42 protein-coding genes are annotated in these 44,998 nt (G+C 63.6%); 20 read left to right on the top strand and 22 right to left on the bottom strand.

Annotated elements, in window-relative coordinates; genetic code table 11:
• The 3 genes from AB7F49_RS22050 to AB7F49_RS22040 form a co-directional block, all read right to left on the bottom strand.
• Window positions 1–133 (bottom strand): DUF1330 domain-containing protein (locus AB7F49_RS22050; RefSeq protein WP_428526317.1); only part of this gene is annotated, 133 nt, incomplete at its 3' end.
• 12 nt (window positions 134–145) lie between these two features.
• On the bottom strand, window positions 146–862 hold the full coding sequence (gene pyrF / locus AB7F49_RS22045; RefSeq protein WP_428526313.1) for an orotidine-5'-phosphate decarboxylase: 717 nt from the start codon (window positions 860–862) through the stop codon (window positions 146–148).
• The gene (locus AB7F49_RS22040; RefSeq protein WP_428526311.1) at window positions 859–1,440 is read right to left on the bottom strand and encodes an NADPH-dependent FMN reductase; all 582 of its coding nucleotides are present in this window, start codon (window positions 1,438–1,440) and stop codon (window positions 859–861) included. Before AB7F49_RS22040 ends, pyrF begins: the two co-directional genes overlap by 4 nt.
• Before the next feature lie 135 nt (window positions 1,441–1,575).
• Here AB7F49_RS22040 and AB7F49_RS22035 point away from each other — a divergent pair, with 135 nt between their 5' ends.
• The gene (locus AB7F49_RS22035; protein WP_428526309.1) at window positions 1,576–2,763 is read left to right on the top strand and encodes an ATP-binding protein; all 1,188 of its coding nucleotides are present in this window, start codon (window positions 1,576–1,578) and stop codon (window positions 2,761–2,763) included.
• Between the two features lie 45 nt (window positions 2,764–2,808).
• Here the strand turns inward: AB7F49_RS22035 and AB7F49_RS22030 are convergent, their stop codons facing one another.
• The 4 genes from AB7F49_RS22030 to AB7F49_RS22015 form a co-directional block, all read right to left on the bottom strand.
• On the bottom strand, window positions 2,809–3,420 hold the full coding sequence (locus AB7F49_RS22030; protein ID WP_428526308.1) for a class I SAM-dependent methyltransferase: 612 nt from the start codon (window positions 3,418–3,420) through the stop codon (window positions 2,809–2,811).
• 94 nt (window positions 3,421–3,514) lie between these two features.
• Entirely contained in the window at window positions 3,515–4,651 is a 1,137-nt protein-coding gene (dnaJ, locus tag AB7F49_RS22025) for a molecular chaperone DnaJ (RefSeq protein ID WP_428526306.1), read from the bottom strand.
• Between the two features lie 167 nt (window positions 4,652–4,818).
• Complete coding sequence (gene dnaK / locus AB7F49_RS22020) at window positions 4,819–6,729, bottom strand: molecular chaperone DnaK (protein ID WP_428526304.1); 1,911 nt, start codon at window positions 6,727–6,729, stop codon at window positions 4,819–4,821.
• A gap of 281 nt (window positions 6,730–7,010) precedes the next feature.
• Window positions 7,011–7,658 carry a trimeric intracellular cation channel family protein gene (locus AB7F49_RS22015; protein ID WP_428526302.1) on the bottom strand — a complete coding sequence of 216 codons (648 nt, stop codon included), beginning with the start codon at window positions 7,656–7,658 and terminating at the stop codon, window positions 7,011–7,013.
• Between the two features lie 89 nt (window positions 7,659–7,747).
• On the opposite strand from AB7F49_RS22015, the gene AB7F49_RS22010 reads away from it, so the two are divergent.
• On the top strand, window positions 7,748–8,524 hold the full coding sequence (locus AB7F49_RS22010; RefSeq protein ID WP_428526300.1) for a class I SAM-dependent methyltransferase: 777 nt from the start codon (window positions 7,748–7,750) through the stop codon (window positions 8,522–8,524).
• 147 nt (window positions 8,525–8,671) lie between these two features.
• On the top strand, window positions 8,672–9,634 hold the full coding sequence (locus AB7F49_RS22005) for a hypothetical protein (RefSeq protein WP_428526299.1): 963 nt from the start codon (window positions 8,672–8,674) through the stop codon (window positions 9,632–9,634).
• Between the two features lie 73 nt (window positions 9,635–9,707).
• Here AB7F49_RS22005 and grpE read toward each other — a convergent pair whose 3' ends face one another.
• The 3 genes from grpE to AB7F49_RS21990 form a co-directional block, all read right to left on the bottom strand.
• Complete coding sequence (grpE, locus tag AB7F49_RS22000; protein WP_428526297.1) at window positions 9,708–10,307, bottom strand: nucleotide exchange factor GrpE; 600 nt, start codon at window positions 10,305–10,307, stop codon at window positions 9,708–9,710.
• A 60-nt stretch (window positions 10,308–10,367) separates the two neighbouring features.
• A complete protein-coding gene (gene hrcA, locus AB7F49_RS21995) occupies window positions 10,368–11,450 on the bottom strand; it encodes a heat-inducible transcriptional repressor HrcA (RefSeq protein ID WP_428526295.1) in 1,083 nt (360 codons plus the stop codon).
• A 61-nt stretch (window positions 11,451–11,511) separates the two neighbouring features.
• A complete protein-coding gene (locus AB7F49_RS21990; protein WP_428526293.1) occupies window positions 11,512–12,960 on the bottom strand; it encodes a hypothetical protein in 1,449 nt (482 codons plus the stop codon).
• Between the two features lie 102 nt (window positions 12,961–13,062).
• On the opposite strand from AB7F49_RS21990, the gene rph reads away from it, so the two are divergent.
• Window positions 13,063–13,776, top strand: a complete 714-nt coding sequence (gene rph / locus AB7F49_RS21985) for a ribonuclease PH (RefSeq protein ID WP_428526292.1) — start codon at window positions 13,063–13,065, stop codon at window positions 13,774–13,776.
• A gap of 97 nt (window positions 13,777–13,873) precedes the next feature.
• Complete coding sequence (gene rdgB, locus AB7F49_RS21980; protein ID WP_428526290.1) at window positions 13,874–14,521, top strand: RdgB/HAM1 family non-canonical purine NTP pyrophosphatase; 648 nt, start codon at window positions 13,874–13,876, stop codon at window positions 14,519–14,521.
• 36 nt (window positions 14,522–14,557) lie between these two features.
• Here the strand turns inward: rdgB and AB7F49_RS21975 are convergent, their stop codons facing one another.
• Window positions 14,558–17,242: a calcium-binding protein gene (locus tag AB7F49_RS21975; protein WP_428526288.1), complete on the bottom strand. Its 2,685-nt coding sequence runs from the start codon at window positions 17,240–17,242 to the stop codon at window positions 14,558–14,560.
• 137 nt (window positions 17,243–17,379) lie between these two features.
• Between AB7F49_RS21975 and hemW the strand changes: the two genes are divergently transcribed.
• On the top strand, window positions 17,380–18,543 hold the full coding sequence (gene hemW / locus AB7F49_RS21970) for a radical SAM family heme chaperone HemW (RefSeq protein ID WP_428526286.1): 1,164 nt from the start codon (window positions 17,380–17,382) through the stop codon (window positions 18,541–18,543).
• A gap of 43 nt (window positions 18,544–18,586) precedes the next feature.
• Here the strand turns inward: hemW and AB7F49_RS21965 are convergent, their stop codons facing one another.
• On the bottom strand, window positions 18,587–19,789 hold the full coding sequence (locus AB7F49_RS21965) for a penicillin-binding protein activator (protein WP_428526284.1): 1,203 nt from the start codon (window positions 19,787–19,789) through the stop codon (window positions 18,587–18,589).
• Between the two features lie 136 nt (window positions 19,790–19,925).
• Between AB7F49_RS21965 and rsmI the strand changes: the two genes are divergently transcribed.
• Window positions 19,926–20,831 carry a 16S rRNA (cytidine(1402)-2'-O)-methyltransferase gene (gene rsmI, locus AB7F49_RS21960; protein ID WP_428526282.1) on the top strand — a complete coding sequence of 302 codons (906 nt, stop codon included), beginning with the start codon at window positions 19,926–19,928 and terminating at the stop codon, window positions 20,829–20,831.
• A complete protein-coding gene (locus AB7F49_RS21955) occupies window positions 20,818–21,222 on the top strand; it encodes a YraN family protein (protein ID WP_428526280.1) in 405 nt (134 codons plus the stop codon). The genes rsmI and AB7F49_RS21955 overlap by 14 nt, the downstream gene beginning before the upstream one ends.
• A 7-nt stretch (window positions 21,223–21,229) precedes the next feature.
• On the opposite strand, the gene AB7F49_RS21950 is transcribed toward AB7F49_RS21955, so the two are convergent.
• Window positions 21,230–22,483, bottom strand: a complete 1,254-nt coding sequence (locus AB7F49_RS21950) for a methyl-accepting chemotaxis protein (protein WP_428526279.1) — start codon at window positions 22,481–22,483, stop codon at window positions 21,230–21,232.
• A gap of 128 nt (window positions 22,484–22,611) precedes the next feature.
• Between AB7F49_RS21950 and gshB the strand changes: the two genes are divergently transcribed.
• The 3 genes from gshB (at window position 22,612) to AB7F49_RS21935 (ending at window position 26,791) form a co-directional block, all read left to right on the top strand.
• The gene (gene gshB / locus AB7F49_RS21945) at window positions 22,612–23,556 is read left to right on the top strand and encodes a glutathione synthase (protein ID WP_428526277.1); all 945 of its coding nucleotides are present in this window, start codon (window positions 22,612–22,614) and stop codon (window positions 23,554–23,556) included.
• A 190-nt stretch (window positions 23,557–23,746) separates the two neighbouring features.
• Window positions 23,747–24,667, top strand: coding sequence for a hypothetical protein (locus AB7F49_RS21940; RefSeq protein WP_428526275.1), 921 nt, complete (start codon window positions 23,747–23,749; stop codon window positions 24,665–24,667).
• Between the two features lie 246 nt (window positions 24,668–24,913).
• Window positions 24,914–26,791 carry a Calx-beta domain-containing protein gene (locus tag AB7F49_RS21935; protein ID WP_428526273.1) on the top strand — a complete coding sequence of 626 codons (1,878 nt, stop codon included), beginning with the start codon at window positions 24,914–24,916 and terminating at the stop codon, window positions 26,789–26,791.
• 22 nt (window positions 26,792–26,813) lie between these two features.
• On the opposite strand, the gene AB7F49_RS21930 is transcribed toward AB7F49_RS21935, so the two are convergent.
• Window positions 26,814–27,050, bottom strand: a complete 237-nt coding sequence (locus tag AB7F49_RS21930) for a hypothetical protein (protein WP_428526271.1) — start codon at window positions 27,048–27,050, stop codon at window positions 26,814–26,816.
• A gap of 121 nt (window positions 27,051–27,171) precedes the next feature.
• Between AB7F49_RS21930 and AB7F49_RS21925 the strand changes: the two genes are divergently transcribed.
• Complete coding sequence (locus AB7F49_RS21925; RefSeq protein WP_428526269.1) at window positions 27,172–28,710, top strand: YifB family Mg chelatase-like AAA ATPase; 1,539 nt, start codon at window positions 27,172–27,174, stop codon at window positions 28,708–28,710.
• A 272-nt stretch (window positions 28,711–28,982) separates the two neighbouring features.
• Window positions 28,983–31,190: an ATP-binding protein gene (locus AB7F49_RS21920; RefSeq protein ID WP_428526267.1), complete on the top strand. Its 2,208-nt coding sequence runs from the start codon at window positions 28,983–28,985 to the stop codon at window positions 31,188–31,190.
• 45 nt (window positions 31,191–31,235) lie between these two features.
• On the opposite strand, the gene coaA is transcribed toward AB7F49_RS21920, so the two are convergent.
• Together coaA and AB7F49_RS21910 are read right to left on the bottom strand one after the other, a co-directional pair.
• Window positions 31,236–32,189, bottom strand: coding sequence for a type I pantothenate kinase (coaA, locus tag AB7F49_RS21915; protein WP_428526315.1), 954 nt, complete (start codon window positions 32,187–32,189; stop codon window positions 31,236–31,238).
• A gap of 9 nt (window positions 32,190–32,198) precedes the next feature.
• A complete protein-coding gene (locus AB7F49_RS21910; protein ID WP_428526265.1) occupies window positions 32,199–32,567 on the bottom strand; it encodes a phosphoribosyl-ATP diphosphatase in 369 nt (122 codons plus the stop codon).
• Window positions 32,568–32,734: 167 nt separating this feature from the next.
• Between AB7F49_RS21910 and AB7F49_RS21905 the strand changes: the two genes are divergently transcribed.
• Together AB7F49_RS21905 and AB7F49_RS21900 are read left to right on the top strand one after the other, a co-directional pair.
• Window positions 32,735–33,538 (top strand): alpha/beta fold hydrolase, encoded by an 804-nt coding sequence (locus AB7F49_RS21905; RefSeq protein WP_428526263.1) that lies wholly within the window; start codon window positions 32,735–32,737, stop codon window positions 33,536–33,538.
• 83 nt (window positions 33,539–33,621) lie between these two features.
• Entirely contained in the window at window positions 33,622–34,797 is a 1,176-nt protein-coding gene (locus AB7F49_RS21900) for an LLM class flavin-dependent oxidoreductase (RefSeq protein ID WP_428526261.1), read from the top strand.
• 122 nt (window positions 34,798–34,919) lie between these two features.
• On the opposite strand, the gene AB7F49_RS21895 is transcribed toward AB7F49_RS21900, so the two are convergent.
• Window positions 34,920–35,738: a hypothetical protein gene (locus AB7F49_RS21895; protein ID WP_428526259.1), complete on the bottom strand. Its 819-nt coding sequence runs from the start codon at window positions 35,736–35,738 to the stop codon at window positions 34,920–34,922.
• A 3-nt stretch (window positions 35,739–35,741) separates the two neighbouring features.
• On the opposite strand from AB7F49_RS21895, the gene AB7F49_RS21890 reads away from it, so the two are divergent.
• Window positions 35,742–36,860 (top strand): Spy/CpxP family protein refolding chaperone, encoded by a 1,119-nt coding sequence (locus AB7F49_RS21890; RefSeq protein ID WP_428526257.1) that lies wholly within the window; start codon window positions 35,742–35,744, stop codon window positions 36,858–36,860.
• A 144-nt stretch (window positions 36,861–37,004) separates the two neighbouring features.
• On the top strand, window positions 37,005–37,646 hold the full coding sequence (locus AB7F49_RS21885) for a LysE family translocator (protein ID WP_428526255.1): 642 nt from the start codon (window positions 37,005–37,007) through the stop codon (window positions 37,644–37,646).
• Here AB7F49_RS21885 and AB7F49_RS21880 read toward each other — a convergent pair.
• Window positions 37,567–38,820, bottom strand: a complete 1,254-nt coding sequence (locus AB7F49_RS21880; RefSeq protein ID WP_428526253.1) for an FAD-dependent oxidoreductase — start codon at window positions 38,818–38,820, stop codon at window positions 37,567–37,569. The two genes, AB7F49_RS21885 and AB7F49_RS21880, sit on opposite strands and share 80 nt — an antisense overlap.
• Window positions 38,821–38,905: 85 nt before the next feature.
• Here AB7F49_RS21880 and AB7F49_RS21875 point away from each other — a divergent pair, with 85 nt between their 5' ends.
• Together AB7F49_RS21875 and AB7F49_RS21870 are read left to right on the top strand one after the other, a co-directional pair.
• Entirely contained in the window at window positions 38,906–39,475 is a 570-nt protein-coding gene (locus AB7F49_RS21875) for a TetR family transcriptional regulator (RefSeq protein WP_428526251.1), read from the top strand.
• A 70-nt stretch (window positions 39,476–39,545) separates the two neighbouring features.
• Window positions 39,546–40,514 carry a Bug family tripartite tricarboxylate transporter substrate binding protein gene (locus AB7F49_RS21870; protein WP_428526249.1) on the top strand — a complete coding sequence of 323 codons (969 nt, stop codon included), beginning with the start codon at window positions 39,546–39,548 and terminating at the stop codon, window positions 40,512–40,514.
• Window positions 40,515–40,547: 33 nt separating this feature from the next.
• On the opposite strand, the gene AB7F49_RS21865 is transcribed toward AB7F49_RS21870, so the two are convergent.
• From AB7F49_RS21865 to AB7F49_RS21850, 4 genes are all read right to left on the bottom strand, one after another.
• A complete protein-coding gene (locus AB7F49_RS21865; RefSeq protein WP_428526247.1) occupies window positions 40,548–41,165 on the bottom strand; it encodes a hypothetical protein in 618 nt (205 codons plus the stop codon).
• Window positions 41,166–41,169: 4 nt separating this feature from the next.
• Entirely contained in the window at window positions 41,170–41,619 is a 450-nt protein-coding gene (locus tag AB7F49_RS21860; protein ID WP_428526245.1) for a hypothetical protein, read from the bottom strand.
• A 97-nt stretch (window positions 41,620–41,716) separates the two neighbouring features.
• Window positions 41,717–42,937, bottom strand: coding sequence for a 23S rRNA (adenine(2503)-C(2))-methyltransferase RlmN (gene rlmN, locus AB7F49_RS21855; RefSeq protein ID WP_428526243.1), 1,221 nt, complete (start codon window positions 42,935–42,937; stop codon window positions 41,717–41,719).
• Window positions 42,938–43,151: 214 nt separating this feature from the next.
• Window positions 43,152–43,691: an invasion associated locus B family protein gene (locus tag AB7F49_RS21850; RefSeq protein ID WP_428526241.1), complete on the bottom strand. Its 540-nt coding sequence runs from the start codon at window positions 43,689–43,691 to the stop codon at window positions 43,152–43,154.
• Between the two features lie 153 nt (window positions 43,692–43,844).
• On the opposite strand from AB7F49_RS21850, the gene AB7F49_RS21845 reads away from it, so the two are divergent.
• On the top strand, window positions 43,845–44,819 hold the full coding sequence (locus tag AB7F49_RS21845; RefSeq protein WP_428526239.1) for an NADPH:quinone oxidoreductase family protein: 975 nt from the start codon (window positions 43,845–43,847) through the stop codon (window positions 44,817–44,819).
• The last annotated feature ends 179 nt before the right edge of the window (window positions 44,820–44,998 follow it).

The following is a 44,998-nucleotide window of genomic DNA, read 5'->3' as shown; positions in this document are numbered from 1 at the left end:
ATTCGAACGGTCCGCCGCGCACCACGAAGCGTCCGCCATATTTCTTGAAAATCGCGGGATTCGCCGCAGCATAGGGCTTGTAGCCCTCGTCATTGTGGACATCGACCCGTCCGATCCAGTAACCCTGCGCCATTCCAGCCGCTCCCTATGATGTGGCACCGGCCACTTCCTGCACGATCGCATCCGCCGCCGCCTTCGGATCGGCAGCGCCCGTGATCGGCCGGCCGACCACGAGATAGTCGGAACCGGCGCGGATGGCCGCAGCCGGAGTCATGATCCGCTTCTGGTCACCGTTGTCGGCGCCTGCCGGACGGATGCCTGGCGTCACCAGCAGCCGCGTCGGACCAACGATCGGCCGCAGCATCTCCGATTCCTCGGCTGAGCAGACGATGCCGTCGATGCCAAGCGCGCAGGCCTGTTCGCTTTTCTTTTTTACCTGATCGCGTGCCGATCCGGCATATCCGGCTTCCTTGACGTCGCGGTCGTTGTAGGAGGTGAGGATGGTCACCGCGAGAATCTTCAGCGGCGAGCCGCGGGCGGCATCAAGCGCAGCCTGCATGGTTTGCGGATAGGCATGTACGGTGAGGAAGGTTGCACCGGAATTGACGATGCTTTCGACGCCCTTGTTCACGGTGTTGCCGATGTCGTGCAGCTTCAGATCGAAGAATACCTGTTTGCCGGACTTGATCAGGTCGTGCGCGAACGAAAGCCCGCCCGCATAGCCGAGCTGGTAGCCGATCTTGTAGAAGACGATGCTGTCGCCGAGTTGCCAGACGAGCTTTTCTGCGACTGCCACGGAAGGCAGATCGAGTGCAACGATCACGCGTTCGCGCGGTACGGCCTTCGGGCTTGCTGCCGTCATGCGTAATGCCCCGCGAGGTCGATCAAGCTCCGCACCACGGTCCTGAGCCGTTTGGCATTGGCCTCGTCCTTGAAATTGTCCATCTCGTCGAAGGCGTCGCCCGCACGGGACACCGCGACCTGATCGGCAATCACCAGGGCGCCGCAGCCCTGTTCCAGCACCTGCCGCAACGCCATCAGCGAGCGCATCGCGCCATAAGCGCCATTGGAGGCACCGCCGAGCGCGAAGGCGCGGTCACGATACACCGCGAGGGGCGCCTCCTTGCCCTCGCGCACGCGCGACACCCAGTCGAGCGAATTTTTCAGGAGCGGCGTCACGGATGCATTATATTCGGGGCTCGCGATGAAGATACCCTGGTGGCTCTGCATCATCCGCTTCAGCGTGATGGCGGCCTCCGGCGGTCCGGAGCGGCTTTCGAGATCGCCGTCGTAGATCGGCATCGGAAAATCCAGCAGCGATATATGCGTGGTGTCTACGCCGGCGAGCGCAAATTCCTTGGCCGCCAGCGCCGCCAGCCGGGCATTCATCGAGCCGGAGCGGATCGAGCCAGCAAAGACCAGGATTTTGGGAGGCGACATGGAGAAAGGACACTAATGGCGTTCGCAGCCGATGGAAATCCTCCTGCTCGTCCGGCGAGGACACTGAATTATAGTCGGATTAGTGAGTTTACAACAATATTGTAAACTCGATAATCTCCATATAAATTGGATGCGATGGATCCCATAAGAAATCCCTACGCACCCGGAGCCGGCACACCGCCCCCGGAGCTGGCGGGCCGAGACGAACTGCGAGAAATCGTGCGTATCGCTCTGGAGCGTGTGCGCGCGGGCCGCCCGGCGAAAAGCATCCTGATGATCGGGCTGCGCGGGGTGGGCAAGACCGTTCTGCTCGACCGCATGCGCGACGATGCGGAGGCTTCCGGCATCAGCACCGTTCGGGTTGAGGCGCCGGAGGGCCGATCGTTGCCGGCGATGCTCGCGCCCCAGCTGCGTCAGGCGCTATTGCGGCTGTCCCGCAGCAGCCGGGCGAAAGACATGGCGCAACGCGCGTTGCGCGGGCTTGCCGGCTTCGCGAAGGCGCTGAAGGTCAGCTATCAGGACATTGAGGTCGGCATCGATTTTGAGCCCGAACCGGGTCTGGCCGACAACGGCGACCTCGAAAACGACCTGCAGGCGTTGCTGGAAGTCAGCGGCAATGCGGCGAAGGCGGCCGAGACCGCGCTCGGTCTTTTCATCGACGAACTGCAATATGTCGAGGAGGATCAACTCGCCGCCCTGATTACAGCGCTGCACCGAACATCGCAGCGCAGCCTGCCGGTCGTACTGGTCGGTGCGGGGCTTCCGCAATTGCCCGGTCGCATGGGCCGCGCCAAGTCCTATGCGGAGCGCCTGTTCGACTTTCCCATGGTGGGGCCGCTGTCCGAGGAAGCGGCGCGCCTTGCGATCGCAAAGCCGGCCAACGATCAGGGAGTGGACATCACCGACGACGCGCTCCACCGCATTTTCGAGGAGACCCACGGCTATCCCTATTTCCTGCAGGAATGGGGCAAGCATTCATGGGACGCCGCACGGTCCTCGCCGATGACCTTGCATGATGTCGAACTGGCTTCGACCACGGCGGTGGCCGCCCTGGACGAGAGCTTCTTTCGCGTACGTTTCGACCGGCTGACCCCACTGGAGAAAAGGTATCTCCGGGCCATGGCGGAGCTGGGCCCGGGACCGCATCGCTCGGGTGATATCGCCTGGGAGCTTGATCGCGAGGTCACGTCGCTTGGTCCGACGCGAAGTCAATTGATCTCAAAGGGTATGATCTGGAGCCCGAGCCACGGCGACACGGCATTTACCGTGCCGCTTTTCGATCAATACATGCGCCGGATCATGCCGGGCAACGACTGGAAATAGACGAAAGCGCCGGGCAGAACGGGGCGCCGGTCGCGCGCAAGGAGGCTACGACACCAGCGCGCGGCGATAGGACCATACCCGCGCGGGCGGCAGGTTCATCCAGATGCGCTCGGAGGCTTCGGCCGCGACTCGTGACAGGCCTTTGGGAATTGGCGGTGCTGCCATCGAATAGGTGAACTGCACGAACGGTGCATTCTCCTGCATCAGGCCGAACGCCTCGTTGATCAGGCGGATGCGTGTGCGCATCGGCTTGTTGAGAAGCGGCAGCCCGGAGACCATCGCCGCCGCCGGCTCCTCCAGAACATCGCCAAGGGTGCGCCGCAGGCTGTAGGCATCGCCTTGCACGACCGTAGCTTCCGGAAACCGCGAGCGCAGAATCCGGCAGAAGCCGGGATTGAACTCAACCAGCACCAAACGCTTCTGGGGAACGCCACGCGCTACCAGCGCCTCGGTGACCGGACCTGTCCCCGGCCCAAGCTCGATCACCGGACCCGGTATCGAGGTGTCGACATACCGAGCCATGGTACGCGCCAATACCCGCCCGGACGGAGTCACCGCGCCGATCGCCAACGGCTTCTGCAGCCAGGAGCGAATGAACCGGACCTCGTCGTCGAGACGCAGGCCCTTCTTTTCAGCGAGGGAGGATTGCGGACGCATTGCCGTTACGTTTGTGAAACTATTGTGACCCGCACAAGGCATAGCCGTTTTGTATCCGGCCGCCAAGGGCAGCCCCAGGACCCGGGGGCTTTGGTCATTGCGGGCGAGACCCAAGATCGAACAATTCCTTGACGCGGGCGAAGAAGCCGGCCGCCTCGGGCTGCGTCTCGGTGGACGACAGTTTGTGGAACTCGGCAAGCAATTCGCGCTGGCGTTTCGTCAGATTCTGCGGCGTTTCCACGACCACCTGCACGTACATGTCGCCGCTCTGCTTGGAACGCAGGACCGGCATGCCCTTGCCCTGAAGGCGGAATCTGCGTCCGGATTGCGTGCCCGCCGGGACCTTAACCTTACTACGCGAACCATCGATGGACGGCACTTCGAACTCGCCGCCAAGTGCGGCCGTGACCATGGATACCGGTACCCGGCAATGGAGATCTGCGCCATCGCGCTGGAAGATCGAGTGCGAGGCCAGTGACAGGAAGATATAGAGATCGCCCGCCGTGCCGCCGCGCAAGCCCGCTTCGCCCTCGCCCGCCAGCCGGATACGGGTACCGTCTTCGACCCCTTGCGGAATGTTGACCGAAAGCATCCGGTCACGCGTCACGCGCCCGGAGCCGGAACAGGACGGGCACGGGTCCTCGATGACCTGCCCGCGGCCCTGACAGGCCGGACAGGTCCGCTCGAGCGTGAAGAAGCCCTGGGCGTGACGCACCCGTCCCTGCCCGCCGCAGGTCGAGCAGGTCTTCGGACGCGTACCAGCCTTCGCGCCCGAGCCCGAACAGGCTTCGCAGGTGACCGAGGTGGGAATGCGGATTTCGGCGGTCTTGCCGTAATAGGCATCCTCCATCGTGATCTCCATATTGTAGCGGAGATCGGCGCCGCGCTCGCGGCCCCCTGAGGCGCGGCCGCGAGCGCCCGCCATGCCGAATATGCCTTCGAAAATATCGGAGAAAGCCGAGCCGAAATCGGCGCCAAAGCCATGCGCGCTGGCACCATTGCCTTGCTCGAAGGCGGCATGGCCGAAGCGGTCATAGGCCGCGCGCTTGTCGCCATCCTTCAGGACGTCATAAGCCTCGCTGATTTCCTTGAACTTGCCTTCAGCCGCCTTGTCGCCCGGATTGCGGTCCGGGTGCCACTTCATCGCGAGCTTGCGATACGAGGTCTTGATCTCGGAATCCGTCGCGGTACGCGCGACGCTGAGGGTTTCGTAATAGCAAGTCTTGGCCATCGATAACTATCACCACGAAATCGAGACCTCATCCTGAGCAGCACCGCGCGACGATGCGTACCCAAGGACGAGATTTCGTTGGTGCCCCAGAAAACAATGGCCCCCATCCTTCGAGATGCGCGCCGCGCTCCTCAGGATGAGGGCCATCAATCCTTCTCCGCGGCTGCTTACGCCGACTTCTTCTTGTCGTCGTCGACTTCGGTGAATTCCGCGTCGACGACATCGTCCTTCTTGGTGCCACCGGACGCATCCGGACCATCCGATCCGCCGTCCTGTTGCGCCTTGTACATCGCCTCGCCAAGCTTCATCGAAGCCTGCGCCAGTATGTTGGACTTGGCCGCGATCGCGTCACTGTCGGTGCCCTTCAGCGCTTCCTTCAGATCGGCGAGCGCATTCTCGATCGCACGGCGATCATTCTCTGCCACCTTGGAGCCGTGCTCGGACAGCGCCTTCTCGGTCGAATGGACCAGCGCCTCGGCGTGGTTCTTGGCTTCGACCGCAGCCTTGCGCTTCTTGTCGTCCTCGGCATGCGCCTCGGCGTCCTTCACCATCTTCTCGATGTCGGCTTCGGACAGGCCGCCCGACGCCTGGATGCGGATCTGCTGCTCCTTGCCGGTGCCCTTGTCCTTGGCCTGGACGTTGACGATGCCGTTGGCGTCGATGTCGAAGGCGACCTCGATCTGCGGGACGCCGCGCGGCGCCGGCGGAATGCCCATCAGGTCGAACTGGCCGAGCATCTTGTTGTCGGCCGCCATTTCGCGCTCGCCCTGAAACACCCGGATGGTCACCGCGTTCTGGTTATCGGCGGCGGTCGAGAACACCTGGCTCTTCTTGGTCGGGATCGTGGTGTTGCGGTCGATCAGGCGGGTGAAGATGCCGCCCTCGGTCTCGATGCCGAGCGACAGCGGCGTCACGTCGAGCAGCAGCACGTCTTTGACGTCGCCCTGCAGCACGCCGGCCTGAATCGCGGCGCCGATCGCCACGACTTCGTCCGGGTTGACGCCCTTGTGCGGCTCCTTGCCGAAGAGCTGTTTCACGACCTCCTGGACCTTCGGCATACGGGTCATGCCGCCGACCAGGATCACCTCTCCGATCTCGGATGCAGAGAGACCGGCATCCTTCAGCGCCTTGCGGCACGGCTCGACCGTCTTCTGGATCAGATCATCGACCAGCGCCTCGAACTTGGCACGGGTCAGCTTCATGGTCAGATGTTTCGGACCGGAGGCATCCGCCGTGATGAATGGCAGGTTGATTTCGGTCTGCGTGGTGGACGACAACTCGATCTTCGCCTTCTCGGCCGCTTCCTTCAGGCGCTGCAGAGCGAGCTTGTCCCGTCGCAGGTCGATGCCCTGCTCCTTCTGGAATTCGTCGGCCAGATAGCCGACCAGCCGCATGTCGAAATCCTCGCCACCGAGGAAGGTGTCGCCATTGGTCGACTTCACTTCGAACACGCCGTCGCCGATCTCCAGCACCGACACGTCGAAGGTGCCGCCGCCGAGGTCATAGACCGCGATGGTGCCCTGCTTCTGCTTGTCCAGGCCGTAGGCCAAAGCCGCTGCGGTCGGCTCGTTGATGATGCGGAGAACTTCGAGGCCCGCGATCTTGCCGGCGTCCTTGGTCGCCTGGCGCTGGGCATCGTTGAAATAGGCGGGAACGGTGATGACGGCCTGATCGACCTTCTGGCCGAGATGGGCTTCGGCCGTCTCCTTCATCTTTTGCAGAATGAAGGCGGAAATCTGCGAGGGCGAATAGGTCTTGCCGTCGACCTCGACCCAGGCGTCACCGTTGGAGGCCTTGGTGATCTTGTAGGGGACAAGCTTCTTGTCCTTCTCCACCGTCGGGTCATCGTAGCGGCGGCCGATCAGCCGCTTGACCGCAAAAATGGTTCTCTCGGGATTGGTCACCGCCTGGCGTTTCGCAGGCTGGCCGACCAGCCGCTCGCCGTCGTCGCTGAATGCGACGATCGAAGGCGTGGTGCGCATGCCCTCGGCATTCTCGATAACGCGGGGCGTCTTTCCTTCCATCACGGCCACGCACGAATTGGTGGTGCCGAGGTCGATACCGATGACCTTTGACATTGTTCTTTCCTCTCTTTCAGGCAGATCGGCCGGGCCCTGAACCGGCACCCGGATGGACCGTGGGATTCGACGGGTCATCCCCGCCGCGCGTCCGTAAACCGACCCCCTCTAAAATGATCATCGCCGCAGCCCTGCGGCGTCTTGGCTCATATAGGAGGGGCGTCATAGGCCGCAAGGACTTTGGGCCTCGAGGACTCTGCGCCGCAACGACTTTCCGGCCGTTCCGGCCCGCCAGTCCCGGCCGCCCGGCAACGGTCTGTCCCCCGCCGGTTTCATTTTCCCTAACGCCGATCGGTTTCATCCGGACTGCGCCCCGGTCGCGCCCGGTAGACCGGCAGCGACCAGCCGCGTTGCAGCGCCAGGCCGCGAATGGCGAGACAGGCCGCAAAACCAAGGAGAGCCGCCGCCACACCGGGGATTCCGAGAACAAGGGCAGCGACAAATGCGCCTGACCCCACAAGGGCCGCGGTGGCATAAATCTCCCGTCGCAGGATGACCGGGATTTCGCCGCCCAGGACGTCGCGAACCACCCCGCCGAAGGTCGCCGTGATAACCCCCATGACGATCGCGACGAACGGGCCGGCCCCGGCTGCCAGCGCCTTGTCCGCCCCCACCACGCAGAAAAACGACAGACCGAAGGCGTCGAGCCAGAGCAGAAGCCGATAGCGAGATTCCGGGATATGGGCAGTGAAAAATACGATCGCCGCCACCGCCACGCAGACCGCGATATAGACCGGTTGCTGGACCCAGAATACCGGCGTCACCCCAAGCACGAGGTCGCGCAGAGTCCCACCGCCGATACCCGTGACGGTCGCGAGCAGGGCGAAGCCGACAATGTCCATCTGCTTGCGGGAGGCCACCAGCCCACCGGTGACCGCGAACACCGCAACGCCGCAGAGGTCGAGGACCGTGATCAGGGTCGCGATCATGATGACTGCTTCCGCTGGTCGCAATCCGGTCCGGAATTCGTTAGTCAGGCAGGTATGGACAACAGGGCGATCCGGCGGTCGAGGCTGTCATGTCTGGATATGTCTGGCAACACGACCTGAAGGGCGAACCCGACCGGCTGCGGCTGATGTCGAACCTGCTCGATCCGTCGAGCAGGTTTCACCTGCTGAAGACAGGGGTCACGACGGGTTGGCGCTGCCTGGAAATCGGCGCCGGCAACGGTTCGCTGTCGCAGTGGCTCGCGCAACGTGTCGGACCCACCGGCCATGTCGTCGCCAGCGATATTCGCACCGACCTGATGGACGGAATCGCAGGCGGCAATCTGGAAGTCCGGAAACTCGATGTGGTGCACGACGAACCGCCTGGCGCGCCGTTCGACCTCGTGGCCATTCGCGCGCTTCTGCATCATCTGCCCGACCGGCGCGCGGTCGTGACCAGGATGGTGCGCTGGCTGAAGCCGGGCGGCTGGCTGTTCGTTCAGGAGCCCGACTTCTATCCGACATGGACCGTCGACCCGCCATCGCAAAAGCGCTTTTGGGAACAATTCATCGCCTGGGCGGCGATCCATCAAATTGACTATTACGTCGGTCGGAAAATTCCCGCGTGGCTGCAAGAGGAGCGATTGACCGACATCGGCTCCGAAGGGCACGCCATTCTCTATAATGGCGGCTCGGGCTTTGCGCAGTGGTGGGATTGCGGCATCCGCGAAGTTGCGGACAAGCTGCAAAGCGAAGGCGGCGTGTCCCGAGCGGTGCTCGACGAGTTCCTTTCGCTTTGTCGCAACCCGTCCTACTGGACGACAACGATCGCATTCACGGCAACGATCGCCCGTTCCGGCGCTCGCTGAAAGATGTCGGGATCGCGCCTTTCAATGAACCGATTTGCTGGTAGATTGCGGCGGTCGCCCGGCCTGTCCGAGACCCGCCATGCCACGGCTCTGCGGCGAAACGCAAAACCGAAAAAATCAGATTCAATGATGCTGCGAACAGTTCTGTTGCTTTTTTCCCTTTTGCTGTCCGGAACTGCGCTTGTCCCGTCCGGCCCCGCGCAGGCGGCCGACGTCGTCTACCCGGCCGGCTCGCATATCGGCCTGGTCCCGCCCCCCGGCATGACCGCAAGCGCGGGTTTTCCCGGATTTGAGGATCGCGACCGCAAAGCCGTCATCGTTCTCAGCCAGGTGCCCGGGGATGCCTATGAGCAGTTCCTGAAGTCGATGAATTCCGGAGCGATCAACATTCCCGGTGTCAGCAACGCCAAGCGCGAGCTGATGCTGACCGAGAACGGTGCAGCCCACCTGGTGGTTGGGGACCAGGAAGCCGAGGGCGTGAAGTTTCGCAAATGGCTGATGATCACGCGCCGCACGATTACCAGCAACGACACCGACATGGCCTTCTCGTTCATCGTCACGGCGCAGGTGCCGGTTGAGGCACGCGAGATTTACTCCGAAGAGGTGATCCGCAAGGCGCTCTCGAGCGTGGTGTTGCGCGCCGCGATTCCGCCGCAGGAAATCCTCGACCAGTTGCCGTTCCGGCTGACCGAGCGCGCGAATTTCGAAGGTGTGAAGCTCATCGTACCCGGCCGGGCGGTGATGCTCACCGAACGGGATCGCGGCGCGCCGGCCGACGACGAAGCCATCGTGATGATCTCGGTCGGCGGCGGCGCGCCGACGCGGCCCGATGAGCGCGCGAGCTTCGCGCAGAATGTCCTGCGCACCATCCAGGGCTTCAACAACCTGCGGCTGCTGTCGCAGGAATCCATGCGCATCGGCGGGCAGCCGGGCTACGAGATCAGGCTGGAAGGCCAGTCCATCGAGAACAGGGACGTCGTGATCGTGCAGTGGATGCGCTTCGGCGGCGGTGGATTCGTGCGCATGGTGGGCGTCTCGCCGAAGGCAAGCTGGCCGGAGAATTTCATGCGCTTTCGCGAGGTGCGTGACGGCATCAATGCCCGGGAGTGACTGCCGCCGTCACTCCGGGCGCGCCTGGACTCGCGTGAGCGCCGCGGGCGCCCGACATGACGAAACCGGATGACTACTTGCCCGCGTTGTCGTTCGCGACGGAGGCCGGTGCAGGCTTCGGACCGCCCTTGGCCACCGCGACCATCGCCGGACGCAGAATGCGCTCGCCGATCACGTAACCCGGCTGTATCACCTGGACCACGCTGCCGGACGGCACCGACGGATCCGGCACCTCGTACATCGCCTGATGCAGGTTCGGGTCGAACCTCTCGCCCAGCGGCTCGATCTTTCGGATGCCGTTCTTTTCGAGCGCCTTCAACAACTCCCGTTCGGTCAGTTCCACGCCCTCGATAAACGCGGCGACTGCCGCATCCGCTCCGGCGCGCACCTCGGGCCCGATCGCGTCGAGTGCACGGCGGAAATTGTCGGCCACCCCGAGAACGTCGCGCGCGAAGGACGCGATCCCGTACTGGCGCGAATCGGCGACTTCGCGCTCGGTGCGCTTTCGCAAATTCTCCATCTCGGCCAGCGTACGCAGCAGCCGGTCCTTCATCTCTGCGGCCTCATCGACCAGCAATGAGGGGTCGACATAAGGTTTCGAGGCTTTTGGCTCGGATGCCTTGGGTTCGGCGGTCGGTTCGGCTTGCGCGTCGGGCCGTGGCGTTTCGTTCATCGCGTGCGTCCGGTCGATTTTGCTGCTTTCGGCGCCATATCAGAACTCATGGCGGAAAAATCAAGTTCCGGACAGGATTCGGGACACCACCTTGGCCGTATAATCCACCATCGGGATCACCCGGGCGTAGTTCAGGCGGGTCGGGCCGATCACGCCAAGCACGCCCACGATCCGCCCCGCCGAATCGCGGTAGGGTGCGACAATCGTGGAGGAGCCGGACAGCGAGAACAGCTTGTTCTCCGAGCCGATAAAGATGCGGACGCCGTCGGCGCGCTCGGCTCGGCCCAGAAGGTCGATCACCCCGCGCCTGGTTTCCAGGTCATCGAACAGCAGGCGAACCCGCTCGAGGTCATCAAGCGCCTTCAGGTCGTCGAGCAGATGCGATTGCCCGCGCACGATCAGCTTGCGGTCGTCGCTGTCACCGCCCGACCAGCTCGCAAAGCCGGCGGCGACGATCTTCTGGGTCAGCTGATCCAGCTCGGCGCGGCCGGCTTCCAGCGCCTGCTCGAGTTCGAAGCGCGCCTCGGCCAGCGTCTTTCCGCGGATCCGCGAGTTGAGGAAGTTCGACGCCTCGATCAGCGACGACGTCGGCAGGCCCGCCGGCACATTCAAGATGCGGTTTTCGACCTGGCCGTCTTCCGCCACCATCACCACCAGCGCGCGTTCCGGCTCGAGGCGCACGAACTCGATGTGTTTCAGATGCGGGTTGAGCTTCGCGGTCAGCACCACGCCCGCCGCGCGGGTCAGGCCCGACAGGAGGCCGGAAGCCTGCATCAGCACATTCTCGTAGGATTGGCCCCGCCCTGCCACCTGCGCCTCGATTGCGCGCTTGTCGCCCTCGTTCAGATCACCGATCTGCATCAGTGCATCGACAAAGAAGCGCAGGCCGAGTTCCGTGGGCAGGCGCCCAGCCGAGGTGTGCGGCGCATAGATCAGCCCGAGTTGTTCAAGATCGGACATGATATTGCGCACGGAAGCCGGCGACAGCGAAACCTGTAGCAGACGCGAAATATTGCGCGAGCCCACGGGCTCCCCGGTCGCAAGATAGCTTTCGACGATCTGGCGAAAGATTTCGCGCGATCGTTCGCTCAGATCAGCCAGCGAGACCTGGGTCGCACCGACCGGAATGTCGTGTGACGCCACAGCGGGACTCCTTCAACCGGAAGACTTGCCGATTTGGCACGGTGTTTTCAAGCGGCCCCCCCTATACCTTGCGTCCAAACAGCAGGATCACGCCGATCGGCAGGACAAACGAGAGGAGGGTCGCCACGATCAGGAGGCCACCCAGTTCGCCATACTCGCCCCGCAGCACCGGGAAGAACTGGTTCAGGTATTTCGTCTGAAGCTGACCTGCCACCAGCGCCAGATTCATCAGTGACGCCATCAGGGCGAACCAGGTCGCCCGATGTCCCGCGGGCGCATAGAAAGCGATCAGCGTCAACAGCGGGATCATGGACAGCTGCGCGAACGGCGACGCCGCGACGGTGTCGATGATCGCGATCGAGCGCGCACCGATCCCGAACATCCGTTCCGTCCAGTCGGCGAGCCCGTAATACAGCCCGATGCTCGGCAGCGACAGCACCGTACCAATGACGGCCAGCCAGAACAGCGTCCGGGTGACCGAATATTCGGTGAGCTGTCGGGCGAACAGCCACATGCCGAGGATGGCGAGCACCGCGCCGGTCTGGCGCAATGCGCCGTAGAACTGTTCATCGAACTTCAGGATGTCGAGCGTGAACCAGAAATATCCGTCGCCGACCGAGGGAGTTGCACGAAACGCAAAGATGATGATGCTGGTATAGAAGATCGCCATGCGGGACTTGTGATCGAGTTCACGCGTGACGAACACCAGCATCGTGCAGATCACTGTCATCGAGATGGTGAAGATCACCTCCTGCGCATAGGGGATGCCGCCGAGCGCCAGCGCCAGCACGACGGCACCGAAGACGATGCCGCCGCCGAGAATGCGCCAGTCGATCGGACGCGGCGCCGCCACCTCCTGCTCGATCATGAACATGCCGGTAAGCGACACCGCTGGAATGACGAGGCCCATCAGAAACACCGTCTCGCGGTCGAATATCGAGGCCAGGACACCGGACAATCCGGCCACGGCGACAATACCGGCTGACAGGGATAGCCGGCCAATGACCTGCACCATGCCGAGTTCCGAGCGCACATCATGTTCGGGTCTGGGCGCGCCGTTCGCATCCAGCCGTTTCACCACTTCGGTCGACATCGCATCAGCGACCACGTCCTGGATCACCGTGCCGAGAACGATCAGAAGGGTGCCGAGCACGTAAAGCTGGTCGGGGCGCAGGAATATGAGCCATCCGCCGGCCGCACCAGCCAGCGTAACGAGCCCCGAAGCGGTAAACAGAGCGCCGATCGTTATGTAGACGCGCCGCTGCGAGCCGAAGATCGGCACGCAATCGACCAGTTCGCCGAACACCATCTTGATGGTCCAGGGCAACGTCAGCCAGACGCCGATGCTGGCCAGATCGGAGGGCGACAGCTGCAGCTTTTCCTTGATCCAGAAGTCGCGCGTGACGTCGATCAGGCCGAGCGCCCCATACGCGAAATAGACCATGACCAGCGGCACATAGGCCGGGCGGAAGGCGCGGATCGGCCGTAACAGACTGTCCATTAGTGCCATTTGTGTTTCTGGCCGCTTTTCCGGCGAATCCGTGCTTGTCGGCTGCGACCGTGCCTCCTAAAAGCGCGATAGCCAAGTTGCAAATGCGAGAAGGACTTCACGATGCGGCCAAGCCGCCGGGCTCCGGATGAAATGCGTGCCGTCGCGCTCGAACGCGGCGTGGTCAAATATGCCGAAGGTTCCTGTTTCGTGAAATTCGGCGATACCCATGTGCTGGTGACGGCGACCCTGGAGGACCGTCTGCCGCCATGGCTCAAGGGCCAGGGCCGCGGCTGGGTCACCGCCGAATACGGGATGTTGCCGCGCGCAACCTCGGAACGCACGCGGCGGGAGGCGACTGCCGGAAAACAGGGCGGGCGCACCGTGGAGATTCAGCGGCTGATCGGCCGCTCGCTGCGCACCGTGGTCGACCTGGTTGCGCTGGGCGAACGCCAGATCACCATCGACTGCGACGTGATTCAGGCGGACGGCGGTACCCGTACCGCTTCGATCACCGGCGGCTGGGTCGCGCTTTATGACTGCCTGCAATGGATGAAGACGCGCAACATGATCAAGACAGATGTGCTGCGCGACCATGTCGCCGCAATCTCCTGCGGCATCCACAAGGGAACTCCGGTGCTTGACATCGACTATGCCGAGGACTCGGACGCCGAGACCGACGCCAATTTCGTGATGACTGGCGCGGGCGGCATCATCGAGATCCAGGGCACCGCGGAGAAGACGCCGTTCAGCGAGGAGCAGTTTCTGGAGTTGCTGAAGCTCGCGCGCAAGGGTGTCGGCAAGCTCATCGATCTGCAGAAGCTGGCGGTGACGTGAGTAGCTCCAGTTCTTCCACATCCTGCCCGGCCTTGTGCCGGGCATCCACGCCTTCGGCGCCACAAGAAGGACGTGAATGGCCGGGACGAGCCCGGCCATGACCGAAAATTCAAACCACAGGCAGATCACCGGCAAGATCGTCATCGCCACTCACAATGCCGGCAAGCTGCGCGAGATGCGCGAATTGCTTGCGCCGTACGGCGTCGAGGCGGTGTCGGCGGCCGAACTGAACCTGTCCGAGCCAGATGAGACCGGCACAACTTTCGCCGAGAATGCCGCGATCAAGGCCCATGCAGCGGCGCAGGCGTCCGGCCTTCCCGCCTTTGCCGACGATTCCGGACTTGTGGTCGACGCGCTTGGCGGATCGCCCGGCATTCACTCGGCCCGCTGGGCCGGACCTGACAAGAATTTCGCGCGCGCCATGCAGGGGATCGACCAGATGCTGCGCGATCATGGCGCGCTCACGCCCGCACGCCGCACCGCGCATTTCGTCTCCGCGCTGTGCGTGGCCTGGCCGGACGGCCATACAGAAGATTTCGAGGCGATCATCGAGGGCACGCTGGTCTGGCCACCACGCGGGGAGGCCGGGTTCGGCTACGATCCGATGTTCCTCCCCGACGGGCACGACCGCACCTTCGGCGAGATGACGTCGGACGAAAAGCACGGCCTGCCGCCGCGCGGCCAGGGATTGTCACATCGCGCGCGCGCCTTCATGAAGCTTGCGGAGGCGTGCCTGAAGCAATGAGGCTTCGGACTACGACCCTCCGACCTGACGCACGACCTAGGCGAACAGGAAATCTCCCTGATTCGCGGTCAGGATTTCGATCGTGGTCTTGTGAACCGTCAGCGTGTCGCCGCCGGGGACGTCGTCGAAATCGATCAGTACGGTTTTTCGATCTATTTCAGTCAGCACCAGATCGGCGAAGCTGCTGACACCGGACACCCCTCTGAAGTCGAACACGTCCTTGCCGGCATTGAACCTGACCACGGTGTCGGAACCGTAGCCGTCGCCGAAGACGTAGATATTGAAGCCGCCGCCACCATCCAGAATGTCATTGCCGCCGCGCCCATCAAGGATATCGTCATGAGCCCCGCCGCGCAGATCGTCGGCGAAGGCTGAGCCGATCAGGATGTCGTTGCCGCCCTTGGCGTCGATGAACGGCAGACCGGTCATTGCGCTGAGCGCGCTCAGATCGAAGACGTCCATGTCGCCGGTGCCGAACAATCCGCGGCCATTGCCTTCGAGCGCTTCGATCGAGGATGCCCGCGCGTCGAAGCCCGCCAGCGTGACCGAACCGTCTCCGAGAAATTGCAGCGTATCGGTCCCGGACCCACCGTCGAACATATCGTGGATGCCCTCCTTGCCGCGGACCTGCAGGATATCGTCGCCGTCACCGCCGCGCAGAAAATCGACGCCCTTGCCGCCGTCGATCGTGTCGTTGCCCGCGAGGCCCGAGAGCTGGTCATACCCGTGATGGCCGAAAATCGTGTCGGCACCGCTGGTGGGACGCTGCTGGTCACCGACCGAATTCAGCGCGTTGACGAAGTCCGCCTTCTTCGAACCGATGACGGTCGCACCGGCGCTGTTTGCGTGCTCCGTGGGCGGGGCCGCGAATGTGTCGATGTCGTAGAACATGTGACCGCCGGGCGCGAAAGCGAGCGTGTAGCTGCCGTTCGGATTCTCGGTGATCTCGATACCGTGGTCGACCACGAGATCGGTGATGCCTCCACCCACATCGGTCGTGGCATAGATGTTGTAGATGGACTGGGCGGTGGCATCGCCGAAAACGAGCTGATACCAGCTCACCGATCCGTCCGCCGTACCCGGCAGGTTCTGGATGTTGAAGAACCCGCTTTCACCGGTCGCATTGCTGACCTGGAACGACCAGGTGTTCGTGGCATCGGGCTGGATGATGTAGTAAAACCAGTCACCCGCTCCGACGCCGCCGGTCACGTCCAGTGAAATGAATCCGTCGGCATCTGCGCCCGGCGCCTGCGGGGCGTAGATTTTCAGCACGATCGGCGTATCATCGTCCGGTGCGTAGATCGTACTGCCGACCGAGAAGTTGAAGTCGAACCCGATCTGGTTCGTGTTTGCCGTTGTTGCGGCCTTGTATCCGCCCGCATCGGGCGCGATCCATCCGGAACTGGTTGCCTTGTAGCCCGTCGACGGCGTTTCGCCGGTGTCGTACAGGGTGATGTTGATCGTTTCGACATTGGCGCCGGCGACACTGTCCCACAGCGCGATCTGCGGATTGACGCCTCCCGTCGAAACCAGATCGCTGTAGGAATAGCCATAGGCGTTGGAATTTCCGACGAATTGCTGGGCCCAGGGATCGTAGAAGAAGTCGCCGCCGGACGGATTCGCCGGCTTCACATTGTTGGTGAAGCTGGCGGCACCCACGCCATCGAGCAGTATGGCATCGTAGGCATAATTGACCGACCAGTTGTAACCCTTGTTGAAATTGAGCTGGGTGGTGTCCAGCGAATTCGGCGAGGTGCCCGAACTGCCCCAGAAGCCCGCGTCGAATCCTGCAACGAAATGCTTCGCCACGCCTCCATCGGCATTATTGGGCGTAAAGCTGTCGTAAGTGACGACCTTGCCGGATTTGCTGCCTTGGTGGACCTCAAGCGACCCGCCCTGGACAAAGATGTTCTGCGCGAGATCGGCGGCCGGGATCCTGATCCAGTCGGTGTTGGTGGCACCATTGCTGGTGTCCGGCACCAGCCAGAAATAGTCCTCTCCGTATGCATCCTTCGTGACGTACTGGACGCCATACTGGCTCAGCATCGCGTCCGCCTGCAGCGGCGACCCGCCAAACGAATAGACGATCTTGATCTCGGCGAGAGCCGCGGCGTTCGCTTTCAGCGAATTGATATAGGTCTGCCAGACGGAAGATGGCCATGGGCTCGCATTGTCTGCGGTTGCGGGCCCGGTTGCCAGCATCTCGGGATCGGGAAACGCGTTGGGACTGAAGTCGCTGACTGCGTCGGCCGGAAGCGCGGCGAAAATGTCGCTGCCGCTGGTGCTGAAGCCGCGCGTGTCGCTGCCATTCTGGTACACCACCTCATAGGTAGACGTGAATCCGAAGGTGTTGACCGCCGAGATGTCGCCTAGATCGTACTGGCTTCCGGACAGCGTCGCTTCGAACAGCTGATAGGAATAGTTCTTGCTCGCGGCGTTGTTGATGACGTCGCTGATGCTCGAAATTTCTTTCAGCAGATTGCCGTCGCCATTCTGCTGGATCACGACATAGATATCGCCGCTGTAGAAGCTGCCAGCGGTTACGTCGATCGAGGTGGCGCTGATCGCACCCTTCTCGAAAAGGGTCGCGGACGTGACCAGATCAACAGTGCCCCCCGATGTCGCCGAGCCGAAAGCGAACGCATAGACATACGTGTCGTTGCCGGCACCCGCCAGCGTGGTCTGAAGCGCCGAGCTCAGATTGAAATTCACGGTCGTCATGAGAATATCCACCCCCTGCCGGCGACCTTTGCGGCCGCTCCCCTATGGCGCCGCATTCAAGTTCCAAGTGATTACGATTTTATCGATGCTCGTCTGTTCGCTTTCGAAACGGCGCGCGAAGCGCTAAAATCATTAACATGACGTTAACGATTCCTTCCGCGCGGGCCTTCGGTGTGTATGTGCACTGGCCGTTCTGCCTGTCGAAATGCCCGTATTGCGACTTCAACAGCCATGTGCGCCATGGCGGCGTCGACCAGTCCCGCTATGTTGCCGCCTATCTGCGCGAGATTGAAACGATCGCCGCTCGGACCAGGGGGCGCACCGTCTCAACCATCTTCATTGGTGGCGGCACGCCTTCGCTGATGCAGCCGGAGACCGTGGGTGCGATTCTTGATGGCATCGCCCGACACTGGACCGTCGCACCCGACGTCGAGGTCACGCTGGAGGCGAACCCGACCAGCGTGGAAGCCGGGCGCTTCCGCGGATTCCGCGCGGCCGGGGTCAACCGCGTGTCCCTCGGCGTGCAGGCGCTCGATGACGGGTCGCTGAAGGAACTCGGCCGGCTTCATACCGTCGAGGAGGCGCTGAAAGCCGTCGCGATCGCGCGCTCGGTGTTCGACCGCTATTCCTTCGACCTGATCTATGCGCGGCCGGGTCAGTCGCCGGATGCCTGGGCGCAGGAATTGCGGCGCGCCATCGCGGAAGCGGCAGAGCACCTGTCGCTCTATCAGCTCACGATCGAGGCCGACACGCCGTTTTTCACCTTGCATCGGAGCGGCAAGCTGATCACGCCCGACGACGACCTCGCGCGCGAACTCTACGACCTGACCCAGGAGATTTGCGGCGCCGCCGGCCTGTCTGCCTACGAGATTTCGAACCACGCACGGACCGGGGCGGAAAGCCGGCACAATCTCGTCTATTGGCGCGGAGACGAATATGCCGGCATCGGTCCCGGGGCCCATGGCCGCATCGAGGAAGACGGCCGCCGCTTTGCGACGGCGACCGAGAAGCGGCCCGAGAGCTGGCTGATGCGCGTCGAGGCCTTCGGTCACGGTCTGGTGGTCGACGAGGTGCTGACCCGCGAGGAGCGCGCGGATGAATATCTGCTGATGGGGTTGCGGCTGGCCGAGGGCATCGATCCGCAGCGCTACGAAGCGTTGTCCGGACGCCCGCTCGACCAGAAGCGCATCGCCATCCTGTCCGCCGAGGGCGCCGTCGAGACCACTACCGGCGGGCATCTGCGCGTGACGCAAGCCGCTTTCCCGATCCTTGATGCGGTGGTTGCGGACCTGGCAGCGTAGCGCTTCCTGATTCCTCCCTGAACGCGAAGGGGACAGGAAGGAACTACGTCCCCGATCCGCCGAACGATTTTGGCGTCGGGCTTGAAATCTGTCCGCCGCCGGCGGCGACCCGCATCACCGCAAGACCGCGCTCGTTGGTGCCATCCGGCTTGAAACGGAAAATTCCGTCGATCCCTGCAAAGCCCGACGGATTGGTCAGCACCTCATCGGAGAAACGCTGCGGGCCCTGCGCGCGCACCAGCGCGGCGATCAGCGCGGTCGAGTCGTAGGCGAGAGTGGCGGTGCGCACCGGCTCGCCGCCATAGCGGGCCTGATAGCGCTGCGCGAAACCAGCAAAGCCGGCGGGATCGGGCGCCGCATACAGGCCGCCCAGCATCGATCCGTCATTGAAGATGCGAGGATCGTCCCACAATCCGGTGCCGAGCAATTGCGCGCGCCTGGTGTTGACACCGGCGCTGACCAATCCCTGCGCGATCGCGGGAGCGACATCGCCGCCATCCGGAATGAAAATCGCGTCCGCCCCCCGCGCCGCCTGTGCCACGACGCCGATCGAGGCTTGCAGTTTCGCCTTGTCATAGCGTTCGAGAACGACGATGCGGCCACCCCGCCGCGCCACTTCCTCCCGGAAGGTCGCCTCCACCACCGAACCATAGGCGTTCTCGGGCACGATACCGGCATAGGAACGCTTGCCGGTTGCGAACGAATAGCCGAGCACGCGCACCACATCCGTCTCCGGCAGGAAGCTCAGCAGATACACGCCGCGCGCCGCCACGCTCGCGTCGGTGGAGAATCCGATTACGGGAATGTTGCGCGGCCGTGCCGCCGCTCCTGCCGCCTGCACCGTTTGCGCAAACAGGGGACCGAGAATGACCTGTGCGCCCTCATCCATCGCCTGCCCCGCCACCATGCGGGCCAGTTGCGGGTTTCCGCCATCATCCTTGACCAGAAGCTGGATGTCGGGATTTGAGAATTCCGCAAGCGCCATCTCGGCAGCGTTCTTCATGGATTGCGCGGCAAGCCCGGCATTGCCGCCGGCCGACAGCGGCAGAATCAACGCAACCCTGTATTGTCCGCCGCCGATTTCGGCTCCCGGCTGCACAGGACCGCCGGGTATGCCCGTCGCATCGCCCAGCGCGGTGTTGGCACCGCCTCCATTGTTGCCGGCACAGCCGGCCAACCCGGCTGCCGCCACCGACAGAGCCGACAGTCCGAAATGGCGCCGTGACAGAAGGAGAGGCTTTCGCATTGGGCAAGACACAGCCAGATTCAGGAACGGAACGCGAGGCTGGACGAGGCGCCCACGAGCGCAATCTGGCATATTGTCATAAAATGGTTAACCACGCAGGCACCATGAACGGGGCAGTGTTTTCGGCGGTGTTGCCATGACGCAACCCCGGCGCGGGTTTTACATCGCGGGCATGCCGTATCCGGCGTCACAGCTTGCAGCCGGGCTCTATCTCGTTGCGACGCCGATCGGGAACCTTGGGGATATCACGGTGCGCGCGCTGCAGACCCTTGCGGGTGCCGATCTGATCGCCTGCGAGGACACGCGCGTCAGCCGCAAGCTCCTCGAGCATTACGGCATCGCTACGGCGACGACGCCCTATCACGACCACAATGCGGCTGCGGTCCGTCCCGCCCTGCTCCGGCGCATCGCCGACGGCGCTGCGATCGCGCTGATCTCCGATGCCGGCACGCCGGCAATTTCCGATCCCGGCTACAAGCTCGTGCGCGAGGCGCGTGATGCCGGCCTTGCCGTGACGGCTCTGCCCGGCGCTTCCTCGGTTCTGGCGGCGCTGGTGGCATCGGGCCTGCCTACCGACCGCTTCCTGTTCGAGGGCTTTCTCCCGGTGAAGGCGGCGCAGCGACGCTCCCGCCTATCAATCTTGTCGCGGGTTCCGGCGAGTCTCGTGCTATTCGAAAGCGGTTCACGTATCGAAGCGACGCTTCGCGACCTGGCTGCGACGTTCGGTGACCGCGAAGCCGCGATCTGCCGCGAACTGACCAAGCTGCACGAGGAAGTCCGGCGCGCGCCATTGCCGGCGCTTGCGGCTCACTATGCCGGCGAGGCGGAAACCCGCGGTGAATTCGTTATCGTGATCGCGCCGCCGGGCGAAGAGGAAGCTCCTGGCACCGACCAAATCGACGCGATGCTGCGCGCGGCCCTCCTGCGCGTCTCGGTCAAGGACGCGGTCGGCGAGATCGTGGCGGCGACCGGACTCCCACGTCGCGACGTCTACCGCCGCGCGCTCGAACTGGCGAAGGAGCGCAGCGATGCCATCGCGTAGATCGGGCGGGGCATCCGGCAAGGCACCGCCGTCGCCCGAACGGCAGACCGCGTTCAGGTTCGGACTGACCGCGGAAAGCCGCGCCGCCGCACTCTTGCTCGCCAAGGGCTTTCGGATTGCCGCGCGCCGCTTCCGCTGTCCGGCCGGCGAAATCGACATCGTCGCGAAACGCGGCGCGCTTCTGATCTTCGTGGAGGTGAAAGCACGCCCCTCGCTCGACGATGCTGCATGGTCCGTCACCGATCGCCAGAAGAGGCGGATCGCATCCGCGGCCGCAGCATGGCTCGCTGCCAATCCCGGCGATGCGACATGCGACATGCGCTTCGATGCCGTACTGGTCGCACCGCGCTCGCTGCCGCGTCACATTCAGGGCGCGTTCGAGACGGAGTGAGGTCGCCCTACGCCGCCCGCAGCCGCTCGAAGAACCGGTCGATCTGGCTGCGCATCTCCGATGCGAGCCGATCGAGCGTGTCGGAGACATCCTGCGCCGCGACAGAATGCACACGGCTGATTTCGGTCGCTTCGGTAACCTTGCCAATCTGATCCGTTGTGTCGGCGGCGCGGTGCGAGGCGGTTTCCACGCTGCGCGCGATTTCCTGCGTCGCGGCGCCCTGTTCGGTCACCGCGGCGGCGATCGCGCTCGATATGTCGCCGATATCGCGAATGGTGGTCTTGATCGCACCGATCGCCGCAATCGAACGGTCGGTCGCCTGCTGCATGCCCACGATCTGCGACCCGATCTCCTCGGTCGCCTTGGCGGTCTGCCCCGCCAGCGCCTTGACCTCTCCCGCGACGACCGCGAAGCCTCGCCCCGCTTCGCCCGCGCGCGCCGCCTCGATCGTGGCATTCAGCGCCAGCAGGTTGGTCTGCTCGGCAATATCGTTGATCAGACGGATCACATCGCCGATCCGGCCGGCGGCCTCGCTGAGTTCGCGAACCGTTTCGTTGGTCGCCTCGGCTTCGGCGACAGCCTTGATGGCAATGTCGTTCGACTGCGATACCTGACGCTCGATCTCGAGCACGGACATCGCGAGTTCGTCGGCGGCCGAGGCGATGTCGCGCACGTTGGCATTCGACTCCTCGGAGGCCTGCGTGGCGCGCCCGGTCCGGTCTACCGTGATTTCGACCGCCTGGCCCAGTTCGGTGGCGGCTTTCTTGGCCCTGCCGGACATTTTCATGAGCTTGCGCAGCGTCACATCAACTTCCGCCGAGAACGATTCGATTTCACCTGCGATCTGATCTTGCCGCTTCTCCCGTGCGTCGGCATCGCTGCGGACCGTCGTGTTCAGCTCCGCGTTGTGACGCATCGCCGCCTGGAAACTGCCAATTGATCGCGCCAGCGCCCCGACCTCGTCGGATCGCCCCCGATGGGGCACCATCACTTCGGTCTGGCCGTCCGCGATCTGCTCGGTAACGCGGGTGATGGCACGGAGCGGCTGGATGCAAATGCGCCGCACCACAACCGCTCCGCCCGCCGCGAGCAGAACCAGCAGGATGGCCAGCGCCGTGATCAGCCCGGCGAAGTCAAGCGGCGCCGGCACCGACGCTCTGTCACCCCATTGTGCCAGCGCCGCGACCACGCCCGAGACGGTCGCAAGCAACGCGAAAATGGCGTAGAGCTTGGTCGCGATGGTCAGTCTTGGAAATGCCACAGCGCGGAATCCGTGAATATGGGATGGCGGTCGAGAATGGCAGGTATTTGTTAACCACAGGTTTGCGTCCGGACATCGCGCCGAACCGTCCGAAATCCTGAACGAAATTCCGAGAAAACCCAGCTCTCATGCCCCTGAATGTCGCCGTCCAGATGGACCCGATCGAGCGGATCAACATCCGCGGCGATTCAACCTTCGCTCTGCTGCTGGAGGCGAAAGCGCGCGGACATGGCCTGTCCTATTATACGCCGGACAAGCTCGCCCAGAGCGGTGACCGCGTGTTCGCGACAGTGCAGCCGCTTGATGTTCGCGACGAGCCCGGCAACCATTTCTCGCTCGGCGAGGGCCGGCGCACCGAACTTTCGTCCTTCGACGTGATCCTGTTGCGGCAGGATCCGCCATTCGACATGGCCTATATCACGACGACCCACATGCTGGAGCGCGTGCACCCGAACACGCTGGTGGTCAACGACCCGGCGCATGTGCGCAATGCTCCGGAGAAAATCTTCGTGCTCGAATTCTCCGATCTGATGCCGCCGACGCTGGTCACCCGGGACCTTGCCGAGATCAGGGCGTTCCGCGAGCAGCATGGCGACATCGTGATGAAGCCGCTTTACGGCAATGGCGGCGCGGCCGTGTTCCGGCTGACCCGGGACGATCTGAATTTCGGATCGCTCTATGACCTGTTCGCCACCACGTTCCGCGAGCAATGGATGGTGCAGAGCTTCCTGCCCGCGGTGAAGCATGGCGACAAGCGCATCATCCTCGTGGACGGGGAATATGCCGGGGCGGTGAACCGCGTGCCGGCGCCTGACGATCTGCGCTCCAACATGGTGCGGGGCGGCTCACCGAAGGACACCCAGCTCACGCCGCGCGAGCGCGAGATCTGCGCGCGGCTCGGGCCGGCGCTGAAGGAGCGCGGGCTGATCTTCGTCGGCATTGACGTGATCGACGGCTATCTCACCGAGATCAACGTCACCTCCCCGACCGGCATCCGCGCGATCCGAAATATCGGCGGCCCGGACATTGCCGCCCTGGTCTGGGATGCGATCGAGAAGAGGCGGAAAGGCTGAATCGCGTTGCCGGTGGGGATGGCCTGCGGGATGCGGCAAGGTCGACAACCTTTGACCGATTGTCATTGCAATCGCGCTTGCGTTAGTTTGGGTCAGGGACGAATAGCGAGCCGATAGCTTGAACAGATTTTCATCTTTGGCCGCGGCCGTTGCTGTTGCAGGCCTGTGCGCGTCAGCCGCCGCGACTGCGATGGAGATGTCATCGGCCGGCAAATGCCGCTTCGCAAAGCGCCCGCCGGTGATACTGAAGGGCGGGCAGATCGAAGGTTTCTGCAAGTTCGATCACGATCTGCAGCTGTTTGCCGGGACGCCGGCGGAACAGGCGCGCTGCCTGCTGCATCCGGTCGAGCCGGTCGGTCGGCTCGGCCCCGCGATGGAAGCGTTGCCGGCGGCGCTGGAAAAGCGAGTCGGCGGCGAAACCGGGCTTCCGTCCCCGGAGACGCTTTCGGCATTGCTGCGTGACCGCGGCGCGACGCAGGACCTGATCGACACCCTGGCGCAGCCCGTCTCGCATGCCCACGACAACGACCCGCTGGCACGCTCGGCGACCTATATCGTTTTCCACGACACATCGACGCCGAATTACCGCACCCAGCCCTGGCCGTTGTCGATCGACGACGATCCCAGGATCAACAATCTCCGGCGCTACGAATGTTCCAACGACATCGAACGCGCGCATGTCTTCATCAATCGCGGCGGCAAGATCTTTCTTGCGCACGATTTCACGGTGCCATGGCGTGCCACCAAGTTCGAGACCGCAAAGAATTTCGGGCCGGCCCTGAAGGGCCTGTTCCTGCATGTCGAGCTGATCCAGCCGCGGCGCGCGTTGAGGGGCTATGGCAGCCGCAACGATTTTCTCGCGCCCAAGCCCGGCTTCTCTCAGGCGCAGTATGATTCGCTCGCGCTGGTCTACACGGTGGCAAGCCGGCGCGCCGGCTTCTGGATGATTCCGACCTTCCATTCGGTGCTCGACGAGGGCATTCGCAACAAGCACGACGACCCGCAGAATTTCGAACTGGAGGCTTTCGCGCACAGCCTCGATACGCTGGTCGACGAGTTGCAGATGCGGACCGCAGCGGCGTCGGCGTCGGGGGAGACGAAGCCGGACTGAGACTGACGCAGCCTGCCGGAAGCAGGTATTTCCGTCCCCCCGCGTCTTCTTTCAGTTCAACGCCAATCAGCAGCGCTGCTGACAGTGAAACGCTCTGGACAATCTAATTGCGATCTGCCAACCTTTGGTTGCATGTACGCCTTCATTGGGATCATGCGCGGAAGCTGTATTCTGATAGCGATGGCGCACATGTCGTCAGCCGCTATGCCCTAAGTTTGAGCTGCCAGTCATTGTGGAACTTTCCGCATGGGCTTCACCACGCAGCCAACGCTGACCGCAAAATCCATCACGCTGCAACGCGGGGTTACCTACTCGTTCGGTAGTTTGTTCACCTATGAGCAACCCGTCATTTCGGCCACCGGTGATGATATCCAGGTCGTCGTCGCATACACGTCCAATCCTGGGGCGGGCGCGGGATATACGATTACCGGAAATCTATCGCCTGTCGAACCGGTCTACCTTTACACGATTGTCGGCAGTCACGAACATTACCAACATCATAATCCAGTGCCTTTCTGGTCAGGAGCGTTGACGGTCGCTCCTGACGCCCCGAGCTCCATCAGCTTATCGTTTGGGTTCAGTGTCATATATTACATTGATAATAACCCGGACAGAGGCTGGGTTACGCCCTATGGCGGAGGCGGCGGGACGTTCACGGTGGGCGGACCATCGATCAAGATTTCCGACGCGCCACCGGTAAAAATCGGCTCACCGGACCCGCTGACAGCCCAATTTTCAGTCACACTCAGTGCTCCGGCAACGAGCATCGTCTCGGTCAACTATACAACCAAGCCCGGTACCGCTTTGGCCGGGACAGATTTCACCAGCAAGAGCGGAACCATCACCTTCCAGCCGGGTCAGACAGCCGCGACCATCCAAGTGCCGGTGACCCAGCAATTCATCACCCAGGACAAGGCCTTCACGGTCGAATTGAGCAATGCAACGAGCGCTGGCAGTGCGGTGACGATCGACGATTCGTCGGGACAGGCGCTGATTGACGCCCCCGAATACGACCTGGTCTTCACATTCAGGCAGCAGCAAGTCGGCGGCGTCACGAAAGCTGGAACGATCACGGGGCAGATTTTCAATCACGGCGAGCTTGTCACCAATCTGGCATCCATGACCGGACGCGCATCGGTGGATGACGCCTTCCCGTTAAAGAATCTTGTTTTCGAGAACGTCAAAGGGGGCGCACCGGCCGCCAATCAGTCTCGGAACTTCGAGAAGTATCCTCTGACATTCGATCTCAAAAATTTCCAACCGAACCCGGATCAAACCGCGGTTATCATGCACCTCGGCACGTTCAACAACCCGAAGTATACTCAGTTCCCTTCGTGGGCGTCGCAAAGCTGTCTCGTAGTAGAACAGCAATTTCTTGATGCGCTGCAAAGCAATCTGAGCAAGCTTGCCGGTCAGACATTCACGGCCAAGAATGTCGCGGCGGAAGTCGCCTGGATCAACCGCTATGTCGACGTTAAGTTCGACGTGCAGACTACACTTACGCAAGCTAAGCTGAGTGTCGATGCTCCGACCATCGTCAACCGGGTTGTGAGCGGAGGCATCAATCCAAATGCTACTTTCGAATTTGACCTCAGCCGGTCAATCGAGAAGGACGTCCTTGTCCTGTACAGTGTCACGAACGAGGATACCGGAGCGACGGTTGTGAGGACTTCGTTAGTGTCCGCGTTCAGCACGTCATCCGCAGATATTTCCTTTTCCAGCCTGTTCGGTTCGGCAAAGCCGCCAAAGGGCGCGGCTGACGCCCTGAAGATATTCAGCGATGCCAAAGGCGAGATTCCTCTCAACAAGACGACCTACAACAAGTCGTTGCCTTGGAACCCTGCAGACAGCTACGCGATCGAAATCGAGGCCTATGCCGTGAGTTATCAGAATGGCAAGGAATGGTATTTTGACAGCCGCCTCTCCGGCATGAAAGGGCCAGCAGACTTCAGCAAGCAGACTCTGATGTTTAGCAACGACCTGACCGCCGAGTTTGAATTCGCGCAGACCCCGGCTCGTTCCGCCAGTATGGCAGCGCTTCTAGAAGGCGATATGTTCCCCTTTTCCGATACGTCGGCGACCCCCGAGCGAGCCTCCGACATCGCCGATCTCTGGCTGGTGTAGCCCCTCGCCGCCGGACCAAAACTCAGGCCGCGTGTCGGAACGCCAGGGCATCCGGGGCGGCACCGACCGTTTCGCGCCTGCGCGCTTCGAATGCCGCGACCTCCAGCGAAGCCAGTTCCTCCAGTTCGATCTGCTGCAGCGTGCGTCCGGCCTGCATCCGCTCGATCACGCGCTCAAGATCGAAGCCCGCGGTTTCCGCCGCGAGCCGTGCCCGCCGCGCAACTTCAAGCTCCATCCGCACCGCTTTCAGGTCGACCATGCTCAACTCCCATCCTGTTGGCGAAAAAGGTAGCTGAGTCGTTTTGTTCTGCAAATGTTCTTGTCAAAGGTATTGGATTCCGCTACCTTTTGCACAGGGGATGAGGCGGCGGGCTGACGGCATGGTCCAGCGGGTTTCAACGGTTGCGTTCCAGGGCATCGAGGCACGCGCGGTCGACGTGCAGGTGCAGGTTGCGCCCGGGCTGCCCGCATTCAATGTGGTCGGCCTCGGAGACAAGGCCGTGTCGGAGGCGCGTGAGCGGGTGCGCTCGGCGCTGATCGCATCCGGGCTGGCGCTACCGGCGCGCCGTATCACCGTCAATCTCGCGCCCGCCGACCTTCCAAAGGAAGGCAGCCATTACGACCTGCCGATCGCGCTCGGCCTGATGGCGGCGATCGGCGCGATCCCGCATGACGCGGTCGCAGGCTTCACCGTGCTGGGCGAGCTCGGTCTCGATGGCTCGATCGCACCGGTGGCGGGCGTATTGCCGGCGGCGATCGGGGCCAACGCGCGCGGCGAAGGTCTGATCTGCCCGAAAGCCTGCGGCGCCGAGGCCGCCTGGGCGAGCCCGGAAATGGATATCGTGGCGGCGTCTTCGCTGATCCAGCTCGCCAATCATTTCAGGGGCACGCAGGTGCTGACGCGGCCGCAGCCCAGGATCCGCGAAACCGAAGACTCCCCGCTCGATCTCGCCGACATCAAGGGGCAGGAGAGCGGCAAGCGTGCGCTCGAAATTGCCGCGGCCGGCGGGCACAACCTGCTGATGATCGGTCCTCCGGGGGCCGGCAAATCGATGCTGGCGGCGCGGCTGCCATCGATTCTCCCCGCCCTGACCCCCGAGGAATTGCTTGAAGTCTCGATGATCGCATCGGTTGCCGGCGAGATCGAAGGCGGCTCCCTCACCAACCGGCGCCCGTTCCGCTCGCCACATCATTCCGCCTCGATGCCGGCGCTGGTCGGAGGAGGTTTGCGCGCACGGCCGGGCGAAGTGTCGCTGGCGCATCGCGGCGTATTGTTTCTCGACGAATTCGCCGAATTCTCGGGCCAGGCGCTCGACTCGCTGCGCCAGCCGCTGGAGACCGGCGAAGTCTCGATTGCCAGAGCCAACCATCGCATCACCTATCCGGCGCGCTTCATGCTGATTGCGGCGATGAATCCCTGCCGCTGCGGCCATGCGAGCGATCCGGGTTATGTCTGCCGTCGCGCGATGAACACCCGCTGCGCCGCCGACTATCAGGGGCGGCTGTCAGGCCCGCTGCTCGACCGCATCGACCTGAACATCGAGGTTCCGGCCGTGACCGCCGCCGATCTGATCCTTCCCGCCCCGTCCGAAGGTTCGGCCGAGGTTGCCGCGCGGGTCGCACGCGCCCGCGATATCCAGGCGCAACGCTACGCGGCTCTCGGCCTGCAACAGATCCGCATCAATGCAAACGCCTCGGGAACCGTGCTGGAGGAGATCGCAAAGCCGGACAAGTCCGGTCTTGCGCTCCTGCGCGATGCCGCCGACGCCATGCGTCTTTCGGCACGCGGCTATCATCGCACATTGCGCGTCGCGCGCACGCTCGCCGATCTCGACGGGGCCGCGCATGTCGGGCGCATCCATCTCGCGGAAGCCCTGTCCTATCGCGCACTCAGCGACGAGATGCGGCGGGCGGCCTGATGCCTGGCGGCCTCGCAGGTCGCCAGATGCGATACTTGCAAGCGCGGGGGCCGTAACGAGGCGCAACACCGCAATCAGGCCGGTATGAAGCCTGCTCTCCACGCCGCCGATCGATAAAATTTTAGGCGTCCGCGCAAGCGCGCGTTGACGCCATCCCGCGGATCAGACTGCCCCGCGGGCGAAATCAATCCAATCGCAACTCCACACGCGCCACTCTTCCCCAAGGGCAAAGCGCCGTCCGTTCAAAGGGCGGCCAGGACGGGACGTCGGACATGCGATCATTCCTCAGGTGGACCACCTTGCGGCCGCTCGTCTTTCGCTTTGCGCGGATGGCGTTCCTGCTGCTGGTCGGCGTCTGGATCGGCCTGGGACTGATGTCGTCGGCCACGAGCGGCAACTCCAAATACGATCCCGCACTTTTCGCGATCGGCCTTGCGACGCTGTTTGCCTTCCTCAGTACCTTTGCGGCGTTCCTCATTCATCGCAATCGCGTCTGGCGGGCGCGCGCGCTGCGAATGCAGCGCCGGAACGGAAACCTGTCCGAGCGGATTTTGCGCCTGCAGCGCGCCAACGATCGCGAGCGAAATTTTCTCGACCTGCAGGGCGACCTGATCGTGCGGCGCAACCGGCACGGCATGGTATCCTTCGCCAACGAAGCCTTCTGCCTGCTGACGGGCGAGAGCGCGGCTTCGCTGCGCGGCTCGGAGTTCTCCGTGCGGGTTCTCGAACAGGGCGATGTCGCGACGCTGCCCAATGGCAGTTGCGTCTACGACCAGATGATCGCAACCCCCAGCGGTCCGCGCTGGATCGCCTGGCACGAAAGCGCGGTGCGCGCCGACGACGGCGAGAGCGAAATCCAGTGCGTCGGCCGCGACGTCACAGACCGCATGATGTCGGAAGCCGCGCTCGCCGACGCGCGCGACCAGTCGGAAGCAGCCAATCGCGCGAAGTCCCGCTTCCTCGCCATGACAAGCCACGAAATCCGTACGCCTCTCAACGGCATCATCGGCATGGCCGATCTGTTGCTCGATACCCGGCTCTCCGCGGAACAGGCGACCTATGCGCGCGCGGTCAAGTCCTCCGGCGACACGCTGCTGGCACTGATCGAGGAGATCCTCGATTTCTCAAAGATCGAGTCCGGTCGCCTTGACCTCGAGGCGCGACCGTTCCCGCTTCATCCAATGATCGAAGATCTGACTGAGCTTCTGTCGATACGCGCGCAGGGCAAGGGCCTCGAGATCGCGAGCTATGTCGACGAGCGGCTGCCGGCGCGGGTGATTGGCGACGAGACACGATTAAAGCAGGTGCTGCTGAATCTTGCCGGCAATGCCGTCAAGTTCACCGCCGAAGGCGGTGTTGCGATCGTGGTCGAGCCAGGCGACTGGCCGGGAGAGATCTCGTTCAAGGTGCGCGACACCGGGATCGGGATCGCGCCTGCGGACCACAACAAGATTTTCCGCGAATTCGAACAGGCCGAAGCCGGCGCCGGCCAGACGGATGGCGCGGGCCTCGGGCTTGCGATCGTGAAACGCATCGTCGAAGGCATGCAGGGGCGCATCAGCCTCGAAAGCGCCCCTGGCGCCGGCGCCCTGTTCGAAGTCGTGTTGCCGCTGTCCGAAGCAAGCGACCCAAGCCAAATACCGGGCTTCGCCGCGCCCGATCTGTCCGGGCGCGCAATCCTGATTGTCGCACCCTCACATGTCGAGGCGGCCTTGATTGCACGACGGCTGACGCGATGGGGCGCACGCGTTGCGATCGCTCCGAACGAGGCGGTGGCGCACACGCTGCTGCCGGAGCGCGAGTGGAGTGCCCTGCTGATCGACCATGCGCTCGGCGCTGAAGCGATCGGCACGCTGCTTGCCGCGAGCCGCGCAATTCCGTGCCGGCTGGTCACCATCACGCCAACTGCGCGCAACGAACTCGACGCGCTGAAGGCCGGGGGTTTCACCGGCTATCTCGTCAAACCGGTTCGGGCCGCCTCGCTCGCCGACCGGCTGCGCATCGGCCGTGACGGGTTTGCGCAGATCGCGGAGGAATCCGGCCCGCTGCCGAATTTCGGAACAGCGCGCAAGGACGGGCTGTCGATCCTGGTCGCCGAGGACAACGAGATCAATGCGCTGCTGACGCGCGCGCTGCTGCAAAAGCTCGGCCACCGCCCGCACGTGGTGGCGAGCGGGCACGCCGCGATGGAGTCGTTCCTCGCTGCCGAGAAAGCAGGTCTGCCTTTCGACCTGATCCTGATGGATATTCGGATGTCCGGCATCGACGGAATCGAAGCGACCCGGCGCATTCGCGCGATCGAGGCCCGCAGCGGCACCCGCCGCACGCCAGTCGTGGCGCTCACAGCCAATACGCTGCCGGAGCATCGCGAGGCCTGTCTCGCCGCCGGCATGGATGCCTTCCTGTCGAAGCCGCTCGATCGTGAAAAGCTCGCAGCAATACTCGCGGACTATCGCGGGATGGCCGCCAAGGCGGCTTAAGCCGCCCTGATGTCCGGGACGCTGCTGTGCGCGGGACACGCGACCCTAAAGCCGCCGCAGCGCCACTTCGTCAATCAGGTGACCCTCGTTCTTGGTGAGGATCAGGTCGGCGCGCTGGCGCGTTGGCAGGATATTCTCGCGCAGATTGACGAGGTTGATTCGGCTCCAGATGCCCTGGGCGGTAGTCACGGCTTCCGAATCCGACAGCCGCGAATAGCGGTGGAAATACGACATCGGATCGCGGAAGGCGGTCAGCCGCAGCGCCAGAAAGCGCTCGACATACCAGCGCTCCAGCACATTCTCGGCAGCATCGATATAGACCGAGAAATCGAAGAAGTCGGACACGAACGGCACCGCCTTGCCATCTTTTGGAGGGCGGCCGGTCTGCAGCACATTCAATCCCTCGACGATCAGGATGTCCGGCCGATCGATCTCGATCCATTCATGCGGCACCACGTCATAGACGATGTGCGAATAGACCGGCGCGCGCATCGGCCGTCGTCCCGCCTTGATGCCGGACAGGAACCGCAGCAATTCCGGCAGGTCGTAGCTTTCCGGAAAGCCCTTCTTCTCCATCAGTCCTTCGCGTTCGAGCACCGCGTTCGGCAGGAGGAAGCCGTCGGTGGTGACGAGGTCGACCTTGGGTGTGTTCGGCCAGCGCGCGAGCAGCGCCTGCAGCACACGCGCGGTCGTGGACTTTCCGACCGCGACCGACCCGGCAACGCCCACGATGTAGGGCACCTTTGAGTCTTCCGTGCCGAGAAAGCTTTGCTGCACCCGGAACAGACGCTGCGAGGCGGCCACATACATCGACAAGAGACGCGAAAGCGGCAGATAGATTTCCTCGACCTCCTTCATGTCGAGGCGGTCATGCACGGAGCGCAGCGTCGCGACCTCCTCCGGACCGAGCGTCATCGGCGTGTCGGCGCGCAGCGCCGCCCATTCGGTACGGCTGAAGACGCGGTAGGGAGAGACCTCGGGTTCGGTTCGCTGTTCCATCATGGCCGATCACAAGTCCGGGGGACGGCGGTCCTGGACACGCGATGCCTTTTCGGCCAGGCCCGATTGACCGGAGCGCTTCTTGAGCACTGCCTCGACCTCGGCAAGTTCGATACCGCGCGCCCGCAGCACCACCAGAAAATGATACAGTAGATCGGCGGCTTCTCCGATCACGCGCTCGCGATCCTCGGTCACTGACGCGAGTGCCATCTCCACCGCCTCCTCGCCCAGCTTCTTGGCGCAATGCTCGACCCCTCGGTCCAGCAGCTTGCGCGTATAGGACGCCTCGGCGCTCGCCGTCGCGCGCTCGCTTACGATCACGGCGAGGTCGGACAGCGTGAAGGGAATTTCCAGCGCCACGTACCACTCCCGTTCCATCCGCTCGCCCCCGCGACGGCGGAGCCCAGCCTTATCCGGTGCCGGATTCCGCTTTCGCAGGATTGAGCCGCAAAGACACCCCTCATTAGCGCAATTCTCGTGTGCTGCCCACCACTTGGCGGAATACCGCCGCCGCGCTAACGCTACACGCTGCCGGAGGTTGCCCCTTGCCGTATCGTGAAAGCTTCGAGACCGTCGCAGGCTGCAAGGTCCGCATCATGCGCGGCGGGACCGGCGAGCCGCTCCTGTTCCTGCATGGCGCGCGCAGCGCGTCGGCCTGGCTGCCGTTCTTCGAGACGCTGTCGCAGCGCTTCGATCTGATCGTCCCGGAACATCCGGGCTTCGGCGGCTCCGACACCCCGGACTGGCTCGATAACGTCGGCGACCTCGCCTATTTCTATCTCGACCTGATCGAGGCATTGAAGCTGGAGCGGCTCCATCTCGCCGGCGTCTCCCTCGGCGGCTGGATCGCATCCGAAATCGCGGTGCGCGACCAGTCCGCGCTCAAGACGCTGACGCTGATCTGCGCCGCCGGCATTCACGTCAAGGGCGTGCCAAAGGGCGACATCTTCATGTGGTCGCGCGAGGATTTCATCCGCAACATCTTCCACGATCCGAAATTTGCCGAAGCGATGCTGGCGCAGACGCCGGGCGACGACGAACTGATGACCGAGATGAAGAACCGGCTCGCAACGGCGAAGCTCGGCTGGCAGCCGCGGCTCTACAATCCGGATCTCTACAAGTGGCTGCACCGGATCACGGTGCCGACGCTGATCGTGTGGGGCGACGACGACAAGGTGTTCCCGCTGCCTTATGGGGAAGCTTACAGCAAGCTCATTCCCGGCGCGCGGCTGGAGGTGGTGAAGAATGCCGGCCACACGCTCCAGATCGAGAAGGCGGATGAATTGGCGAGCCTGATGACCGGGTTTATCGGGAAGAACCAAGTTGGTCGCGCAGGCGGGGGCCCATAACCGCTCTGGAATATGGGTCCCCGCTTTCGCGGGGGACGACCGGAGCGGGGAAGCGCAGGCTAAGAAAAGCAAGGTTAGGCGCGATGAAATTCTTCTTCTTCCACCTCATGCCCTATGCGGCGCTCGATCCCGATTACGACAAGCATCACAATTCCGCCTGGGTGACGCTGCCGAACTCCTATTACAACCCGGAGATCGGTCATCAGCTCTACAACCGCTATCTCGACGAGCTCGAATACGCCGACGCCATGGGCTTCGACGGCGTCTGCGTCAACGAGCATCATTCCAACGCCTACGGCATGATGCCGATCCCCGGCGTGATGGCCGGCGCGCTGGCCCGCCGCACAAAAAACTGCAAGATCGCGGTGCTGGGCCGCGCGCTGCCGCTCCTGAACAATCCGCTGACCGTTGCCGAAGAATTCGCGATGCTGGACACCATCACCGGCGGGCGCCTCGTTGCGGGTTTCGTGCGCGGCATCGGCGCTGAATATCACGCCTGGGGCGCGAACCCGGCGGAATCGCACGAGCGCTTCCATGAGGCGCACGACCTCATCATCCAGGGCTGGACGAAACCCGGCCCGTTCGCCTTCGAGGGCAAGTATTATCACTTCAACTACGTGAATGTGTGGCCGCGGCCCTATCAGCAGCCGCATCCGCCGGTCTGGATTCCCTCGCAGGGCTCGCGCGAAACCATCGAATGGGCGACGCATCCGTCGCGCAAATACACCTATCTGCAGACCTTCTCGCCGGTGCAGGCGCTCGCCCGCTACATGCAGATGTATCGCGACAGCGCGGAGAAGCAGGGCTGGCAGGCCGGCCCTGAGAATGTCGGCTGGGCGATCCCGACCTATTGCGCGGAGACCGACGAGATCGCGCGGCGCGAAGCCAAGCCCCATATCGAGTTCTTCTTCAACAAGCTGCTGCGCATGCCACAGGAGATGCTGCTGCCGCCCGGCTATCTCTCGCTCGCTTCGATGCAGGGCGTGATCGCGGCCAAGCGCACGCTCTCGGGCGGCGTGCAGACCATCGACGACCTGATGGAGAAAGCGATCTTTTTGTGCGGCAGCCCGGCAACGCTGCGCGAGAAGCTCGAACAATATCAGGCGCAGATCGGCTTCGGCTATCTGCTCCCCACCATGCAGTTCGGCACGCTGCCGCATGACCTCGTGACCAAGAGCACCGAGCTGTTCGCGAGCGAGGTAATACCGCACTTCCGCGGCAAGCCGGATCGCACGCCCGCGAAAGCGGCGACCGCCTGATTTTCATATTCACAAAATGGCATTCTTTCTTGCGGCTTTTTGACCAAGGTCAAGTCCGCCGCCGGTGAGGTCGTGTGCATTGGCCAAAACCGCTTACCGGGACGTTGATCATGGCCTCGATCTCACGGCTGACAGGTGTTGCAATCGTCGCGATTGCGTTTCTCTCCCTCCCATCGTTCGCTGGAACCCGACCGGCCATTGCCGCACCGTCCGGAGCCGCCGCCGATGGCCCGACCGATTTCAGCGCGCAGCAAAATGTCAGCGCGCGCAGGGATGGCCGCGGCGGTGGAGGCGGGGGCGGCCGCGGCGGCGGTGGCTTTGGCCGTGGCGGTGGCGGCGGCGGCCGTCACATCCAGCAGCCCCGCATTCAGCAGCCGCGTGTCCAGCATCGTCAGCAGCAGCGCGTCCTGCGCCAGGAGCACCGCGGGCAACGCCAGCAATTGCACCGCGTGCAACGGCAGCAGCGTCAGCAGCACCAGCGGGTGCAGCAGCAGCAGCGGCAGAAGCAACAGCGTGTCCAGCAGCAGCAGCGTCAGCAGATGCAGCGCACGCAAAAGCAGCAACGTCAGCAGCAGCAGCGCGTGCTGCGCGACCGTCAGCAGCAGCAGCGCGAGCGCCAGAAGGCCCAGCAGCAGCAGCGGCAGGATCGTCAGCAGCAGCAGCGTGACCGCCACAAAGCCCAGCAGCAGGAGCGCCAGGACCGTCAACGGACCGAGCAGCAGAAGCGGCAGGACCGCCAGCAGCAGCAGAAGGCGCGCAAACAGGACGCACAACAGCGCGACCGCCAGCGCCAGACGCAACAGCGTGAGCGCCAGCAGAAAAGGATTCAGGAACGCGCACAGCGGGACAAGGCGCGGCAGGATCGCACCAGAGATCGCGCGCAGCGCGATCAGGCCCGGAAGATCGCCGATGTCCGGCGGGCCAAGGACCGCGCCGACCACCGCATGAAGAACAAGTTCACCCGCGACGCCGCCCGGGGCGGCCGCTTCGGGCGCGGCTTCGGTAACCGCGACTTTGCCCGCGTGCGCTTCGCGCGCTGGGCACCGGACCGCGCCTGGCGGCGGGGTCTGCGCGCCGTTTTCGTGCCGTGGGGCATCGGCCTCGGCATCGGCGGCGCGGTGTTCTGGCCTTACGCCTATGTCGACCTGTTCAATTACACGTTCTGGCCCGCCGGCTATTACGGCGGGTATTGGGCCAGCGCCTATGACGACCTGTTCGACGGCATCTGGTGGGCGGAGGAGCCAAGCTACGTGGCGGAAGCCTCGGCCTATCAGCCGGTTTCGTCCAGCCCCGCGCCCGCAGCCGGAGCGGCTGCCGGCCGTACGCAAGGTCAGGCGGCGCAGCGGGATCGGACACAGGACGAGCCGGCACGGCGCACCGAGGCGACCGCCGGAGAAGGCGCCTGCGGCGAAACCGGACGCGGCGTCACGGCGTGGCCGTTTGATCGCATCCAGTCGTCGCTCAATCTGAGTTCCGACCAGCAGGATCTGCTCGACGCGTTGCGCGATGCGGCGGTGCAGGCCGCGGACGCAATGCGCGATTCCTGTCCGCGCAGCGTGCCGCGCAATCCGGTCGAGCGTCTGCAGACGATGCTGGAGCGGCTCGAAGCGACGCTGGAAGCGCTCAAGATCGTGCGGCCGGCGCTGGAGAGCTTCTACGACTCGCTGTCGGCGGACCAGCAGCGGCGCTTCGAGGCGATCGGTCCGAAGCTCGCAACGTCGCAAGCGCAGGATCGCCTGGGCGCCGATGCCAGTGCCTGCAGTGGCGACAAGCCCGGTCTCGCCAATTTCCCGATCACGAGGATTCAGGAGACGGTGTCGCCGACCGACGACCAGCTCGACCTGCTCGATGCGCTGGAGGACGCCACCTTCAAGGCGATCGACATCATGAAGGCAGCCTGTCCGGAGGATCCGCCGGCCTCGCCGAGCGAACGGCTGTCCGCGACCCAGACCCGGATCGAGGCGATGATCGAGGCGGCAAGGGTGATCCAGCCGGCGCTGGAGGATTTCTACGCGGCGCTCAGCGATCAGCAGAAGGCGCATTTCAGCAAGATGAAGAGCTGACGGACTTTCCTTTCGTAACGCGGCCGCCTTTTCTGCTGGCGTGCGGCGCCGTCACGTCAACCGCCGCGCACGCTGCGCGGCGGTTTTCATTTCGGCGCGCTTTGTGCGAAATGGCGGGCTCACGCCATCAGGACCCTTCCGATCATGAGCGTTTTGCCCGAGCCTGCAATTCTGTCGGCCTTCGTCCTGGCCTCGCTCGTTCTCATCGTCACGCCCGGTCCCGACATGACGCTGTTCCTCGGCCAGACCATCAATGGCGGACGCGCCCGCGGCTTCGCCTCGATGCTGGGCGCGACCGCGGGCCTGCTGGTGCATTCGATGCTGGCCGCGTTCGGCCTGTCCGCGCTCCTTGTCGCCTCCGCCACCGCCTTCACCGTCATCAAGGTCGCGGGCGCAGGCTATCTGCTCTGGCTCGCGGTGCAGGCGATCCGGCACGGCTCGTCGCTGTCGCTCAGGCGCGGGCCGCCGGTCCGGACCAGCCTCTATCGTGCCTTTGCGATGGGGTTCGGGGTCAACCTGCTCAATCCGAAGATCGTGATGTTCTTCCTGACCTTCCTGCCGCAATTCGTGTCGGCGTCGGATCCCGATGCACCGGTCCGGCTGCTGATGCTCGGCCTGCTCTACGCATTGCTCACCCCGCCGGTCTGCGCACCGATGATCCTCGGCGCCGAACGCTTCGCGGCGACGATGCGCAACTCGCCTCGCCTCATGCGTGGATTCGACTGGCTGTTCGCCGGGCTGATGGGCGCATTTGCGGCGCGGCTGCTGTTTGCGCGGGCGAACTAGCCGGCAGGACTGCGAGCGACGCACGCGCCAGACCGGACAGATTCATCTCCATCCGCCGCCGTGCCGACGGAACGAGGTTGATCGCCGACAGCGCGAGATTGCGCACGAACTGCCTGAGCGGATTGCGCATCGTCGCCATCGCCGTGAGGCGGCCGGACAGCGTCAGCACCTCCTCGGCCGCCGGACGACGCAGCTCGCCGTAAAGATCAAGCGCTTCTTCCGGGCGCGCCCCCTTGACCACATCGGCAAGCAGCTGCCCTAGCACGATCGCGTCGATCATGCCGGTATTCATGCCCTGTCCGCCGGCCGGGCTGTGCACATGCGCGGCATCGCCCATCAGGATCAGACGTCCCTGCCGGTAAGATCGCGCGAGACGATGATGCACCCGGAAGCGTGAACTCCACACCACGTCGCGAGCCACCGCTCTCGTGCCCCGCGGTCCCCTGGCGTCGATCAGCGCCTGGATATCGGCAATCGACGGAAGCTCGGGCGCGTCCTCCATGGTTGCGACGATACGGAACGAGCCGTCGGGCAATGGCGCAACGACGACAAGTCCTTCCGGAGAGAAGAACAGCGAGACCTCGCCCCGACCGAGAGGCCAGTCCATATGGATGTCGGCAAGTACGAAAGAGTCCGCATAGGCGGCACCGTCGAACGCTACTCCGGTCGCGTCGCGCACAATGCTGTGCATGCCGTCGGCACCGACCACATAGCGCGCGGCGATGATCCGCTCCATGCCGCCTTCGTTGACCGTGACGCGAACGCCGTCCTTGTCCTGGACTATTCCGGTCGCGGTCACGCCACGGCGGATGCCGCCGCCCAGCGCCGCGAGGCGATCGGCCAGCACCTGTTCGGCGACATTCTGCGGCAGCATGAGGAGATGCCGGTAGCGTGACGGCAATTCATCGAACCGCAGGCGAAGCAGTGCACGGTCGCGATCGCGAATCGTGAACCTTGTCAGCTTCAGGCCAAGGTCCTCGAGCTGTTTGGCAACGCCGAGCGTGTGCAGCGATTCCAGCGTCTGCGCATGGATCACCGCCGCTCGCGAGGTGTTCTGTCCCTGATCAAGCCGGTCGATCAGGACATGGTCGGTACCCGCCTGATGAAGCGCGATGGACAGCGCCATGCCGGTCGGACCCGCTCCGATGATGAGGGCGTCGGTGGTTTCGGTCATCGTTCCACTCCAAAATGTCAACATTTGTTGACTTATATACGTGCGAGCGATTGCATTTGTCAACAAGCGTTGGCATATTTTGGCAATGACCCGAAAATCCTCAGCAAAACCAAACAAATCCGACCGGACGCGCGCGGCGATTCTCAACGCCGCCCGGGAGGTTTTTTCCGAGCGCGGCTACGATGCTGCGACGATCCGCACCATCGCCGCGCAGGCATCGATCGACCCGGCCATGGTGATCCGCTACTTCGGCACCAAGGATGAATTGTTCGCCCGTGCCGCCGCGATTGACCTCGCGCTGCCGGACTTGCGTTCAGTCGACACGACAAAAATCGGCGAAACGCTGATCCGCCATTTCCTGACGATCTGGGAGGATGCCGGCGGTCACGGCATGGCGATCATGCTGCGCTCGGCCGCGTCCAACGATTTCGCGGCACAGAAAGTCCGCGAGGTCTTCGCCGCGCAGGTCGGCGCAACGATTGCCGCTGTCGGCAAACGCGACACCGCCGAACGCCGGGCCGGCCTCGTTGCGAGTCAGCTTCTTGGTCTCGCGCTGTGCCGCTACGTGCTGCGGATTCCGCCGGTGGTCGCAATGTCGCGAGAGGACATCGTTGCGCAGATCGGGCCGACCCTGCAGCGCTACGCCACCGGATAGACTCGCCAATCCCGCAGCCGCATTGCATGATGCGCGACAATAGCCTTCGGGCAAAGAACGGGAGGTCGCCTTGAATTGTCTCGCACGCGCAGTCGCGGTCGTCGGTCTCGTCGCCTTCGCCCTGCCCGCCCACGCCCAGGAGTTTCCGACCAAGCCGATCAAGCTGATCGTGCCGTTCCCGGCGGGCGGGCCGAACGACACCATCGCGCGGGTGATTGCACCGAAAATGTCTGAACTGCTCGGTCAGCCGGTGGTAATCGACAATCGCGGCGGCGCCGGTGGCGTGATCGGCACCGACGCGGTTGCCAAGGCCGAACCCGACGGCCACACCATTGCCATCACCAGCGCCGGTGCGCTGGCGATCTCCAAGAGCCTGCAGCAGAAGCTGCCCTACGACACGCTGAAGGACCTGAAGCCGGTCACTCTCGTTGCCAAGGTGCCGGAACTGCTCGTGGTCGCGACCGATGTACCGGCCACCTCGATGAAGGAACTGCTGGCGCTGGCGAAGTCAAAGCCCGGCCAGCTCAACTTCGCCTCCACCGGCCCCGGCTCGATGCCGCATCTCGCCGGCGAATTGTTCAAGAGCGCGGCCGGAATCGACATCTTGCATGTGCCCTACAAGGGCGCGGCGCCGGCGGTGAACGACATCATCGGCAATCAGGTGCACATGGTGTTCCTCGACATTCCGGTGCTGCTGCCGCAGGTCAAGGCCGGGAAGGTCAAGCCGATCGCGCTCGGCAGCACCGCGCGCGTGCCGTCGCTGCCGGATGTGCCGACCACCGGCGAAGTCGGTCTGCCGCAGATCCAGGCCGAGAACTGGTACGGCATGGTGGCGCCCGCCGCGACCCCGCCTGCGGTGATCGCGAAGCTGCACAAGGCCACCGTCGAGGCTTTGAAGAGCGACGACGTTAAGAACAAGCTCGCGCCGCAGGGCGCGATCCTGGTCGGCAACTCGCCGGAGGAATTCGCGGCCTATATCCAGGGCGAGATCGACAAATGGGGCAAGGTCGCGAAGGATGCCGGCATCAAGCCGAATTGAAATCGGCGAGCTTCATCACGCGGCAGCGCCGCCTCACCCCGCCGGCCTGAAGAAGAATTGCAGCAGCAGATGCGTCGGCCAATACACGCCGACCGGCAGGCCGAAGAACAAGAGCGCGAACCACGCATGCGGCGACATCCACGTCTGGGCCTTTCGATCGTCGAAACCCCAGACCAGATTGATGTTGACCGGCGTCATGCCCGGATCGGGCTGCGCCTTCGGCATCCACAGATAACATACCGGCAGCACGATGCAGGACACGATCGTCCACGTGAGGAACGCGCGGCTGTCATAGCCCATCTCCCAGACGAGATAGACGAGAAGAAACGGCAGCCAGCCGTGGAACAGCGACAGCCCGCGCAGGAACCGCGAGCGCTCGCGATCGAACATGTAGTCGGTCAGGCCGGTGGTGTGCAGCCCGAACAGATTGAAGATGTAATCGATCACCCACAGCGTCTGCGGCAGCAGCAGGCCGACCGCGCACATCGAAATCAAGAGCGGATTGTCGAGCCACAGCCCCGCCAGCGTGAGCAGAAGCGCCAAGTCGCAGAAATACAGGAAGTTGGTCGGGCCGTATTGACGGAGATAGACCGGGATCAGCACCGCCATGAAGGCGGTGTAGGCAAGCTTGATTGCAAGGAGCGTGTCCAACGGGTCACGTTGCCGCGTAGGGGTTCTTCCAACGGCCGGCCTTGCGACCGGCAAGCAGCCAATAGACGAAACCGCCGATGATGCCGGATGCCGACACGAGTTGCAGCCCGTAGGTGACCGGCGACAGGTCTGTCGTATTTTCGAGCTGGATCGAGATATCTGACATATACCACGCAATCGCGGCGATCAGCCCGCCGCCAATGGCGTAATAGAAAATCGAGCGGATATCGAAAGTCTCGGCGATCGCAACCAGGATCAGTGCCGGGACGAAGGCGGTCGCACCGACGAAGCTCGTCGAGAAGAACGCCAGCGCAAAAAAGGCGAATTTTTCGATCGGGTCTGAACTCACGGTGACAAGTTCCGGCGCCATGACGCCGATCGCCAGCGCGATGCCGGCGGCGAGGAGCGCAAAGATCAGCGAAAACAGGATGACGAAGAAGCGGGTGATGAACATGCGGTGGCCCCACGAATCTTCGTTCTGTTTAGAGCCGCAGGTGCCGGCCTGTCGACTCCCTCCCCGCTTGCGGGGGGAGGTAAAGCCGGCGGAAGCATCAATCCGTCATTGCCATGGCGCGCAGCGCCATGCGCTCGCGGGCCGACAGCTTCTCGGTCTCGCTCTTGAGCTGGCCGCAGGCGGCCAGAATATCGCGGCCGCGCGGCGTGCGCACCGGCGAGGCATACCCGGCGTTGAATACAACTTCCGAGAATTTCTCGATCTGCCCCCAGTCCGAGCATTCATAGCGGCTGCCGGGCCATGGATTGAACGGGATCAGATTGATCTTGGCCGGGATGCCCTTCAGCAGACGCACCAGTTCCTTTGCGTCAGCGAGCGAATCGTTGACGCCCTTCAACATCACATATTCGAAGGTGATGCGACGCGCATTCGAGGCGCCGGGATAGTCGCGGCACGCCTGCAGCAATTCCCTGATGGGAAATTTGCGATTGAGCGGCACCAGTTCGTTGCGCAGGTCGTCGCGTACCGCATGCAGCGAAATCGCCAGCGAACAGCCGATCTCGGCACCCGTGCGCGCGATATTCGGAATGACGCCCGAGGTCGACAGCGTGATGCGCCGCTTCGACAGCGAAAGCCCGTCGCCGTCCATGGTCACGAGCAGCGCGTCGCGTACATTGTCGAAATTGTACAGCGGCTCGCCCATCCCCATCATCACGATGTTGGAGACGCAGCGCTCGCCTTCGGTCGGAAGGCCGGGGCCGGTCGCGCGGGTTGACCCGAGAAAATCTCCAAGCCGGTCTCGCGCCACCATGATCTGGCCGACGATCTCGCCGGCGGTGAGATTGCGAACGAGGCGCTGCGTGCCGGTGTGGCAGAACGAACAGGTCAGCGTGCAGCCGACCTGGCTCGAAACACACAGCGTGCCGCGGTCGCTCTCCGGGATGTAGACGGTCTCGATCAGATGCGGACGCTCGCCCGGCGTTTCGCCCGCGAGCTTCAACAGCCACTTCCGGGTGCCGTCGGCCGACACCTGCTCGGTGACCACCTCCGGCCGCTCCAGCGTGAAATGCTGTTCCAGTGCGCTGCGCACCTCCTTCGAGATCGAAGACATCTGCGAAAAACCCCGCGCGCCGCGGACATAAAGCCAGTGCCAGATCTGCTGCGCGCGCATCCTGCGCTCGCTTTCGCGAACACCGATTCCGCCCAGCATGTCGGCCAATTGCGCGCGCGAGGCGCCGACCAGCGAGGGCTTGTCGGGCGCGACATAGACTTCGAGTGGGGTCTTTTCGAGCGGGGCTATGGCGGGGGCGGCGGTCATGGCCGGGTATATAGGGGAGCGGCCGCGATTTGCCGAATCTCGCGTCCCGGGCGCGGCGCAGCGTGAAACGGTGCGCCGCAGAACCGGGACCCATGCCGGTGACAGTGCGTCCCGGCTCTGCGGTGCACCACTTCGCTTTGCTACCTACTGCACCGCGTCCGGGACACGAAAGGTCAAGCCCGGCAATGACCAAATCGAAAGAGCTGCGCTGCTGCTACCGGCATTCCTGCGCGGCGCGGTCCAGCGCCTGCGACACGCCCTTCAGCGAAAACACATCCGTCGTTTTGGTACCGCGGCCGGATTCTCCCTTCACGGTCACCTCGGCGCCCTTGCGCATGGCGTCAACAAGCCGCGCCTCCTCGGCGGCATTCTTCACCCAGGCGCCGTCATTCTGGGTGTACATCGCGAAGTTGGTCGAACCGATCTCGATCAAGGCGTCGCTGTTGGCCTTTAACGGATAGCCGAAGATGACCGACACCTCCTCCCGCACCTTCTCCGCCGGCCGGGTCGAGACGAACAGCCAGGCCTGATCGCGCGGGCGATTCGGCGGATTGGTCTCCGACGACGCCGGCTTGGCGAGCGCAAAGCAGACTTTCTTGCCCCCGGGGGTGGCGGTATAGGCACCCCAGTCGCCGAACTCGGCCAATAGCTGCGCGGCCGATTGTGCTTTCGCCACATCGCTCGCAGCACCTGCGGATAGCAGCGCGACCGCGCCTAGCATGCTGATTACAGGGAATTTTTTCAGACCGCGCATCTTCGAAACCCAGACAGATTCGGAATGGCCGACAACAGGTTAGCACAAACGAAGGTTTGCAATAATAAGTGAAAATCGGCGATGTGATGGCGTGTGGGAATCTCGCTGGTGCGGTGCGCACATTCGCCGCAGGTGCAGGGAACTTTTGTGGACATGAAAGCCGTCATTTGCAGCCGCTACGGCACGCCCGACGAACTTGAACTTCGCGACCTTCCCGAACCCGATGCCGGCGCGGGCGAAGTCGTGGTGAAGGTCGCGGCCGCGGCGCTCAACTTCTTCGACACGCTGCTGATTGCCGGCAAATATCAGGTCAAGCCGGACTTCCCGTTCTCGCCCGCGGCTGAGTTCGCCGGAACCGTGCATGCGGTCGGCCCTGGCGTCACTGGCTTCAAGGGCGGCGATCGCGTCATGAGTTATGCCGCATACGGCGCAGCGCGCGAATATTATGTCCAGAAAGCATCACGGCTGGTGAAGCTGCCTGACGCGCTCGACCTCGAGCGCGCGGCCGGCCTCTCGGTGACCTACGGCACCACAATCCACGCCCTGAAGGATCGCGGCAAGCTGCAGCCGGGCGAAACCCTCGCCGTGCTGGGCGCGGCCGGCGGCACGGGTCTTGCGGCGGTCGAGATCGGAAAGCTGATGGGCGCGCGCGTCATCGCCTGCGCCTCATCGGACGAGAAATGCGAATTTGCGAAGAAGCATGGCGCTGACGAGACGGTGAATTACGGCTCCAGCGATCTGCGCGCCGAACTGAAGCGGCTCGGCGGAAATCATGGCATCGACGTGGTCTACGATCCGGTCGGCGACAAATATGCCGAGCCTGCCTTGCGTTCCATGGCCTGGGAGGGCCGCTATCTGGTGATCGGGTTTGCGGCAGGCGAAATACCGAAAATCCCGCTCAATCTCGTGCTGCTGAAGAGCTGCGACATCGTCGGCGTGCATTGGGGCGCGTTCGTCGCGCGCGAGCCCGACAATGAGGCAGCGAACATGGCGCAGGTGGTGCGCTGGTGCGCCGACGGCAAATTGTCCGCGCATGTCCATGCGGTCTATCCGCTCAGTGAAACCGCGCAGGCGCTGAAGGACATCGCCGCTCGCAAGATCATGGGCAAGGCGATTTTGAAGCCGTAATTTCGCATCAAGCGTGGCCGCACACTCAGTGTGCTCCCTCCCCCCCTTGCGGGGAGGGTTGGGGAGGGGGGTAAACGGCAGACTCAGTCGCTGCGGCTCACCCCCCTCCCCACGGCCTTCGGCCGTCGACCTCCCCCGCAAGAGGGGTGGGGAAGAAAGCAAGCCGCGCGTTACATCCC

This window comes from Pseudorhodoplanes sp. (genome assembly GCF_050250235.1).
Lineage (GTDB): Bacteria > Pseudomonadota > Alphaproteobacteria > Rhizobiales > Xanthobacteraceae > Pseudorhodoplanes.
This window is presented reverse-complemented; position numbering and strand designations above follow the sequence as displayed.

Excerpts from the sequence above, each read along its gene's own strand:
- pyrF (WP_428526313.1), bottom strand. The coding sequence starts at position 862 with ATGACGGCAGCAAGCCCGAAGGCCGTACCGCGCGAACGCGTGATCGTT.
- AB7F49_RS22040 (WP_428526311.1), bottom strand. The coding sequence starts at position 1,440 with ATGTCGCCTCCCAAAATCCTGGTCTTTGCTGGCTCGATCCGCTCCGGC.
- AB7F49_RS22035 (WP_428526309.1), top strand. The coding sequence starts at position 1,576 with ATGGATCCCATAAGAAATCCCTACGCACCCGGAGCCGGCACACCGCCC.
- AB7F49_RS22030 (WP_428526308.1), bottom strand. The coding sequence starts at position 3,420 with ATGCGTCCGCAATCCTCCCTCGCTGAAAAGAAGGGCCTGCGTCTCGAC.
- dnaJ (WP_428526306.1), bottom strand. The coding sequence starts at position 4,651 with ATGGCCAAGACTTGCTATTACGAAACCCTCAGCGTCGCGCGTACCGCG.
- dnaK (WP_428526304.1), bottom strand. The coding sequence starts at position 6,729 with ATGTCAAAGGTCATCGGTATCGACCTCGGCACCACCAATTCGTGCGTG.
- AB7F49_RS22015 (WP_428526302.1), bottom strand. The coding sequence starts at position 7,658 with ATGATCGCGACCCTGATCACGGTCCTCGACCTCTGCGGCGTTGCGGTG.
- AB7F49_RS22010 (WP_428526300.1), top strand. The coding sequence starts at position 7,748 with ATGTCTGGATATGTCTGGCAACACGACCTGAAGGGCGAACCCGACCGG.
- grpE (WP_428526297.1), bottom strand. The coding sequence starts at position 10,307 with ATGAACGAAACGCCACGGCCCGACGCGCAAGCCGAACCGACCGCCGAA.
- AB7F49_RS21990 (WP_428526293.1), bottom strand. The coding sequence starts at position 12,960 with ATGGCACTAATGGACAGTCTGTTACGGCCGATCCGCGCCTTCCGCCCG.
- rph (WP_428526292.1), top strand. The coding sequence starts at position 13,063 with ATGCGGCCAAGCCGCCGGGCTCCGGATGAAATGCGTGCCGTCGCGCTC.
- rdgB (WP_428526290.1), top strand. The coding sequence starts at position 13,874 with ATGACCGAAAATTCAAACCACAGGCAGATCACCGGCAAGATCGTCATC.
- AB7F49_RS21975 (WP_428526288.1), bottom strand. The coding sequence starts at position 17,242 with ATGACGACCGTGAATTTCAATCTGAGCTCGGCGCTTCAGACCACGCTG.
- hemW (WP_428526286.1), top strand. The coding sequence starts at position 17,380 with ATGACGTTAACGATTCCTTCCGCGCGGGCCTTCGGTGTGTATGTGCAC.
- AB7F49_RS21965 (WP_428526284.1), bottom strand. The coding sequence starts at position 19,789 with ATGCGAAAGCCTCTCCTTCTGTCACGGCGCCATTTCGGACTGTCGGCT.
- rsmI (WP_428526282.1), top strand. The coding sequence starts at position 19,926 with ATGACGCAACCCCGGCGCGGGTTTTACATCGCGGGCATGCCGTATCCG.
- AB7F49_RS21955 (WP_428526280.1), top strand. The coding sequence starts at position 20,818 with ATGCCATCGCGTAGATCGGGCGGGGCATCCGGCAAGGCACCGCCGTCG.
- gshB (WP_428526277.1), top strand. The coding sequence starts at position 22,612 with ATGCCCCTGAATGTCGCCGTCCAGATGGACCCGATCGAGCGGATCAAC.
- AB7F49_RS21940 (WP_428526275.1), top strand. The coding sequence starts at position 23,747 with ATGGAGATGTCATCGGCCGGCAAATGCCGCTTCGCAAAGCGCCCGCCG.
- AB7F49_RS21935 (WP_428526273.1), top strand. The coding sequence starts at position 24,914 with ATGGGCTTCACCACGCAGCCAACGCTGACCGCAAAATCCATCACGCTG.
- AB7F49_RS21930 (WP_428526271.1), bottom strand. The coding sequence starts at position 27,050 with ATGGTCGACCTGAAAGCGGTGCGGATGGAGCTTGAAGTTGCGCGGCGG.
- AB7F49_RS21925 (WP_428526269.1), top strand. The coding sequence starts at position 27,172 with ATGGTCCAGCGGGTTTCAACGGTTGCGTTCCAGGGCATCGAGGCACGC.
- AB7F49_RS21920 (WP_428526267.1), top strand. The coding sequence starts at position 28,983 with ATGCGATCATTCCTCAGGTGGACCACCTTGCGGCCGCTCGTCTTTCGC.
- coaA (WP_428526315.1), bottom strand. The coding sequence starts at position 32,189 with ATGGAACAGCGAACCGAACCCGAGGTCTCTCCCTACCGCGTCTTCAGC.
- AB7F49_RS21910 (WP_428526265.1), bottom strand. The coding sequence starts at position 32,567 with ATGGAACGGGAGTGGTACGTGGCGCTGGAAATTCCCTTCACGCTGTCC.
- AB7F49_RS21900 (WP_428526261.1), top strand. The coding sequence starts at position 33,622 with ATGAAATTCTTCTTCTTCCACCTCATGCCCTATGCGGCGCTCGATCCC.
- AB7F49_RS21890 (WP_428526257.1), top strand. The coding sequence starts at position 35,742 with ATGAAGAACAAGTTCACCCGCGACGCCGCCCGGGGCGGCCGCTTCGGG.
- AB7F49_RS21885 (WP_428526255.1), top strand. The coding sequence starts at position 37,005 with ATGAGCGTTTTGCCCGAGCCTGCAATTCTGTCGGCCTTCGTCCTGGCC.
- AB7F49_RS21880 (WP_428526253.1), bottom strand. The coding sequence starts at position 38,820 with ATGACCGAAACCACCGACGCCCTCATCATCGGAGCGGGTCCGACCGGC.
- AB7F49_RS21875 (WP_428526251.1), top strand. The coding sequence starts at position 38,906 with ATGACCCGAAAATCCTCAGCAAAACCAAACAAATCCGACCGGACGCGC.
- AB7F49_RS21860 (WP_428526245.1), bottom strand. The coding sequence starts at position 41,619 with ATGTTCATCACCCGCTTCTTCGTCATCCTGTTTTCGCTGATCTTTGCG.
- rlmN (WP_428526243.1), bottom strand. The coding sequence starts at position 42,937 with ATGACCGCCGCCCCCGCCATAGCCCCGCTCGAAAAGACCCCACTCGAA.
- AB7F49_RS21850 (WP_428526241.1), bottom strand. The coding sequence starts at position 43,691 with ATGCGCGGTCTGAAAAAATTCCCTGTAATCAGCATGCTAGGCGCGGTC.
- AB7F49_RS21845 (WP_428526239.1), top strand. The coding sequence starts at position 43,845 with ATGAAAGCCGTCATTTGCAGCCGCTACGGCACGCCCGACGAACTTGAA.